This window comes from Streptomyces sp. NPDC051684 (assembly GCF_044453445.1).
Classification (GTDB): Bacteria; Actinomycetota; Actinomycetes; order Streptomycetales; family Streptomycetaceae; genus Streptomyces.
The window spans coordinates 57,672-113,991 of record NZ_JBITCS010000007.1 but is presented as its reverse complement, the minus strand read 5'-3'; the positions used below and the strand labels follow the sequence as shown (position 1 = coordinate 113,991).

At 69.5% G+C, this 56,320-nt stretch carries 54 protein-coding genes and 2 tRNA genes (2 of these 56 only partly in view); 26 read left to right on the top strand and 30 right to left on the bottom strand.

Annotated features, from left to right (window positions below):
* Both ACIA8D_RS11070 and alc read left to right on the top strand, forming a co-directional pair.
* Positions 1-317, top strand: the end of a protein-coding gene (locus tag ACIA8D_RS11070) for a LysR family transcriptional regulator (protein ID WP_399230834.1). 604 nt of this gene lie to the left of the window's left edge; 317 of the gene's 921 nt are visible here — the last part of the coding sequence; its start codon lies beyond the left edge, outside the window; its stop codon occupies positions 315-317.
* A 59-nt stretch (positions 318-376) separates the two neighbouring features.
* Positions 377-1,516 (top strand): allantoicase, encoded by a 1,140-nt coding sequence (gene alc / locus ACIA8D_RS11065; RefSeq protein WP_399230831.1) that lies wholly within the window; start codon positions 377-379, stop codon positions 1,514-1,516.
* Between the two features lie 22 nt (positions 1,517-1,538).
* Here alc and ACIA8D_RS11060 read toward each other — a convergent pair whose 3' ends face one another.
* Both ACIA8D_RS11060 and pepN (ACIA8D_RS11055) read right to left on the bottom strand, forming a co-directional pair.
* A complete protein-coding gene (locus ACIA8D_RS11060) occupies positions 1,539-1,763 on the bottom strand; it encodes a DUF6332 family protein (RefSeq protein WP_399230829.1) in 225 nt (74 codons plus the stop codon).
* A 47-nt stretch (positions 1,764-1,810) separates the two neighbouring features.
* The gene (gene pepN / locus ACIA8D_RS11055) at positions 1,811-4,384 is read right to left on the bottom strand and encodes an aminopeptidase N (protein ID WP_399230827.1); all 2,574 of its coding nucleotides are present in this window, start codon (positions 4,382-4,384) and stop codon (positions 1,811-1,813) included.
* A 132-nt stretch (positions 4,385-4,516) separates the two neighbouring features.
* On the opposite strand from pepN (ACIA8D_RS11055), the gene ACIA8D_RS11050 reads away from it, so the two are divergent.
* Positions 4,517-5,029, top strand: a complete 513-nt coding sequence (locus ACIA8D_RS11050; RefSeq protein WP_399230826.1) for a DUF1203 domain-containing protein — start codon at positions 4,517-4,519, stop codon at positions 5,027-5,029.
* A gap of 71 nt (positions 5,030-5,100) precedes the next feature.
* On the opposite strand, the gene ACIA8D_RS11045 is transcribed toward ACIA8D_RS11050, so the two are convergent.
* Entirely contained in the window at positions 5,101-6,120 is a 1,020-nt protein-coding gene (locus tag ACIA8D_RS11045) for an aspartate-semialdehyde dehydrogenase (RefSeq protein WP_399230823.1), read from the bottom strand.
* 197 nt (positions 6,121-6,317) lie between these two features.
* Between ACIA8D_RS11045 and ACIA8D_RS11040 the strand changes: the two genes are divergently transcribed.
* Together ACIA8D_RS11040 and ACIA8D_RS11035 are read left to right on the top strand one after the other, a co-directional pair.
* Entirely contained in the window at positions 6,318-6,833 is a 516-nt protein-coding gene (locus ACIA8D_RS11040; protein ID WP_399230822.1) for an RNA polymerase sigma factor, read from the top strand.
* Position 6,834: 1 nt separating this feature from the next.
* Positions 6,835-7,521 (top strand): hypothetical protein, encoded by a 687-nt coding sequence (locus ACIA8D_RS11035; RefSeq protein ID WP_399230820.1) that lies wholly within the window; start codon positions 6,835-6,837, stop codon positions 7,519-7,521.
* 914 nt (positions 7,522-8,435) lie between these two features.
* On the opposite strand, the gene ACIA8D_RS11030 is transcribed toward ACIA8D_RS11035, so the two are convergent.
* Entirely contained in the window at positions 8,436-11,753 is a 3,318-nt protein-coding gene (locus ACIA8D_RS11030; RefSeq protein ID WP_399230819.1) for a S8 family serine peptidase, read from the bottom strand.
* Positions 11,754-11,967: 214 nt separating this feature from the next.
* On the opposite strand from ACIA8D_RS11030, the gene ACIA8D_RS11025 reads away from it, so the two are divergent.
* Positions 11,968-12,417: an NUDIX hydrolase gene (locus ACIA8D_RS11025; protein ID WP_399230817.1), complete on the top strand. Its 450-nt coding sequence runs from the start codon at positions 11,968-11,970 to the stop codon at positions 12,415-12,417.
* Between the two features lie 578 nt (positions 12,418-12,995).
* Positions 12,996-14,765, top strand: coding sequence for a TIGR03767 family metallophosphoesterase (locus ACIA8D_RS11020; protein WP_399230816.1), 1,770 nt, complete (start codon positions 12,996-12,998; stop codon positions 14,763-14,765).
* A 54-nt stretch (positions 14,766-14,819) separates the two neighbouring features.
* Here the strand turns inward: ACIA8D_RS11020 and ACIA8D_RS11015 are convergent, their stop codons facing one another.
* Together ACIA8D_RS11015 and pepN (ACIA8D_RS11010) are read right to left on the bottom strand one after the other, a co-directional pair.
* Positions 14,820-15,881: a hypothetical protein gene (locus ACIA8D_RS11015; RefSeq protein WP_399230815.1), complete on the bottom strand. Its 1,062-nt coding sequence runs from the start codon at positions 15,879-15,881 to the stop codon at positions 14,820-14,822.
* Between the two features lie 247 nt (positions 15,882-16,128).
* Entirely contained in the window at positions 16,129-18,747 is a 2,619-nt protein-coding gene (pepN, locus tag ACIA8D_RS11010) for an aminopeptidase N (protein ID WP_399230813.1), read from the bottom strand.
* Between the two features lie 138 nt (positions 18,748-18,885).
* On the opposite strand from pepN (ACIA8D_RS11010), the gene ACIA8D_RS11005 reads away from it, so the two are divergent.
* Complete coding sequence (locus ACIA8D_RS11005; protein WP_399230811.1) at positions 18,886-19,518, top strand: DsbA family protein; 633 nt, start codon at positions 18,886-18,888, stop codon at positions 19,516-19,518.
* Positions 19,519-19,629: 111 nt separating this feature from the next.
* Here ACIA8D_RS11005 and ACIA8D_RS11000 read toward each other — a convergent pair whose 3' ends face one another.
* The 4 genes from ACIA8D_RS11000 to ACIA8D_RS10985 all read right to left on the bottom strand — a co-directional run bounded on the left by ACIA8D_RS11000 (position 19,630) and on the right by ACIA8D_RS10985 (position 23,701).
* Positions 19,630-19,851 carry a hypothetical protein gene (locus ACIA8D_RS11000; RefSeq protein ID WP_399230809.1) on the bottom strand — a complete coding sequence of 74 codons (222 nt, stop codon included), beginning with the start codon at positions 19,849-19,851 and terminating at the stop codon, positions 19,630-19,632.
* 138 nt (positions 19,852-19,989) lie between these two features.
* The gene (locus tag ACIA8D_RS10995) at positions 19,990-20,631 is read right to left on the bottom strand and encodes a superoxide dismutase (protein ID WP_399230808.1); all 642 of its coding nucleotides are present in this window, start codon (positions 20,629-20,631) and stop codon (positions 19,990-19,992) included.
* A gap of 131 nt (positions 20,632-20,762) precedes the next feature.
* Positions 20,763-22,178 (bottom strand): amino acid permease, encoded by a 1,416-nt coding sequence (locus tag ACIA8D_RS10990; RefSeq protein WP_399230807.1) that lies wholly within the window; start codon positions 22,176-22,178, stop codon positions 20,763-20,765.
* 167 nt (positions 22,179-22,345) lie between these two features.
* The gene (locus tag ACIA8D_RS10985) at positions 22,346-23,701 is read right to left on the bottom strand and encodes an amino acid permease (protein WP_399230805.1); all 1,356 of its coding nucleotides are present in this window, start codon (positions 23,699-23,701) and stop codon (positions 22,346-22,348) included.
* 300 nt (positions 23,702-24,001) lie between these two features.
* Here ACIA8D_RS10985 and ACIA8D_RS10980 point away from each other — a divergent pair, with 300 nt between their 5' ends.
* Positions 24,002-24,583 (top strand): biotin transporter BioY, encoded by a 582-nt coding sequence (locus ACIA8D_RS10980; RefSeq protein ID WP_399230803.1) that lies wholly within the window; start codon positions 24,002-24,004, stop codon positions 24,581-24,583.
* 26 nt (positions 24,584-24,609) lie between these two features.
* Here ACIA8D_RS10980 and ACIA8D_RS10975 read toward each other — a convergent pair whose 3' ends face one another.
* Positions 24,610-25,368: an LPXTG cell wall anchor domain-containing protein gene (locus ACIA8D_RS10975; protein ID WP_399230802.1), complete on the bottom strand. Its 759-nt coding sequence runs from the start codon at positions 25,366-25,368 to the stop codon at positions 24,610-24,612.
* Positions 25,369-25,552: 184 nt separating this feature from the next.
* On the opposite strand from ACIA8D_RS10975, the gene ACIA8D_RS10970 reads away from it, so the two are divergent.
* Complete coding sequence (locus ACIA8D_RS10970; protein ID WP_399231061.1) at positions 25,553-27,061, top strand: serine/threonine-protein kinase; 1,509 nt, start codon at positions 25,553-25,555, stop codon at positions 27,059-27,061.
* 57 nt (positions 27,062-27,118) lie between these two features.
* On the opposite strand, the gene ACIA8D_RS10965 is transcribed toward ACIA8D_RS10970, so the two are convergent.
* A complete protein-coding gene (locus ACIA8D_RS10965; protein WP_399230801.1) occupies positions 27,119-28,537 on the bottom strand; it encodes an amino acid permease in 1,419 nt (472 codons plus the stop codon).
* Positions 28,538-28,694: 157 nt separating this feature from the next.
* On the opposite strand from ACIA8D_RS10965, the gene ACIA8D_RS10960 reads away from it, so the two are divergent.
* Together ACIA8D_RS10960 and ACIA8D_RS10955 are read left to right on the top strand one after the other, a co-directional pair.
* Positions 28,695-29,183 carry a ribose-5-phosphate isomerase gene (locus tag ACIA8D_RS10960; RefSeq protein ID WP_399230799.1) on the top strand — a complete coding sequence of 163 codons (489 nt, stop codon included), beginning with the start codon at positions 28,695-28,697 and terminating at the stop codon, positions 29,181-29,183.
* A 160-nt stretch (positions 29,184-29,343) separates the two neighbouring features.
* A complete protein-coding gene (locus ACIA8D_RS10955) occupies positions 29,344-30,159 on the top strand; it encodes an Fpg/Nei family DNA glycosylase (RefSeq protein WP_399230796.1) in 816 nt (271 codons plus the stop codon).
* On the opposite strand, the gene ACIA8D_RS10950 is transcribed toward ACIA8D_RS10955, so the two are convergent.
* Entirely contained in the window at positions 30,156-31,388 is a 1,233-nt protein-coding gene (locus tag ACIA8D_RS10950) for a GNAT family N-acetyltransferase (protein WP_399230795.1), read from the bottom strand. The genes ACIA8D_RS10955 and ACIA8D_RS10950 overlap by 4 nt on opposite strands.
* A gap of 211 nt (positions 31,389-31,599) precedes the next feature.
* Here ACIA8D_RS10950 and ACIA8D_RS10945 point away from each other — a divergent pair, with 211 nt between their 5' ends.
* The gene (locus ACIA8D_RS10945) at positions 31,600-32,700 is read left to right on the top strand and encodes a PP2C family protein-serine/threonine phosphatase (protein WP_399231059.1); all 1,101 of its coding nucleotides are present in this window, start codon (positions 31,600-31,602) and stop codon (positions 32,698-32,700) included.
* A gap of 6 nt (positions 32,701-32,706) precedes the next feature.
* On the opposite strand, the gene ACIA8D_RS10940 is transcribed toward ACIA8D_RS10945, so the two are convergent.
* A complete protein-coding gene (locus ACIA8D_RS10940) occupies positions 32,707-33,888 on the bottom strand; it encodes a cation:proton antiporter (protein ID WP_399230793.1) in 1,182 nt (393 codons plus the stop codon).
* Between the two features lie 143 nt (positions 33,889-34,031).
* Here ACIA8D_RS10940 and ACIA8D_RS10935 point away from each other — a divergent pair, with 143 nt between their 5' ends.
* Positions 34,032-34,469, top strand: coding sequence for an HD domain-containing protein (locus tag ACIA8D_RS10935; RefSeq protein ID WP_399230791.1), 438 nt, complete (start codon positions 34,032-34,034; stop codon positions 34,467-34,469).
* 29 nt (positions 34,470-34,498) lie between these two features.
* Here ACIA8D_RS10935 and ACIA8D_RS10930 read toward each other — a convergent pair whose 3' ends face one another.
* Positions 34,499-35,293: an SDR family NAD(P)-dependent oxidoreductase gene (locus tag ACIA8D_RS10930; protein WP_399230789.1), complete on the bottom strand. Its 795-nt coding sequence runs from the start codon at positions 35,291-35,293 to the stop codon at positions 34,499-34,501.
* 71 nt (positions 35,294-35,364) lie between these two features.
* Positions 35,365-36,528, bottom strand: coding sequence for an acyltransferase family protein (locus tag ACIA8D_RS10925; protein WP_399230787.1), 1,164 nt, complete (start codon positions 36,526-36,528; stop codon positions 35,365-35,367).
* Positions 36,529-37,038: 510 nt separating this feature from the next.
* On the opposite strand from ACIA8D_RS10925, the gene ACIA8D_RS10920 reads away from it, so the two are divergent.
* The 6 genes from ACIA8D_RS10920 to ACIA8D_RS10895 all read left to right on the top strand — a co-directional run bounded on the left by ACIA8D_RS10920 (position 37,039) and on the right by ACIA8D_RS10895 (position 40,072).
* A complete protein-coding gene (locus tag ACIA8D_RS10920) occupies positions 37,039-37,233 on the top strand; it encodes a hypothetical protein (RefSeq protein WP_399230785.1) in 195 nt (64 codons plus the stop codon).
* A 611-nt stretch (positions 37,234-37,844) separates the two neighbouring features.
* Positions 37,845-38,435, top strand: coding sequence for a hypothetical protein (locus tag ACIA8D_RS10915; RefSeq protein WP_399230784.1), 591 nt, complete (start codon positions 37,845-37,847; stop codon positions 38,433-38,435).
* 381 nt (positions 38,436-38,816) lie between these two features.
* A complete protein-coding gene (locus tag ACIA8D_RS10910; RefSeq protein ID WP_399230783.1) occupies positions 38,817-39,056 on the top strand; it encodes a hypothetical protein in 240 nt (79 codons plus the stop codon).
* Complete coding sequence (locus ACIA8D_RS10905; RefSeq protein WP_399230780.1) at positions 39,053-39,307, top strand: hypothetical protein; 255 nt, start codon at positions 39,053-39,055, stop codon at positions 39,305-39,307. The genes ACIA8D_RS10910 and ACIA8D_RS10905 overlap by 4 nt, the downstream gene beginning before the upstream one ends.
* On the top strand, positions 39,300-39,569 hold the full coding sequence (locus ACIA8D_RS10900; RefSeq protein ID WP_399230779.1) for a hypothetical protein: 270 nt from the start codon (positions 39,300-39,302) through the stop codon (positions 39,567-39,569). Before ACIA8D_RS10905 ends, ACIA8D_RS10900 begins: the two co-directional genes overlap by 8 nt.
* 152 nt (positions 39,570-39,721) lie before the next feature.
* Positions 39,722-40,072: a hypothetical protein gene (locus ACIA8D_RS10895; RefSeq protein WP_399230777.1), complete on the top strand. Its 351-nt coding sequence runs from the start codon at positions 39,722-39,724 to the stop codon at positions 40,070-40,072.
* A 105-nt stretch (positions 40,073-40,177) separates the two neighbouring features.
* On the opposite strand, the gene ACIA8D_RS10890 is transcribed toward ACIA8D_RS10895, so the two are convergent.
* Positions 40,178-40,807: a class I SAM-dependent methyltransferase gene (locus ACIA8D_RS10890; protein ID WP_399230776.1), complete on the bottom strand. Its 630-nt coding sequence runs from the start codon at positions 40,805-40,807 to the stop codon at positions 40,178-40,180.
* A 79-nt stretch (positions 40,808-40,886) separates the two neighbouring features.
* On the bottom strand, positions 40,887-41,432 hold the full coding sequence (locus tag ACIA8D_RS10885; protein WP_399230774.1) for a glycine-rich domain-containing protein: 546 nt from the start codon (positions 41,430-41,432) through the stop codon (positions 40,887-40,889).
* A 323-nt stretch (positions 41,433-41,755) separates the two neighbouring features.
* Between ACIA8D_RS10885 and ACIA8D_RS10880 the strand changes: the two genes are divergently transcribed.
* Positions 41,756-42,538 (top strand): XRE family transcriptional regulator, encoded by a 783-nt coding sequence (locus tag ACIA8D_RS10880; protein ID WP_399230773.1) that lies wholly within the window; start codon positions 41,756-41,758, stop codon positions 42,536-42,538.
* A gap of 269 nt (positions 42,539-42,807) precedes the next feature.
* On the opposite strand, the gene ACIA8D_RS10875 is transcribed toward ACIA8D_RS10880, so the two are convergent.
* From ACIA8D_RS10875 to ACIA8D_RS10820, 12 genes are all read right to left on the bottom strand, one after another.
* Positions 42,808-43,134, bottom strand: coding sequence for a hypothetical protein (locus ACIA8D_RS10875; RefSeq protein WP_399230771.1), 327 nt, complete (start codon positions 43,132-43,134; stop codon positions 42,808-42,810).
* Between the two features lie 4 nt (positions 43,135-43,138).
* Positions 43,139-44,320, bottom strand: coding sequence for a hypothetical protein (locus ACIA8D_RS10870; RefSeq protein ID WP_399230769.1), 1,182 nt, complete (start codon positions 44,318-44,320; stop codon positions 43,139-43,141).
* Positions 44,321-44,555: 235 nt separating this feature from the next.
* Positions 44,556-45,128 carry a hypothetical protein gene (locus ACIA8D_RS10865; protein ID WP_399230768.1) on the bottom strand — a complete coding sequence of 191 codons (573 nt, stop codon included), beginning with the start codon at positions 45,126-45,128 and terminating at the stop codon, positions 44,556-44,558.
* Positions 45,129-45,151: 23 nt separating this feature from the next.
* Positions 45,152-46,108, bottom strand: a complete 957-nt coding sequence (locus tag ACIA8D_RS10860) for a PD-(D/E)XK nuclease family protein (protein ID WP_399230766.1) — start codon at positions 46,106-46,108, stop codon at positions 45,152-45,154.
* Positions 46,105-46,728: a hypothetical protein gene (locus tag ACIA8D_RS10855; RefSeq protein WP_399230765.1), complete on the bottom strand. Its 624-nt coding sequence runs from the start codon at positions 46,726-46,728 to the stop codon at positions 46,105-46,107. The genes ACIA8D_RS10860 and ACIA8D_RS10855 overlap by 4 nt, the downstream gene beginning before the upstream one ends.
* Positions 46,725-47,603, bottom strand: a complete 879-nt coding sequence (locus ACIA8D_RS10850; RefSeq protein WP_399230763.1) for a hypothetical protein — start codon at positions 47,601-47,603, stop codon at positions 46,725-46,727. The genes ACIA8D_RS10855 and ACIA8D_RS10850 overlap by 4 nt, the downstream gene beginning before the upstream one ends.
* Positions 47,600-47,830 carry a hypothetical protein gene (locus ACIA8D_RS10845; protein ID WP_399230761.1) on the bottom strand — a complete coding sequence of 77 codons (231 nt, stop codon included), beginning with the start codon at positions 47,828-47,830 and terminating at the stop codon, positions 47,600-47,602. The genes ACIA8D_RS10850 and ACIA8D_RS10845 overlap by 4 nt, the downstream gene beginning before the upstream one ends.
* A gap of 84 nt (positions 47,831-47,914) precedes the next feature.
* Entirely contained in the window at positions 47,915-48,517 is a 603-nt protein-coding gene (locus ACIA8D_RS10840) for a hypothetical protein (RefSeq protein WP_399230759.1), read from the bottom strand.
* Between the two features lie 20 nt (positions 48,518-48,537).
* Entirely contained in the window at positions 48,538-48,795 is a 258-nt protein-coding gene (locus tag ACIA8D_RS10835; protein ID WP_399230757.1) for a hypothetical protein, read from the bottom strand.
* A gap of 157 nt (positions 48,796-48,952) precedes the next feature.
* Positions 48,953-49,201, bottom strand: a complete 249-nt coding sequence (locus ACIA8D_RS10830; RefSeq protein ID WP_399230755.1) for a hypothetical protein — start codon at positions 49,199-49,201, stop codon at positions 48,953-48,955.
* A gap of 871 nt (positions 49,202-50,072) precedes the next feature.
* Positions 50,073-51,425, bottom strand: coding sequence for a tyrosine-type recombinase/integrase (locus tag ACIA8D_RS10825; protein ID WP_399230754.1), 1,353 nt, complete (start codon positions 51,423-51,425; stop codon positions 50,073-50,075).
* Between the two features lie 118 nt (positions 51,426-51,543).
* Positions 51,544-51,617 (bottom strand) — tRNA-Gly (locus tag ACIA8D_RS10820).
* A 139-nt stretch (positions 51,618-51,756) separates the two neighbouring features.
* Here ACIA8D_RS10820 and ACIA8D_RS10815 point away from each other — a divergent pair.
* From ACIA8D_RS10815 to clpX, 5 genes are all read left to right on the top strand, one after another.
* Positions 51,757-51,833, top strand: a tRNA-Pro gene (locus tag ACIA8D_RS10815).
* Between the two features lie 150 nt (positions 51,834-51,983).
* Positions 51,984-53,357 (top strand): trigger factor, encoded by a 1,374-nt coding sequence (tig, locus tag ACIA8D_RS10810; protein ID WP_399230752.1) that lies wholly within the window; start codon positions 51,984-51,986, stop codon positions 53,355-53,357.
* 269 nt (positions 53,358-53,626) lie between these two features.
* The gene (locus ACIA8D_RS10805) at positions 53,627-54,232 is read left to right on the top strand and encodes an ATP-dependent Clp protease proteolytic subunit (RefSeq protein ID WP_266725478.1); all 606 of its coding nucleotides are present in this window, start codon (positions 53,627-53,629) and stop codon (positions 54,230-54,232) included.
* 61 nt (positions 54,233-54,293) lie between these two features.
* Positions 54,294-54,953, top strand: coding sequence for an ATP-dependent Clp protease proteolytic subunit (locus tag ACIA8D_RS10800; RefSeq protein WP_266719658.1), 660 nt, complete (start codon positions 54,294-54,296; stop codon positions 54,951-54,953).
* A gap of 170 nt (positions 54,954-55,123) precedes the next feature.
* A protein-coding gene (gene clpX, locus ACIA8D_RS10795) for an ATP-dependent Clp protease ATP-binding subunit ClpX (protein ID WP_399230750.1) crosses the window boundary here: on the top strand, positions 55,124-56,320 show its 5' portion. The gene runs 90 nt beyond the window's last position; 1,197 of the gene's 1,287 nt are visible here — the first part of the coding sequence; it begins with the start codon at positions 55,124-55,126; its stop codon lies off the right edge, out of view.

The window sequence follows — 56,320 nt, the reverse complement described above, 5'->3', positions numbered from 1 at the left end:
TCGCGGGCGAGCCGTGGATCTTCGGCGGCTCCGGACCCTGGTCGGAGATCACGACGAACGCGTGCGAGGCCGCCGGGTTCGTGCCGGAGCAGGCGCACAGCGCCGCCGGCTGGACCGCGATCCTCGCCATGGTCGAGGCGGGGATGGGCGTCGCCCTGGTGCCGCGGATGGCGGCGGCGCGCAGGGACGGCGTCGTGATGTGCCCGCTCGGCGCGGACCGTCCCGTACGGCACGTGGTGGCGGCCGTACGGAAGGGCTCGGAGGAGGGGACGGCCGTGCGGCACGTCCTGGAGGCCCTGACCGTTCAGCAGGACTGAAAGGCCACATCGAAAACTTTCGATGGACCTGTCTGCTCCTCGCGCGCGACAGTGGGCCCATGACCCAGACGACTCCCGCCCCGGACGCCCAGGACCAGGACCCGCACGCCAACGACGCCGCCCCCTACGGAGGCGGCGACCCGTACGCCGACTACCGCACCTTCGGTGACGCCGAGGCCTTCACCGACCTCGTCGACCTCGCCGACCGGCGGCTCGGCGGCGGCGTCATCGCCGCGAACGACGAGTTCTTCGCGATGCGCGAGAACCTGCTGCTGCGCCACCGCGCGGTGTTCGACCCGGAGCACTTCGGGCACAAGGGCAAGGTCATGGACGGCTGGGAGACCCGCAGGCGCAGGGGAACTGCGGACTCCCCCTTCCCGGCGCCCGAGGAGCACGACTGGGCCATCGTCCGGCTCGGCGCGCCCGGCGTCATCCGCGGCGTGATCGTCGACACCGCCCACTTCCGCGGCAACTACCCGCAGAAGGTGAGCATCCAGGCGACGAACGTGGCCGGCTCGCCCGGCCCCGACGAGCTGCTCGCCGACGACGTGAAGTGGGAGGAGATCGTCCCGAAGAGCCAGGTCAAGGGCCACGCGGCGAACGCCTTCAGCATCACCTCCGAGCGCCGCTACACGCACCTGCGGGTCTGTCAGCACCCCGACGGCGGCATAGCCCGCCTGCGCGTGCACGGCGAGGTCGTCCCGGACCCGGAGTGGCTGGACCTGCTCGGCACCTTCGACCTGGCCTCGGTGCTCAACGGCGGTTCCTACGAGGACGCGTCCGACAAGTTCTACTCGTCGCCGACGCAGATCATCCTGCCGGGCACCTCGCAGAAGATGGACGACGGCTGGGAGAACCGCCGTCGCCGCGTCCGCGACACCAACGACTGGGTCCGCTTCCGCCTCGCCGCGCAGGGCACCATCCGCGCCGTCGAGATCGACACGGCGTACCTGAAGGGCAACTCGGCCGGCTGGATCGCGCTGAGCGGCCGCGACGGCGAGACCGGCGAGTGGTTCGAGATCATTCCCCGTACGAAGCTTCAGCCCGACACGCTGCACCGCTTCGCGCTGCCGAAGGAGGCCGTGGCCACCCACGTACGCCTCGACGCGTTCCCCGACGGTGGCGTGGCCCGGATGCGCGTGCACGGCAGCCTGACGGAGCCGGGCCGCAAGGCGCTCCGCGACCGCTTCACGCAGTAACCGACCCGGTCCGTACGGGGCTTCAGCGCCCGAGGCGGCGCTCCCGGTCGAACCGGTACAGCACACGCACGATGTGTGCGGCACCGACCAGGCCGCCGAGCGTCAGCCCGTACGGCGTGACGGGCACCGTCAGCGCGACGGCGACCACCGTCACCGCGGCGGCGAGCACCACGCCGCTCACCAACGCGTAGACGATCTCCACCGTCATCGCGTCCTTCTCCACCCGCGATTCCCGCCCGGCCCCCATGCGCCCAGTCTCACACGAGCGGGCGCACAGGGGCCGGGCTCCGGCGTTTACGCGTCGGCGCCCTGCGCCTTCAGCGCGCGCTCCACGCCCGCCCGCGACTCCGACACGAGGCGGCGCAGCGCCGCGCTCGGCTCGGCCGAGTACAGCCACGCGTCGGTCGCGGTCAGCGTCTCCTGGGACACCTGGATCGCCGGGTAGAGGCCGATCGCGATCTGCTGCGCCATCTCGTGGGAGCGGGAGTCCCAGACGGACTTCAGCGCCGCGAAGAACTTCTCCGTGTACGGCGCGAGCAGTTCGCGCTGGTCGGTCTGGACGAAGCCGCCGATCACCGCCTCCTGCACCGCGTTCGGCAGCTTGTCGCTCTCGACGACCGAGGCCCAGGCCTCCGCCTTGGCCTCCGGGGTCGGCCGCGCCGCGCGGGCGCAGGCCGCGTGCCGCTCACCGGCCGCCGTCCTGTCCCGCTCGTACTCGGCCGCGATCTCCGCCTCGTCGTGCCGCCCGACCGCCGCGAGCCGCTGCACGAATGCCCAGCGCAGCTCGGTGTCGACGGCAAGACCCTCGATCGTCTGCGACCCCTCCAACAAGGCGTCCAGGAGGTCGAGCTGCTCCGGCGTACGGGCGCTCGCCGCGAACGCGCGGGCCCACGCCAGCTGGTGGTCGCTGCCCGCCTCAGCCGTCCGCAGGTGGGTGAGGGCCGCCTCGGTCCAGCGGGTGAGCAGCGCGTCGCGGTGGGCGGGCGCCGCGTACAGGTCGACGGCGAGCTTCACCTGGCGGTGCAGCGACTGCACGACGCCGATGTCGGACTCCTTGCCGACCCCGCTGAGCACCAGGTCCAGGTACGCGCTCGTCGACAGCTCGGCGTCGCGCGTCATGTCCCAGGCGGAGGCCCAGCACAGCGCCCGCGGCAGCGAGGCCTCGAAGTCGCCGAGGTGCTGGGTGACGAAGGCCAGGGACTCCTCGTCGAGGCGGACCTTCGCGTACGACAGGTCGTCGTCGTTGAGCAGGATCACGGCCGGGCGGTGCTTGCCGACGAGGTCCGGGACCTGCGTCGACTCCGTCGCCGTGACGTCGAGTTCGACGCGCTCGCCGCGCAGCAGCTTCCCGGACTCGTCGTCGAGGTCGTAGAAGCCGATGGCGATGCGGTGCGGGCGCAGCGTCGCCTCGCCCTTGGCGCCCTCGGGCAGCGCGGGGGCCTCCTGGCGGACGGCGAACGAGGTGATGACGCCGTTCGCGTCGGTCTCGATCTCCGGGCGCAGGACGTTGATGCCGGCCGTCTCCAGCCACGCCTTCGACCAGGACTTCAGGTCCCGCCCGCTGGTCTCCTCAAGGGCGCCGAGGAGGTCGGACAGGCGCGTGTTCCCGAACGCGTGCCGTTTGAAGTACGCCTGCACGCCCTGGAAGAACTCGTCCATGCCGACGTACGCGACGAGCTGCTTGAGGACGGAGGCACCCTTCGCGTACGTGATGCCGTCGAAGTTCACCAGCACGTCGTCGAGGTCGCTGATGTCCGCCATGATCGGGTGCGTGGACGGCAGTTGGTCCTGCCGGTACGCCCACGTCTTCATCTGGTTGGCGAACGTCGTCCACGAGTGCGGCCACTTCGAGCCCGGCGCGTACGCCTGGCAGGCGGCCTCGGCGAACGTCGCGAACGACTCGTTCAGCCACAGGTCGTTCCACCACTCCATGGTGACCAGGTCGCCGAACCACATGTGGGCCAGCTCGTGCAGGATCGTCGCGGCCCGCACCTCGTACGCGGCGTCCGTCACCTTCGAGCGGAACACGTACTGGTCGCGAATGGTGACGGCGCCGGCGTTCTCCATGGCCCCGGCATTGAACTCGGGCACGAAGAGCTGGTCGTACTTGGCGAACGGGTACGCGTAGTCGAACTTCTCCTGGAACCAGTCGAAGCCCTGCCGCGTCACCTCGAAGATCGCGTCCGAGTCGAGGAACTCGGCGAGCGAGGGCCGGCAGTAGATCGCCAGCGGCACGCTCTGCCCGGTCTCGGCGTTCTCGTACGACGAGTGGACGGAGTGGTACGGGCCGACGATCAGCGCCGTGATGTACGTCGAGATGCGCGGCGTCGGCTCGAAGGCCCAGACGTCGTCCTTCGGCTCCGGCGTCGGCGAGTTGGAGACAACGGTCCAGCCGCTCGGCGCCTTCACCGTGAACCGGAAGGTGCCCTTGAGGTCGGGCTGTTCAAAGCTCGCGAACACGCGCCGGGCGTCCGGCACCTCGAACTGCGTGTAGAGGTAGGCCTGTTCGTCGACCGGGTCGACGAAGCGGTGCAGTCCCTCACCCGTGTTCGTGTACGCGCAGTCGGCGACGACCTTCAACTCGTTCGGCCCCGCCTCCAGGTGCTTCAGCGCGATCCGCGAGTCCCGGAACACGGCGGCGACATCGAACGAACGCCCATTGAGCACCACCTCGTGCACGGCGTCGGCGACGAGGTCGATGAAGCTCTCGGCGCCCGCCTCCGCGCTGTCGAAGCGCACGGTGGTCGCCGACCGGAACGTGCCGCCCTCCTGCGCGCCGGAGAGGTCGAGATCGATCTCGTACGAGTCAACGGTGAGCAGCTTCGCCCGCTGCTGCGCCTCTTCACGGGTCAGATTGGTGCCAGGCACGCGGTCATCTCCTATTAAGCGGTCTGTGTTTTCGGGTTTATGACGTTTCCGGTCATCCTTCCACGCGGGGTGTGCGAAGGCGATGTCCGTTTCCCGCCGGTGAACACGCGCGCCCGGCGCGAGCCTGGAGCCATGACCAGGTACACCGCACTTCCCATCACCGAGGCCGCCCTCAAGGAACTCCGCGCGAACGACGACGCGGGCCGCGCCATGCGCCCCTTCACCGCGACCGACGACGCGGCCGTCGGCTCCCCGCTGCGCTGCTGCCTGCGCCCCATCGAGGAGGGCGAGCAGGTCGCCCTCGTCTCCTACGCGCCCCTGCGCCGCTGGGCCGCGGAGACGGGCGCGGACCCCGGCGCGTACGACGAGCAGGGCCCGGTCTTCATCCACGCCGAGGACTGCGGCGGCCCGGCGGCCGACCGGACCGGCCACCCCTTCGCCCGCCCCGGCGCCCTGCGCACCCTGCGCCGCTACGACGCCCGCGGCCACATCGCGGGCGGCCGCCTCCTGGAGATCCCGGCGGACGACCCGACGGCCGGCATCGACGCCGCCCTCGACGAGGCGTTCGCCCACCCCGAGGTGGTCCTCGTGCATGTCAGGGCCGTCGAGTACGGCTGCCTGCACTTCGCGGTGGAGCGGCCCTGACGAGGAACGCGCGAGGGGCGGCCACCGGAACCCGGTGACCGCCCCTCGCGACGAGGTGGAGCTGGCGCGACTTACTTGGCGGACAGCTCCTTGGCCACCAGCTCCGCGATCTGCACCGCGTTCAGCGCGGCGCCCTTGCGGAGGTTGTCGTTGGAGATGAACAGCGCCAGGCCGTTCTCCAGCGTCTCGTCGTTACGGATGCGGCCCACGTACGACGGGTCCTTGCCGGCCGCCTGGAGCGGCGTCGGGATGTCGGACAGCTCGACGCCCTCCGCGGCCGCGAGCAGCTCCGTGGCGCGCTCGGGGCTGATCGGACGGGCGAAGCGGGCGTTGACCTGGAGGGAGTGGCCCGAGAAGACCGGGACGCGCACGCAGGTGCCCGAGACCTTCAGCTCCGGGATCTCCAGGATCTTGCGGGACTCGTTGCGGAGCTTCTGCTCCTCGTCCGTCTCGTTCAGGCCGTCGTCGACGATCGAGCCGGCCATCGGCAGCACGTTGAACGCGATGGGGCGCTTGTAGACGTCCGGCTCCGGGAAGTCGACGGCCTCGCCGTCGTGCGTCAGCTTGTCGGCCTCCGCGATCACCTTCTGCGCCTGGCCGTGCAGCTCGGCGACGCCCGCGAGGCCGGAACCGGACACGGCCTGGTACGTGGCGACGGTCAGGGCCTGCAGGCCCGCCTCGTCGTGCAGCGGACGCAGGACCGGCATCGCGGCCATCGTCGTGCAGTTCGGGTTCGCGATGATGCCCTTGGGGCGGTTCGCGATCGCGTGCGGGTTGACCTCGGAGACGACCAGCGGGACCTCGGGGTCCTTGCGCCAGGCCGAGGAGTTGTCGATCACGACGGGGCCCTGGGCGGCGACCTTCTCGGCGAGGGCCTTCGACGTGGCGCCACCGGCGGAGAACAGCACGATGTCGAGGCCGCTGTAGTCGGCCGTCGACGCGTCCTCGATCGTCACGCCGTCGAGCACCTTGCCAGCGCTGCGGGCGGACGCGAACAGGCGCAGCTCGTCGATCGGGAAGTCCCGCTCGACGAGGATCTTGCGCATGACCGTGCCGACCTGACCGGTGGCTCCGACGATTCCGACCTTCACAGGGTCCTCCGTGATTTTCGTGCAAGCGGCCATCCGGCCTGGCGGGTGTGTCCATGATGCGTCTGTCCAGGCCCGCCTTGTCCAATCCATTGTCCGGGTTCCGGGACGGTATGGCACTGGCCACAGTTTCGAGCGCCCTCGGCGAACGTTTCCGGCTCCTTCGGCGTCGTAGGGCGTACGCGGGGAGGGGAGGCGCAGTGCTGCGCAGAAAACCGAGGGGGCGTCCGGACGATCCCCTGGAGGCGGCCGTCGAGGACCGGGTGCGCGCCGTGCTGTCGCTTGGCGGGGTGCCGTACGGGGACCTGCCGGACGGGGTGCAGCAGGTGCGGCTGCGGCTCCTGGAACGGGCCGCGAAGGGCCAGGAGGCGCCCCGCGACGTCGCGGCCTGGGCGGCGGTCGTCGCCTCGAACCTCGCCATGGACTGGCACCGGGCGCGGCGCCGCCAGGAACGCCTCGGCGAGCGGCTCGCCGCGCTGCGCCAGGAGGACGCGCGGGACGCCGCCGACACGCGCGTGCTGTCGATGGCGGTGGCCCAGGGCCTCGACCAGCTCCCCGACGAGCAGCGACAGGTGGTGGTGCTCCGCTTCTACGCGGATCTGCCGGTGCGCGACATCGCGGCGGAGCTGGGGGTGCCCGAGGGCACCGTCAAGAGCCGCCTGCACACGGCGGTGCGGATGCTGCGGGTGCGGCTGCGCGAAGGGGAGGTGGTGTGACGTGAACGACGCTGCGCACGAGGACCGGCTGCTGATGCTGGCCGTGACCGGGGAGCCGCTGCCGTCCGACGACCCCGACGCGGCGGGGGTCGCGGCGGATGTCGCGCTGCTGCGGCAGCAGGTGCGGGGGCTCGGCGACGCGTTGGCGTCCCGCCGGGAGCCGGTGCCGGTGGTGCCGCCTGTGCCGGTACGCCGCCGGCCGCTGCGGATCGCGTTCGGCGGGCTCGTCGTGGCCTGCGCGGCCTCGGTCTTCGGGGGGCTCGTGTGGCTCGGGGTGAGCGCGCCGGGCGGCGACGGGGACGCGGCGGGTGCGGCGAACGACAAGGCGGCGTCCCAGGACGGCGGCAAGTCCGTCAACCCGGCCGCGCTGCGCATCGCGTGTTCACGGACCCTGGTGGAGGGCCGGGTGATCAGTGTCACGCCGCGCGCCGACGGAGACGTACGGGTCGTCCTCGACGTCGAGCGCTTCTACCGCCCCGAACGGTCGACCCGGGCCACGACTGCGGTGACACTCGACGGCGCGGCCGAACGCGACCTGCGCACCGGTACGTACACGCTGATCCGGATACCGGTCCGCCCGGACGACCGCCAGACCTGGACAACGGGCCACTCCGTGCCCGAGGCCCGAGCGGACATCCTGCGGTGGCTGCCACAGGCCCACGGCATGCCGTGCCGGTCACGGTCGTAACGCACAGGCGGCACCGGGGGCTGCCTTGCCCACGCTGCCGCCCAGGGCGGCAGCTCACCCAAGCCGATTGCGGCCGCCCGCAACGGGTGGGGAGCCGCCTGCGCGGCGGGTTGCCCAAGGGGGTGGCGGTCGACCGCTGCGGGTGGGGGCCGTCCGCGCGGCAGGTTGCCCAAGCTGGTGCCGGCTGACCGTTTCGGGCGGGGAGCCGCCTGCCCGGCAGGTTGCCCAAGGATGTTGCGGCCTGTCGTCACGGGTGGGGAGCCGTCCCGGCGGCAGGTACCGGCACCCCGCGAGGCCGGGGTACCGGTGCGGGCCCACGTACCAGCCAGGCCCAGGTACCAGTGCTGCGCCCGTGCCCGCCCACCTCCCACCACCCGCCCCCTCCGGGGGCGTCGCCCCGGGCGTGGTGCCCGGCCTGCGCCGGCGCCTACCGGGAGGACTCCGGGGGTGGGTGGTGGGACATGAGCGGGGGCACGGGCCATCGCCTGTGGGTGGGCGGCCCGAACCAAGCCGCCACGGGTGGCCGGGCCGAATCAAGACGCCACGGACGGTCGGGCCGAATCAAGCGACCACGGGTGGGCGGGCACACCAAGCCTCGCGGACGGGCGGGCACACCAAGCCCCGCGGAGGGGTCGGCGCATCAGGCCCCGCGGACGGGTGGGCCATTTGAGTCCCGCTCCGGGACGAGGCGCGCGGGACGTGGGGCGGAGCCCCGATCGTCCTTGGAGCCCCGCCGGCGATTGAGGCGCGGGGGCCGGGGCAGAGCCCCGTGGCCGTAACGACGGTGCGGCTGGGGCGGACCCTCGTGCGTAACGGACGGTGCGGCAGCAGCGGAGCCCGCGGAGCGCCGAGACCGTGGACGCGGAGGGGCGGTCACCCGCAGGTGACCGCCCCGGATCAGGCCCAGCCGGAGGCTACGGCGTGACCTTCTCGATCTTGACGCTACCGACACCCGCGGCAACGCCCCGCTCGTTCAACAACCGCACCTGCCCGAAGAACTCCCGCCCCTCGGGCGCCGCAGCCGCCGCGACGACCTGCGCGGAGACGGCGGCCGACGCCCCCGTCGCCAACGACACCGGCTTCGACTCGTCGACCTTCACCGTGCCCAGCGAGGGCGCGAAGAAGACGTCGACGTAGTCGTACGCGGTCGACCCGGACGGCACCGAGTACCCGTCGACCTGCACCGTGTACGTACCGGCGGCCGGCTTCGCGACGCTCACGGACTCCTCGGAGTCCCCGTCGGCGGACTGCCCGACGACCTTGCCGTCCTTGTCGTAGACGGTGAGGTCGAGGTCGGCCGCCTGGTCGGAGACGTTGCCGATGGTCACGTCGAGCTTGTCGGCGCCCGCCGGCACCTCGACGGTCGACGACTGCGACGAGCCGTTGGCGATCGTCGGCCGCGTCGTCTTCGACGAGCCGAGCGCGCCGCCCTTCAGCTTGCCGCCGCTGATGGCCGCGAACTTGTTCGCCACCTTCCACGTGACGTCGGCGGGCGTGCCCACCTTCGCCTCGGGCAGCGTCTGCACCGCCGGGTCGAAGTCCGCGCCGAGCACGGCGACGTCCAGCGCGTACGGGTTGTCGAGCAGCGGCGACGTACGCCGCGCCTCGACCTCGATCTCCCACACGCCCGCCTGCGGCGCGTCGTACGAACGCAGGTCGGGACGGCAGCCGTTGCCCGTGCCGTCCCCGTAGTTCGGGTAGCAGTCGGGCGTCGACGTCGAATCGACCGGAACGCCGTACGGGTGGATGGAGATGAAGCGGGTCTGGCTCTTCGCCGCGAGACCGCCCATGCGCACCTCGAGGGACTTGGCACCCTCGGGCACCGTCACGAAGTACGACTTCGTGCTGTTGCGCTGCACCGAACCCTTCGCGGCGAAGGTGTACTTGACCGGCGAGGAGACGACGACGGTCGCCATGACCTGCTGGTCGACGCCCTCGGTCCGCGGGTCGTCGACGCGCAGGATCGCGCTGCGCAGCCCGGCGCCGGACGGCTTCGCCTGCACCTTCACGGTGACCGGCTTGTTCAGCGGCAGCGAGACGGTGCTCGACCCGACGACGGAGAACGTGCCACCGGAGTTGTTCTTCAGCGACAGCTTGTGCTTGACCGGCTTCGAGGAGCCCGACGTCCGCGTGACGGTGACGTCGTACGTCTTCTTGTGCCCGGCCTTGAGCCCGCCTTCGCGGTCGTAGATGCCGGTGCCGAAGCCCGGCGTCTGGAGCGCGTCGTCGATCGCGGTGTCGACGGGCGCCTTCACCGTGTACGTCTGGGTGCTCGGCCGGTGCTCGATCGAGTCCCACGCGTCGACGATGTCGATGAGGCCGGAGCCCTCCGCGTACGCCTGCTCGCCCGGGATGTGCTTCGCGGTCGAGGTGAGCGCGGTGCGCAGCTTCGCCGGGTTCAGCGACACCTTCTGCTGCTTGGCCGCCGAGATCAGCAGCGCGCTCGCGCCCGCCGCCTGCGGCGATGCCATCGAGGTGCCCTGGAGCATCGAGTAGCCGGCGGGAAGCGAGTAGCCGGCCTCGGCGACGGGCGAACCCGGCAGCCAGGTCTGGGTGGAGTTGATGGCGGCGCCGGGCGCCGAGATGATCGGCGCGAAACCGCCGTCCTCGCGCGGGCCGTGCGAGGAGAACGGCATCATCGCGTACGACTTCGCCACCTTGGAGCCGTAGTTGGCGGCCCAGGTGTCCTTCGAGATGGACGCGCCGACGGACAGCACCTTGTCGGCGAGTCCCGGGTCACCGATGGTGTTCGCGCCGGGCCCGGAGTTGCCCGCCGAGATCACCAGCTGTACGCCGTAGTCGTCGATGAGGCGCGTGTAGAGCAGCGCACGGGCGTTGGCGCCGTCGTTCAGCGCGGGCAGGCCGCCGATCGACATGTTGACGATGTCGACGCCGCGCTTCGTCACGAGGTCGATCATGCCCTCGGTGAGCGCGACGTTGGTGCAGCCGCCGGTCCAGGTGCAGGCCCGCGAGGAGACCAGCTTGGCGCCGGGCGCGGCACCGTTCATGTTCTTGTTGCCGAACAGCCCGTTGGCCGCGGTGATGCCCGCGACGTGCGTGCCGTGCTCGGACTCGATGACGCCGATGTTGACGAAGTCGGCCTTCTTGCCGATCCAGTCGCCGCCGTACGGGTCCATGGGGACGTCCTTGCGGACCTCGACGACGAACGGCTGGCGCTCGACGACGTCGGTGGACGGGTCGTCCTTGCCGAAGTAACCGACCTGGTGGCCGTCCTTGTACGGCTTCATCGGGGTGTCGTCGGTGAAGTCGCCGTTGTCGTTGAGGTCGACGATCACCGTCCCCTTGGCCGTGTCGTACAGGACACCCCACTTGTCGGTGGTGTCGCCGTCCCGGTTCGCGTCGCCCTTGGCGTCGCCGCCGGCCGTGACGGACTCCGCGAAGGTGCTGATCCCGTACGAGCCGGAGGCCGCCTTCCAGGTCCGGCCGCCGTACGTGAACGTGGGCCCGGACACCTGGGTGACCATCGGCCGCCACGTCGCGTCGCCGTCCACGATCGGGTCGGTCGCGGTGACCCAGTCGACGATCTTGCGCTCGCCGGTCGTGGTCTTCTGCAGCGCCGGGTGGCCGAGGTCGACGCCCGAGTCGAGGATGCCGATGGTGGTGCCGCGGCCGTCCGCCTTCGGGTGCTGCTTCACGAAGTCGACGGCGCCCGTCTCGAAGGACGGGTTGTACGGGTTCTTGGCCGGGGTGCTCCTGCCGGGCCCGCTGTACGAGCCGGTGGCCTTGGCGGCGGAGGCCTTCGCGCCCTTGGCGGTGTCGGCGGCCGGCGTCGGGTCGTCGAGCGCGATCTCCTGGCGCAGGTCGATGCCGTGCACGGTGTCGAGCTTCTCGGCGGACTTGATCGCGGCGTCGGCGCGGCCGGTCGGCACGGTCGCCCGTACGTAGCCGAGCTTGTCGTAGGTGCGGCCCACGGAGCCGCCCTTGACGGCGTCGAGGCGGCTCGCGACCTCTTCGGTCTTCCCGGGGGTGGTCGCGACCATCATGGTCACGTTCTTCTTGCCGTCGGCCTTGGCGTCGGCGAGGAGTTCGGCGTCGTGCGTGCCGAGCTTGTCGCTCGCGGACTTCGGGGTCGGGGCGGGGTCCGCGTCCGCGGCGAAGGCCATGGGTATCGGCCCGGTCGCGGTGAGCGCGGCCACGAGTCCCGCGGCCGCCGCGAGCCGGGCCGCGCGTCTCGCGCCGGATATGGGGGTGCGTTGGGGATCGGTGGTCATCAGCATCCCTGTACGTAAAAGGTGAAAGGAATCCGGATTTCGGTGCCGGATGACCGCTCAGCTTTACGTAAGTGACCACAGTTTGGGGAGAGTTGCCCGAGCCGGGAAGGCGCCATGGCGTACTTCCGCCATGCGCCATGCCGCCCAAATCGTGACGGGACCGGCAAGGCGCGTAACACCTGCACCGGCGGCCGGATGCCTCTAGCGTCAGGGGATGAACAAAGAGCTGAGGGTGGCGGCCTACGCGGTGTGCGTCCGGGAGGAGCGGGTGTTGCTGGCGCGGTGGGTCGCGGGGGACGGGAGCAAGCGGTGGACCCTGCCGGGTGGGGGCATGGATCACGGTGAGGACCCGTACGACACGGTGATCCGTGAGGTCGACGAGGAGACGGGGTACGTCGTCGATCCGGTCGCCCTGCTCGGTGTGCACTCCGTGCTGCGCCGCTATCCCCGCAAGCTCGGCAAGGTGGCGGATTTCCATGGGCTGCGGCTCGTCTACGAGGGGGCGATCACCGGTGGGGCGCTGCGGCACGAGGAGAACGGCTCCACGGACATGGCGGCCTGGCACGACCTCGCGGTGGTCCAGGACCTGCCGCGGGTGGAACTGGTCGACGTGGGCCTGACCTTGTGGCACTCCCGCCCGTCCTCGGGCCACGTCCCCGACTGACACCCACCCGGCCCCACGCCTCGGGGCTCCGCCCCGGACCCCGCTGCTCAATCGCCGCAGGGGCTTGATTTGCCCCCGCCTTGGGCAATCTGCCGCCTTGGGCGGCAGGGTGGGCAAGGCGGCCCCCGGTGCCGCGCAACGTGAACGACGGCCCCGGCCACGGCACGGGTTCAGCCCCACGTTCCCCGGAAGATGAACACCGCGTGACCGCCGGGGCGCCCCGGGCCCACCCTCGTGTGACGATGCGGCACCCCCACGACCGGCCTTAGGGCTTGTCGTTTGGATCAGGCCGGGCTCGCGGGGCCTGGCACGCACGCTCGCGGCGTTGTCGTCGGTCGACGACGCTCCGCGTCGCCTCCCTCCTCCGCCTTGCGATCGCACGCACCAGGCCCCGCTCCCTGATCCGGCCTGATCCAAACGACAAGCCCTAGATCCACGTACCGTGATCGGCGCTGCGCGTTGCGTCGCCGTTCACGCGCAGGTCATCCCCGCTGCCAACGATCCAGTACGGAAGGGCGGTTCGACCGGACCGGCCCGGCCGTCACTGTCGACGCGTTCGCACTCGGGGAGACCGCGCCATGCCGCGCATACGCTCTGTCACCAAAGCCGCCGCAGAGATCGACCGCCGCGCATTCCTGACCGCGACCGGCGCGGTGACCCTCTCTGCCGGAATCGGATACGCCCTCGGCCCCGCAGGCGAGACCCGCGCCGCCGCGCACCAGGCAGCCGCCGCCCCCGTACGGGCGATGTCCCGCAGGGCCCCGGCCGCCCCACTCGCCCCGTACACCCGCGGCACCACCCTCGCCGCGGTCGCGACCGCCACCGCGGGCTCCGGCTACCGGCGCCTGGGCGACGGCCCGGCCTGGGAGCGCGTCGTGCGCGCCGAGTTGGCCCCGGCCCGCTCCAGCCGCGAGGCCAAGCGGATGCCACTCGCCGCGTTCGTCCAGTTCACCGACCTCCACCTGGTCGACGTACAACACCCCCTGCGCTACGAGTACCTGAGGTCGCAGACGGCGAGCGCCTGGCGCCCGCAGGAGGCACTGAGCGTCGCGGGCGCCGTGGCGCTCGTCGAGCGCGTCAACGCGCTGCGCGGCGCCCCCGTCACCGCCTCGCCACTGCACTTCGTGATGACGACGGGCGACAACACCGACAACAACGCCCGCTCCGAACTCGACTGGTTCCTCAAGGCGATGAGCGGCGGCCGCATCAGCCCCAACACCGGCGACCCCCGCCACTACGAGGGCGTCCAGAACAGTGGGCTGCCGCTGTACTGGCAGCCGGACGCCGCCTTCCGGGACGCCGACAAGCGGGACCACGGCTTCCCCCGTATCCCCGGCTTCCTGGACGCCGCCGTCGCCGAACTGCGCAGCCCCGGCCTGAACCTCCCCTGGTACTCCACGGTCGGCAACCACGACTCCCTGCCCGGCGGCTGCTACGCGCCCGCGGACCCGTACTTCACCGAGTTCGCGGTCGGCGGCCGCAAGCTGATGGACCTCGACGCCGCCACCGGCAAGGCGATCTGGGACAACGTGCAGAACGGCGGCGACCCGAAGGGCAAGGCGTTCAAGGAGCTCCTCGTCTCGCACAAGCGGAAGATGCGCCGGGTGACGCCCGACGAGGCCCGCGCCCCGTTCACGCCGACCGAGTACGTCGCGGCCCACCTCGACCCCGCCCACCTGGGCCCGGGCCCACTCGGCCACGGCTACACCCAGGCCAACCTGGCCGACGCGACGCAGCACTACGCGTTCCGGATCTCCGACGACGTCCTCGGCATCAGCCTCGACACCACGGACCCGGCCGGCCACTACGAGGGCTCGATCGGCACCGCCCAACTGGACTGGCTGAAGCGCGAACTGAAGGCCGCCGAGCGGCGCGGCGACCACGTCCTCGTGTTCTCGCACCACACGTCCAAGACGATGCGCAACCTCCGCGAGGACCCGCACCACCCCGGCGAGAAGCGCCACGGCGGCGAGGAGCTGACCGCCCTGCTCGCGGCCCACCGGCCCGTCCTCGCCTGGGTGAACGGCCACAGCCACAAGAACGACATCACGCCCCATCCGGGAGTCGACGGCGGCACGGGCTTCTGGGAGGTCTCCACCGCCTCCCACGTCGACTTCCCGCAGCTCGCGCGCATCATCGAGGTCGCCGACAACCACGACGGCACGCTGTCCGTCTTCACGACGCTCATCGAGTCCTCGGCCCCGCACCGCACCGACTTCACGGACCTCACGCAGACCGGCCTGGCCGCCCTCTACCGCGAGCTCTCCTTCAACGCACCCGGCTCGCGCGCCACCCTCTCCGGCACCCCGGGCGACCGCAACACCGAACTCGTCCTCCGAAAGGGCTGAACCCGGCTCAACCCGCCCGAGCGGCCCGCCCGGCCCTCTCACCCGCCCGCCCGATCATCGGGGCAGGACCACGACGTACGCCGCCGGGTCCCGGTCCCCGGAGGCCATCAACGCGGTCCGCACGATGGCGGCCTGCTGCTCGGTCGACTCGCGCAGCTTCTTCGGGGTGATGTGCACGACCGTGATCCCGAGCCGCTCCAGGTGCTCGCGCTTGCGGGTGTACTCGCTCCACAGCGCGTCGCCCTCCTGCCGAGGGCCCTGCCGGGTCGCCCGGGTGTCCAGCTCCAGGGCGACGGCGTGGTCGGGCCAGAACGCGTCGACGCCGCCGAGATGCGGGCCGCCGGGCAGCCGCAGGTCCACGTTCCAGACGGGGTCGGGCAGCCCGTGCTCGCGCACCATCGCGTACAGCCGGTCCTCGGCGATGGTGCGCCCCTCGGCGAGCAGCGAGTCCACAGCGTCGACGACGTACGGCCTGGTCAGCAGCCGCGCCTGCGACAACTCCCGTACCACGACGGCCGGTTCGCAGTGCCCACCCCGTACGGCCTCGGTGAGCAACCGCCGCACGGTGCCCGCGTCGGACAGCTGGGCCACCGCGTCGGCGAGCGCCCGCGGCACGGGCACGACCGGAACTCCCTTCAGCTGTACGGGAGTCGGCAGGCCGGTGGTCCGGGTCAGCCGGGCGAAGGCGGTGGAACGCAGCCGGCGGGTGCGCGGGACGAGTACGTCGATGTGGTCGAGCGAGGCCAGCGGGGGAGCGGCGGAGAAGCCGTGCAGCGCGAGGGCGGCGAGCCCGGTGACCATGGTGTCGGCGTACGGCGCGCGGTCGGGCGTGTGCTGCGCGGGCACGCCGTCCGGGCGCCCGCGCCGCTCGGGGGCCCGCCCCGAGTACAGCAGCACGGCGTGCAGCCGCTCCTCGTCGCTGGGCGGGCCGGGGTGCAACAAGTACACACCTGGCAGCAGCTGTTGCCAGGCCCCACCGGCCCGGCACTGCTCGGACACGGCGGCGGCGCCGACACCGTGCGCCTTCAGCTGCGCGGCGCTCAGCAGCTGCCGCTGGTTCTGGGTGAGGTGGCGCAGGGGGCGGGGGGAGAGGGGAGCGGGGGTGTTCTGGTTCATGACCGGGCCATTCCCGCGCAGGAGCCTCCGGCTAACCGCTGTTACATCCTCGTAGGCAAACCCGGACAGGGCCGCCCTAAAGCTGCCTTCTCCATCTGCCGAAAACCCCAGGCGAACCCTGGGTTACGGCCCCAATTGCCAGAGTTCGGTAACACGCTCCACCAATTGAAGCCCCGCCGGCGATTGAGGCGCGGGGTCCGGGGCGGAGCCCCGAGGCCGCAACCCCGGGGTGCCGCCACCGCTCCGGCTACCGGGCGGCGCCCCCGTCACACGCCTGCCCCCGCAGCGCCCGCGCAAGGTCGTCCCGCGCCTCGAGCACAAGCCGCCGCAACGCCGGCGCCGCCTGCTCATGCCCGGAGAGCCACGCATCCGTGGCGGCCAACGTCGCCGACGAGTCCTGCAACCCGGGGAACAGCCCGCGCACCACATCCATCCCGATCTGAATCGACCGCTCCCCCCACACCCGCTCGATCGCCGCGAAGTACTTCTCCACGTACCCCGCGGTGAGCGCCCGCTGCGACGGCTGCTGGAACCCCGAAATCGTCGCCTCCACCAGCGCGTTGCTGAGCGCGTCCGACTCCACGACCTGCGCCCAGGCCTGCGCCTTCACGGCCTCCGAGGGCCGCGCCGCGAGGCACCGCACCTGGTGCCGCTTGCCGGAGGCGGTGTCGTCCCGCGCCAGCTCCGCCGCCAGCACGGACTCGTCGGCGGCCCCGTACGTCGCGAGGGTCTCAAGGAACGCCCACCGCAGCTCCTGGTCGACGTCGAGCCCGTCGATCTTCGCGCCGCCGCCGTTCGCGTCCAACAGCCCCTGGAGCAGCTGCAGATCGGCCTCGCTGGAGGCGACCGCGCCGAAGAACCGCGCCCACGTCAGCTGGTGCTGGCTGGCCGGCTCCGCGATCCGCAGCTCCTTGAGCGCGCCCTCGGCGAGCAGCCGCCCGCCGGTCTCGCGCCACTCGGGCGCCGCGTAGTGCACGAGCGCGGAACGCGCCCATGCGTGCAGCATCTGCAGCACGCCGATGTCGGACTCGCGCCCGGCGAAGCGCAGCACGAGGTCGATGAAGTCCCGCGCCGGCATCAACGCGTCCCGCGTCGCGTTCCACAGAGCCGACCAGCACAGGGCTCGCGCCATGGAGTATCCCCTGCCCGAAGAGCTTGGGGAAGGGTCGGAGATGTCCCCGAGCCGCTCCCGCAGCGTCGCCATCGATCCCTCGTCGAAGCGGATCTTGCAGTACGTGAGGTCGTCGTCGTTGACCAGGACCAGCTCGGGGGCCTCGGAACCGGCCAGCTCGCCGACGACCGTCCGCGGCCCGTCCACGTCCACCTCGGCGCGCGCGTACCGCTCGACCGCCCCGCCGGCCGTCCGCCGGTACAGGCCCACGGCCACGCGGTGCGGCCGCAGTTCGGGGTGGGAGGCGGCGGCCTCCTGCACGACAGCCAGCTCGGTGATCCGCCCTTCGGCGTTCAACGTGACCTGTGGCGTAAGGGAGTTGACGCCCGCGGTCTGCAACCAGGACCGCGACCAGGCCGCCAGATCGCGCCCGCTCGTCTCCTCCAGCGCGGAGAGCAGATCGCCAAGGTCGGTGTTCCCGTACGCGTGCCGCTTGAAGTACCGCCGCGCGCCTTCGAGGAACGCGTCCCGGCCCACGTACGCCACCAACTGCTTCAGTACGGACGCGCCCTTGGCGTACGTGATGCCGTCGAAGTTGAGCTTCGCGTCCTCCAGGTCCCGGATGTCCGCGGTAATGGGGTGCGTGCTCGGCAGCTGGTCCGCCCGGTACGCCCACGACTTCCGGTTGTTGGCGAAGGTGATCCAGCCGTCCGTGAACCGCGTCGCCTCCACCATCGAGAACGCGCCCATGAAGTCCGCGAAGGACTCCTTCAGCCACAGGTCGTCCCACCAGCGCATGGTGACGAGGTCGCCGAACCACATGTGGGCCATCTCGTGCAGGATCACGTTCGCGCGCCGCTCGTAGGACGCCTGCGTGACCTTGCCGCGGAAGATGAACTCCTCGCGGAACGTGACCATTCCGGGGTTCTCCATGGCGCCGAGGTTGTACTCGGGCACGAAGGCCTGGTCGTACTTCCCGAAGGGGTACGGGTAGTCGAAGCTGTCGTGGAAGAAGTCGAGGCCCTGCTTGGTCACCGTGAAGACGTCGTCGGCGTCGAAGTACGGGGCGAGCCCCTTGCGGCACATCGCGCCGAGCGGCACGACGAGCTTCGAACCGTCGTCGAAGGTCCGCTCGTAGGTGTCCGTCACGTAGTGGTACGGGCCGGCGACGACCGCCGTGATGTACGTCGAGATGGGCTTGGTCTCGGCGAACCGCCAGACACCGTCGACCAGTTCACCCACGCCGTTGGACCACGCGGTCCACCCCTCGGGCGCCTGCACGCTGAACCGGTAGGGGGCCTTCAGGTCCGGCTGCTCGAAGTTCGCGAACACCCGGCGCGCGTCGGCCGGCTCGTACTGCGTGTAGAGGTAGACCTCGCCGTCCTCGGGGTCGACGAAGCGGTGCATTCCCTCGCCGGTGCGCGAGTAGGCGCACTGGGCGTCGACCACCAGTTCGTTGTCCTCCGCCAGGCTCTCCAGCTGGATGCGGCTGCCGTCGAACACCGCCGCCGGGTCCAGGTCCTCGCCGTTCAGCGACACGGCCGTCACCGACGGCGAGATCAGGTCGACGAAGGTGGCCGCCCCCGCCTCGTTCGACCGGAACCGGATCGTGGTCACGGACCGGAAGGTTCGCGGCCCGTCACCGGCGAAGTCGCCGACCGCGGAGCGCAGGTCGAGCGCCACCTCGTACCCGTCGACGGACAGCAGCCCCGCCCGCTCGCGGGCTTCGTCGCGGGACAGATTCTCACCGGGCACGGCGGCACTCCTTTGTGACGTAACTGTTCAGCCGCCTACGATCCTCGCACGCGGCTCCGACACCGGACATCGGGGAATGGACCGGGCACGGACCGCGTTGCCGCAGCCGAGACCACCCGGTGAACCTTGAGGAGAACCATGTCCGAGAAGACCCCTGTCGACTTCTGGTTCGACCCCCTGTGCCCCTGGGCGTGGATGACCTCGCGCTGGGTCCTGGAGGTGGAGAAGGTCCGCGACATCAAGGTCCGCTGGCACCTGATGAGCCTCGCGGTGCTCAACGAGCCGCGCCTCGACGAGCTGCCGGAGGAGTATCAGGAGATGATGCGCACCCAGGCCTGGGGCCCGGTCCGCGTCGTCATCGCCGCCCAGCAGGAGCACGGCGCGGAGGTCCTCGGCGACCTCTACACGGCGCTCGGCACCCGTATCCACAACCGCGGCGAGGGCCCCACGAAGGAGGCCGTCGCGGGAGCCCTGGAGGAGGTCGGTCTGCCCGCCTCGCTCCTCGACCACTGGGACGGCACGAAGTACGAGGAGGAGCTCCGCGCCTCCCACAAGGAGGGCATCGACCTGGTCGGCCAGGACGTCGGCACGCCGGTCATCGCGGTGCCGGGCGCCGACGGCAACCAGATCGCCTTCTTCGGCCCCGTCGTCACCCCGGCGCCCAAGGGCGAGGAGGCGGCCAAGCTCTGGGACGGCACGCTCCTCGTCGCCTCGGTCCCGGGCTTCTACGAGATCAAGCGCACGCGCACGCAGGGCCCGATCTTCGACTAGGCCCCATTCGCGTTGACGCCCTCCTCCGCCTTGCAGCTGCACGCACCAGACCCCACTCGGGGAGCCGAACGGAGCGGCCTCCCGCATCCAGCCTGATCCAAACGACAAGCCCTAGCCCTCGCCGGGAGGCGGCAGGGTGTAGGTCTTGGCCGCCTGCCAGCGGTGCCGCAGGGTGCGGCAGCCCTTCTTGGTGCATTTCCAGTAGGAGTGGCTCTCCGCGCTCGTCAGCTCGGGCTCCTTCGTGCGGAGCCATTCCTCCTGGGTCTTCGTGAGGTGCGCGTGCTCCTCGTAGGAGCCGCACCCCGCGCAGCGCAGGTTTTGTGTGAACGCCATGCGCTTACGTTCCTCCGGAACCACCCATACCGACAGGCCCCCGCGAGTCACGTCCTCGCGGGGGCCCGTCCCTTTTCCGCCCGCCTGCGTGAAGGTTGAGAAGACGATCACGAGGCGGGACGCATTACGCGGTGCCGGTCACGGCACCAGCAGCAGGTTGTACGCCCGCTCCTTCGCGGCAGCGAACCGCTTGGCCACGTCCTGCCAGTTGACGACCCGCCACATCGCCTCGATGAAGTCGACCTTCTGGTTCTTGTACTGCAGGTAGAACGCGTGCTCCCAGGCGTCGAACACGAGGATCGGGGTCGAGCCCTGACCGACGTTGCCCTGGTGGTCGTAGATCTGCTCGACGATGAGCCGCCCGCTCACCGGCTCGTACGCGAGGACGCCCCAGCCGGAGCCCTGCGTGGTGGCCGCGGCCTTCGTCAGCTGGGCCTTGAAGCCGGCGAAGGAGCCGAAGGACTCCTTGAGCGCGTCCGCGAGATCGCCCACGCCGTCCGCCGCGAGCGGCTCGCCACCGCCGTCGCCGGACATGTTGTGCCAGTAGATGCTGTGCAGGATGTGGCCGGAGAGGTGGAAGGCCAGGTTCTTCTCCAGGCCGTTGATGGAGCCCCACGACTCCTTGTCACGGGCCTCGGCCAGCTGCTCCAGGGTGTCGTTCGCACCCTTCACGTACGCCGCGTGGTGCTTGTCGTGGTGCAGCTCGATGATCTGCGGGTTGATCACCGGCTCGAGCGCCGCGTAGTCGTACGGAAGCTCAGGAAGCGTGTACGTGGCCATGTCTCTCCGTGCCCTCCGACTGCTTATTGCAACTGTATTGCAAGTGCAGGCTAACAGCAGGAGTGTCGGACGCAACGAAAGGGCCCCCGGACCAAGTGGTCCGGGGGCCCTTCGGGTTGAACTCGGTGCGGCTACTTCTCCGCCAGCTTCTGTCGCGTGTACCCGACCGCCGCGAGGACGACCGCCAGGCCGCCCGAGAAGTACAGCTGGATCCGCGTGTCGTGCTCGCGGGCCATCAGGACGAAGACGGCGACCATGCCGACGAGCGCGATGATCGTCAGGTAGGGGTACGCCCACATCTTCACGACGAGCTTCTCCGGCGCCTCGCGCTCCAGCTTGCGGCGCAGCACCAGCTGCGAGACGGCGATGAAGAACCAGACGACGAGGATGATCGCGCCGATGGTGTTCAGGAGCCAGGCGAAGACGTCGTCCGGACGCCAGTAGCTGAGCAGCACGCACACGAAGCCGAAGACCGCCGACAGCAGGACGGCGACGCGCGGCACCCCGTTGGTGATCTTGCCGATGACCTTCGGGCCCATGCCGCGGGCGACCAGCGAACTGGCCATGCGCGAGGCGCCGTAGATGTTGGCGTTCATGGCGGAGAGCAGCGCGACGAGGATGACCACGTTCATGATCTGGCCGGCCGCGGGGACACCCAGGTAGTCGAGCGTGGCGACGTACGGACCCTTGGTCGGGATCTCCTTCGCGGTCCAGGGCAGCAGGACCACGACGACCGCCATCGAGCCGACGTAGAAGAGGGCGATGCGCCACATCGCGGTGCGGACCGCCTTCGCGACGCCCTGGATCGGGTGCTCGGACTCGGCGGCGGCGATCGTCACCGTCTCCAGGCCGCCGTACGCGAAGACCGAGGCGAGCAGGCCGACGATCAACCCCTCCGTGCCGTTCGGCAGGAAGCCGCCGTGGCCGGTGAGGTTGGACATGCCGGGGGCCTCGACGTCGGGCAGCACACCGAGGATCGCCAGGATTCCGATGACGAGGAAGAGGACGATCGCGCCGACCTTGAGCGCGGCGAACCAGAACTCGAACTCGCCGAAGTTCTTCACGGCCGACAGGTTCGTGACCGTGAACAGCAGCATGAAGAGGGCCACCCAGGCCCACTCCGGCACGCCGGGCACCCAGCCGTGCACGATGCCGGCCGCGCCGATGCCCTCCAGGCCGACGGCCACGCAGAGCAGGAACCAGAAGGACCAGCCCGCGGTGAAGCCCGCCCACGGTCCGATGCCCCGCTCGGCATGCACCGAGAAGGAGCCGGAGGCCGGGTAGGCGGCCGCCATCTCGCCCAGCATGCGCATCACGAGCATGACGAGCGCGCCGGATATCGCGTAGGCGAGGATGATCGACGGGCCCGCGGCGGCGATCGCGGTGCCGGAGCCCACGAAGAGGCCGGCGCCGATCACGCCGCCCAGCGCGATCATGGAAAGATGGCGCTGCTTGAGGCCGTGCGACAGCGACGGCTCGGCCGGCTCCTGTCCCTCCGGCCGCGCGTCCGCACTCTCTGCTGTGGACTGCGCTGAGTTCCCAGACATGGGTGTGCCCTGTTCAGTAGCGGTGACGGTCCTGGCGTAAACGGTGCGTAAAACTGCCACAGTCTCCGCGCACGGCCCGCTCACAGGGAATACGTTTCCGGTATACGGACACCACGCTCACACGCCGCGACGGTCATGTCGACGTACGGTGAAGGTGTGGGCACCGCTCAGGCACGCCGCGCGCGCAACTCCCGTACGCCCGCGACCGCGAGGACGAGCAGCGTCGCCCCGGTCGACCACATCAACTGCGGCCGCGCCGTGTCGTCGGTCAGCATCAGGCCGAAGACCACGGCCATCGCGACGATCGCCACCCACGTCAGGTAGGGGAACGCCCACATCCGCAACACGAGGCGCTCCGGGGCCTCCTGCTCGATGCGCCGCCGCAGCCGCAGCTGCGACACGGCGATCAGCGCCCAGACGAACAGCAGCACCGCGCCGACCGAGTTGAGCATGTAGAGGAAGATCGTGTCCGGCCACTCCAGGTTGAGCAGCACCGAGATGAACCCGAAGGCCACCGAGGCGAGGACCGCGCGCCGCGGCACTCCGCCGCCGCTCACCTTCAGCAGCGTCCTGGGCGCCTCGTCGCGCTCGGCCAGCGAGAAGATCATGCGCGAGGAGCCGTAGAGGTTGGCGTTCAGCGCGGACAGCAGCGCCACGAACACCACGATGTTCATGACCTGCGCCGCGGACGGCACACCGATCGAATCGAGCACGATGACGTACGGGCTGATCCCCGCCTTCTGCTCCGTCCAGGGCAGCACGGTCACGATGACCAGCATCGACCCGACGTAGAAGAACAGGATCCGGTACACCGCGCTGCGCACCGCGCGCGCCACCGAACGGGCCGGGTCCTCGGACTCGGCGGCCGCGATCGTGACGACCTCCAGGCCGCCGAACGCGAAGACCACCGCGAGGACTCCGGAGACGACGCCCTGCCAGCCGTGCGGCAGGAACCCGCCGTCCCCGGTCAGATGGGTGAGGCCGACCGGATCGGTGTCCGGCAGCAGTCCGAAGATCGCGAGGGTGCCGAGGATCAGGAACGCGACGATCGCGAAGACCTTGAGGGCCGCGAACCAGAACTCGAACTCGCCGAAGTTCTTCACCGCCGTCAGGTTGGCGGCGGTGAACACGACCATGAAGAGCAGCACCCAGGCCCACTGCGGGACGCCCGGCACCCAGCCGTTCGCGATCTGCGCGGCGCCCGTCGCCTCTACGGCGAGTACCACCACGAGCATGAACCAGTAGAGCCAGCCGACGCTGAACCCGGCCCACTTGCCGAGCGCGCGCTCCGCGTGCACCGAGAAGGAACCGGACGCGGGCATCGCGGCGGACATCTCGCCGAGCATCCGCATCACCAGCATCGCGAGCGCGCCCGCGATCAGGTACGAGACGACGATGCCGGGACCCGCGACCGCGATACCGGCGCCCGAGCCGACGAACAGGCCCGCGCCGATGACCCCGCCGAGGCCGAGCATCGTGAGGTGGCGCTGCTTCAGCCCGGCGGAGAGTGGTTCGTCTTGCATGGGGCTTCAGCCGATCTCGGATGTGCGGTCGCGCGGGTGTGCGCGGTTTGGCGGGAACCTACAGTCTCCCGTTCGGGCGGCCCCGCGTGCAAAACGGACTACCCCGCGGCCTCACCCAGTGACAAGCATCACCTTGTACGGGGTGTACGCGCCGTTGTTTGTTCAGAGCCCACCAACACGGCGTGGGCCCCTTTGTCGACCGGCGACCGTGATCGCCCCAACTCCCTTGGGATAGCGTCACAAAGTCCTGCACCTGTCCCTGCCCGACCGCAAGGTCCTCTCACTGAACGCGGAGTCCCCATGAGCACCGCCGCCGTTACGACCGCCCGTCCGGGCAAGGTCCTGGCCGACCTCCTCCCCGCCTCCCGTGCGAAGAACATCGCACTTGTCGTGGGCGGCGCCGCCCTCACCGGCATCGCCGCGCAGATCGCCATCCCGGTCCCCGGCTCGCCGGTGCCGGTGACCGGACAGACCTTCGCCGCGCTGCTCGTCGGCACCGCGCTCGGCGCCCGCCGCGGCTTCCTCGCGCTCGCCGTGTACGCGCTCGCGGGCATGGCCGGCGTGCCGTGGTTCGCGGAGGGCGGCTCCGGCATGGCGACGGCCTCGTTCGGCTACGTCATCGGCCTGATGCTGGCCTCGGCCGCCGTCGGCGCGCTCGCCCGGCGCGGCGGCGACCGCTCGATGCTGCGCACCGCGGGAACGTTCGTCCTCGGTGAGGCCATCGTCTACGCGGTCGGCGTGCCGTACCTGGCCCTGTCCACCGGCATGGGCCTCACGGCCGCGATCGCCGCGGGCCTCACGCCGTTCCTGCTCGGCGACGTCCTGAAGGCGGCCCTGGCGATGGGCGCGCTGCCCACCGCCTGGAAGCTCGCCGACAAGTAGTCGACAACCAGCCGACCAGTAAGCGCCTAACGCGCGCCCGGGTCGGTGCGGCGGGTCCACCACAGGCCCGCCCCGCCGGCCGCGAGCAGCGCGGCCCCGACCGCGCCAAGCGGCAGTGCGGCGTCACCGACGCCGGTCGAGGGCAGCGCCTCCTGATCGTTGCCGCCGCCCTTGTCCCCGGTGTCCCCGGCAGGGGCGGCCGGTTTGTTCTCCGTGCCGAGCAGCAGCGGAGTGACCGGCGCGTTGGGCGAGGGGCTCGTCGTGCCGAACGGCACCGGGCCCTGCTGCCAGAACGTCTTCTTCGTGTCCCCGCTCTGCACCGGCAGGCAGATCTTCCCGGTCTTGTCGAGATCGAATGTCGCGGCGACCTTGTACGACTTCGACTTTCCTGCCGCGAGATTCTCGATGGCGCAGGAGAATCCGCTGTTGGACCCCTTCGGCAGCTTGTTCTCCGGTATCGCTGTGCAGTTCGGCACATCCTTCACCACGAGCCCGTCGAATCCCACGACCGCCAGGATGACCGGACCGCTTCCCTTGCTTCCCTGATTGCCGACGGTCGCGACCAGATTCTGCGTCTGCCCGGTCGAGTTGTCGGCCGAGATCTTCTTCGGCAGCGTCGTGGTCAGCTGCACGCCCGAGGGTGCCGCGTCCACCGCCTTTCCGCCCTCTTCACTGCCCGGACCAGGCCCGTCGTCCGCGAGCGCGGCACTGGGCAGCGCCATGAACGCCGTCACGGCGGCCGCGCACAGCGACCCGGCGATTTTGATCTGACGTCGTGAACTCATGCTCGTCGTCCCCCTAGGTCTTTCCGCTTCCCCCAACCGCAGCCGAATTCGCGGCACTTGAAGAGGTACCACAAGATTTCTCCGCACTATGCTGGGGCGGCGCGAAGCGTCGAATTTGTGATTCTCTGTGTTTCGGGGGTGCAGTCGATTGCCTGGGAATGCGAGCGGAGGCGTCCAGGGATTACTGGTGGCGTCCCGCTACCGCCTGGACGAATCGATAGGCCAGGGCGGAATGGGACGCGTGTGGCGCGCGGTGGACGAAATGCTCGACCGCCGGGTCGCCGTCAAGGAAATGCGCATCGACGGGCTCGACCCCGAGGACGCCCGCACCCGCCGCGAGCGCACGCTGCGCGAGGCCCGCGCCACGGCCCGCATCGACCACCCCGGGGTGGTGCGCGTCTACGACGTCGTCGACGAGGACGAACGCCTGTGGATCGTCATGGAACTGGTCGACGGTCGCTCCCTGGAGCAGATCCTCGTCGAGGACGGACCGCTGTCCGCGGACGAGGTCGAGCGGATCGGGCTGAGTCTGGCCGGGGCGCTGCGCCAGGTGCACGCGGGCGGCGTGCTGCACCGGGACATCAAGCCCGGCAACGTACTGATCGAGCGCGTGGGACAGCGCCGCGTCATGCTCACCGACTTCGGCATCGCCGCGATCCAGGACGCCAAGGCGCTCACGATGGTCGGCATGCTGGTCGGCTCGCCCGATTACATGGCACCGGAGCGGGTCGCGGGCCGCCCGCAGGGCCCGCCGTCCGACCTGTGGTCCCTCGGGGCGACGCTCTGCGCGGCGCTCGGCGGCAGCTCACCGTTCTCCCGGGAGACGACCCTCGCGACCCTGCACGCGGTCCTGTACGAGGAGCCGCGGCTGCCGCCCGAGCCGGGCCGGCTGGGCCCGCTCCTCGCGGGCCTGCTGGCGAAGGAGCCGCAGGACCGCCCCGACATCGACACGGTGGCCGGGGCACTGACGCCCGCCGAGACCCCGAGGACCCCTGAGGCGCCGCCGCCCAGGACCCGCACCCTCGACATCGGCCTGCGCCGCCCGGAGCCCGCGCCCGAGCCGGTACCCGCGCGGCCCCGGCGGCCGAACCGCCGCAGGACGGCCCTGGTCGCCGCCGGGGGAGGAGCGCTGGCCGTGGGCCTCGCGGTGACCCTCGCCCTCACGCTGCCGAACGGGGACCCGCGGGCCGGCGGCTCGACACCGACGACGTCCCGCCCGCCCACCGTCGAGGGCACGTCCCGGCCGCCCACCGAGACCCTCCCCGCGGGCGCGCGGCGGGAGGCGGGGTACGCGTGGGTGCCGCCGAAGGGCTGGGAGCGGGTGGTGAAGACGGCGTCCGAGGTGCACTACACGTCACCGGACGGCACCCAGGAGCTCGTCGCCCAGTCGGCCCTCGCCAAGGACGACCTACTGGCCACGTGGCAGAAGTCCGAACGCGCGGCCCACCAGGGCCAGGACTACAAGAAGCTCCGCCTGACCCGCACCACGTTCCGCGGCCGCCCCGCGGTGGTCTGGGAGTACCTCTTCACCCTGAAGGGCGCCCGCTGGCACGCGGAACTCCTGGGCTTCGACCGCGGCAGCCGCTCCTACCAGGTGGGCACGTGGTACCGCCCGGAGACGGAGGGACGGGCGAAGGCGACGTACGAAAAGGTGAAATCGACGTTCACCACATTCAGCCGCGCCGGCGATTGAGGCGCGGGGTCCGGGGCAGCGCCCCGCGACGCCGACCCCGGACCCCGCAACGAAACGTCAGACCTTCTGCCGCTGAACCTTCTCGCGCACGAGCGCAACCCCAACGACGAACGCCGCAACGAGCAGGGAAAGCAGAACCTGCTCCCGCCCCGCGTCATCCGTCAGCATGTACACCAGCACGAACGAGATCATCGCGATCGTCGCCCACGTCAGATACGGGAACAGCCACATCTTGACGACGAGCTTCTCCGGCTGGTCCCGGAGGATCATCCCGCGCATCTTCAGCTGCGTGAAGCAGATGACGAGCCACACGAACAGCGCGACGGCTCCGGAGGAGTTCAGCAGGAAGTTGAAGACGGTGTCCGGCCACTGGTAGTTGAACCAGACGGCGAGGAACCCGAACACGACGGAGCCGAGGATCGCGACCCGCGGCACACCGCGCGACGTGGTCTTCGCGAACGCCTTCGGCGCGTCACCGCGCTGCCCGAGCGAGAAGGCCATGCGGGAAGCGGTGTAGAGCCCGGAGTTCAGGCACGACAGGACGGCCGTGAGCACGATGACGTCCATGACCTGCCCGGCGTGCGGGATGCCGATGGAGTTCAGGGCCGCGACGTACGAGCCCTCCGAGACGATCGACGGGTCGTTCCACGGCAACAGCGTGAGGACGACGAAGATCGAGCCCAGGTAGAAGATGCCGATGCGCCAGATCACGGAGTTCGTGGCCCGGGTGACGGCCTTCTGCGGGTCCTCGGACTCACCGGCGGCGAGCGTGACGATCTCGGAGCCCATGAAGGAGAACACGACCATCAGGACACCGGTGAGGATCGCGCCGGGCCCCTTCGGGAAGAAGCCACCGGAATCGGTGAGGTGCCCGAGCCCGGAGCCCGGGTTGTCGGAGCCCGGCAGCAGCCCGAAGACGGCGAGCAGGCCCACGATCACGAACGCCGCGATCGCGACGACCTTGATCCCGGCGAACCAGAACTCGAACTCTCCGTACGAGCCGACGGCCGCCAGGTTCACGACGGTGAGCACGACCATCACGATCAGTGCCCAGCCCCACTGGGGCACGCCCGGTATCCAGCCGTTGAGGATCTTAGCGCCTGCGGTCGCCTCCACGGCGAGCACCACGACCCAGAAGAACCAGTACAGCCAGCCGATGGAGAAGCCGGCCCAGCGGCCGAGCGCCTGGTCGGCGTAGGCGGAGAAGGAACCGGAGGAGGGCCGTGCGGCGGCCATCTCGCCCAGCATCCGCATCACGAAGACGACCATCGCGCCGACGAGGGCGTACGAGATCAGGATGGCGGGCCCGGCGGCGGCGATGCCGGAGCCGGAGCCGACGAAGAGTCCGGCGCCGATCACACCACCGATGGCGATCATGGACAGGTGCCGGTTCTTCAGCCCTGCCTTGAGCTCGCCGTCGCCGGTGGGCGGCGTCCCGGACGTGGCCCCGGAGGTGGGGGGCGACTGCGTGGTCATGCACGGTCCTTACGTTCGGAGTAAACGTGCGTTCGCATTCAACGCACCGACGTGCCCGAGCGGAAGCTTTGAGTCCGGATCGTTGTCAAGGTCACGACCGGCGGCGCCGGGTACCCGGACGCGGCTACCCGGCCCGCGTCGTGCCACACTCGGACCCATGCGCGTGTACCTCGGCTCGGATCATGCCGGCTACGAACTCAAGAACCACCTGGTCGAATGGCTCAAGGCCCATGGCCACGAGCCCGTCGACTGCGGGCCCCACATCTACGACGCCCAGGACGACTACCCGCCGTTCTGCCTCCGCGCCGCGGAGCGGACGGCGGCGGACCCCGACGCCCTCGGCATCGTGATCGGCGGCTCCGGCAACGGCGAGCAGATCGCCGCGAACAAGGTGAAGGGCGTCCGTGCGGCCCTCGCCTGGAGCGAGCAGACCGCTGCGCTCGGCCGTGAGCACAACAACGCGAACGTGATCTCCATCGGTGGGCGGATGCACACGGAGGAGGAGGCGACGAAGTTCGTCGAGATCTTCCTGGCGACGCCGTACTCCAACGAGGAGCGCCACCAGCGCCGCATCGACATGCTGTCGGCCTACGAGACGTCGGGCGTCCTCCCGGCCATCCCGGCCCACCACCCGCAGCAGGACTAGCCCACCAGGGGTTGCGCTCCCGGGGCTCCGCCCCGGACCCCGCTGCTCAATCGCCGCAGGGGCTTGATCTGGTCGACCGCCTCAAGCCCGCCGGCGATTGAGGCGCGGGGTCCGGGGCGGAGCCCCGAGGCGTCAACCACGGATACCCGAAAGGAACGGCGTGCCCGAAGGTCACACGATCCACCGGCTCGCCAAGGACCACGCCGAGAAGTTCGCCGGCCGCAAGACCACGGTGAGCAGCCCGCAGGGCAAGTTCTCCGACGCCGCAGCGCTCCTCACCGGTCAAAAGCTCACCCGCACCGAGGCCCACGGCAAACACCTCTTCCTCGGCTTCGGCGACGACGACGCCTGGATCCACATCCACCTCGGCCTCTTCGGCAAGTACACCTTCGGCGCCACCCCCGCCCCGCCCCCCACGGACACCGTCCGCCTGCGCCTGGCGAACGCCACCCACTACGCGGACCTCCGCGGCCCCACCACCTGCGCGCTCATCACGGACGCCGAGAAGCAGGCGATACACGACCGCCTCGGCCCCGACCCGTTGCGCCCCGACGAGGACCCGACCCGGGCCCACGACCGCATCTCCCGCAGCCGCACCACCATCGCCGCGCTCCTCATGGATCAGAAGGTGATCTCGGGCGTCGGCAACGTCTACCGCGCCGAGGTCCTCTTCCGGCACGGCATCGACCCGTACACCCCGGGAAGGAACCTGACGCCCGCCCAACTAGCGGCCGTCTGGGACGACTTGGTCGCGCTCATGCACGACGGCGTCCGCGCCAACCGCATCGACACCGTCCGCCCCGAGCACACCCCCGAGGCGATGAACCGCCCGCCGCGCGTCGACGACCACGGCGGCGAGGTCTACGTCTACCGGCGCGCACCCCAGCCCTGCCACCTGTGCGGCACCGAGATCCGCACGGCGGAACTGGCGGCCCGCAACCTCTTCTGGTGCCCGACCTGTCAACCGGCCCGTTAGAACCCGTGCTGCAACCACGGCGCGAGCGCCGAGCCGAACGCCACCGACGCCTCCGCGAGCGCCCCCGGCCGCAGCTCCCGCACCCGCCCGGCCCCCGCGAGTTCGAGCAGTGACGCGTCACCGAGGTAGGCAGCGCCCAACTCCCGTACAGACAGGGCGAGATCGGCCGGCTCCTCGGTCCGCTTGCAGGACGCGCCGCCCTTCGCGTCACCCGTGAGCCGCCAACGCCCCTCGTTCCAGGGGCAGAAGGCGTCCCGCACCTCGAACACGGCGTCCACGGGCGTCAGATACGTACGTGCTTCGAGCGCCTCGCCGACCTCCACCAGGCGTACGTGCATCGAGTCGCGCACCCGTACGTGGCACCGCCGGATGTCGGAGACCAGCGAGAACAGCGGATCGTCCACCGGCAGGTTGTCGCACTCCACGGTCTCCGTCAGGTCGATGGAGCACAGGAACCGCCACAGCGCCGCGTACGCCGCGGGCTCGACCGCGGTCACCTCGCGTACCAGGACGGTGCTCTGATCCAGCCCGTGCGCGGACTCCGGCTTCACGTGGAAACGTGCGAACCCAACGGCCTCCCCGCCGAGTTCGGCGACGACGCACTGGAGCGGCGACGCCCCGCCCCGCTCCCGCTCCGGGTCGAGCAGCGCAAGCCGCTCCCAGCCGGGCAGCCGCCCGAGCATCCCGGGCCGCGTCCCCATGGTCCGCAGATACGCGGCCTCGCAGCGCTCCGCGGCCTGCGCCGGGTCCACGTACCGAAGTCGCAGGTCATCGGCCCCGGCGGGTGCGTCGATGTGCACCCGGCGTGCCTCGATGCGCACCGTCGCCTTGCGGGTCCCGGTCCCGTAGCCGAACCGCCCGTAGATCACGGGCTCGGACGCCGTGAGCACCGCGAGGGGCTCGCCCCACCCTCGTACGTCATCGAGTTGACGGCGCATCATCTCGGTCAGGATGCCCCGCCTGCGGTGCGTCGCGGCGACGCTGACCATGGTCACGCCCGCCGCTGCCACGAAGGCCCCGCCGGGCACCGAGACGCGGAACGGGAAGCTGCCCGCCGTGCCCACGCACTCGTCCCCGTCCCAGACCCCGAGCGAGCGGTCCACGGCGGTCAGCTCCTGGTAGAGCCCGCGCTCCTCGGGCGCCTCGCCCACTCCGCCGAAGGCCCGCTCCAGCTTCCCGTACCAGTGGTCCCACTCGCTGTCCCGCAACGTGCGCAGATCGGTCGCCATACGCCATCCCTACCAGGGCGGGCAGCGACGGGCGAGGGAATTTCCCTCTCGTACCGGGGCTGACGGGCGTGCCCGGAAAGGGGGACAAGTGGGACCTCCCGTGCACAGCACCGGACCCGGTGGATAAGGTCCACGAACAATGGCGGTACGACGAGAACGGCGCGGGCGCGGACAGCGCGCGGAAGCCGATACGTTCCCGGCCCGGTTGAGGATGCGTGTGCACCGGGCTCGCACGGCCGTGCGCAAATCCGGGGTGGACTACTTCCGCGGGGACGGTTCGGACTGGATCGCGCTCGTCGGGCTGCTCATCACGATCCCGGTGATCGCCGCGGCGACGATCCTGAACCCCGTCTGGTGCGCGCCCGCCGTCCTCGTCCTGCCGATCGTCGCGGGCGGCCTGCTGCTGCGCCCGGCCAGCCTGCTCGGTCTCTACGCGGCGGCGGCAGCGGCGCTGATCGTGGAATCGTTCCAGCTCGGCCCCTACACGCAGCGCTCGGCCGGGGTCACGCCCGGCACCGTGCTCACGGTCGCGGCCTGCGGGTTCTTCGGCCTGCTCATCGCCCAGTTCCGCAGCCGCGTCGGCGTGCCCTGGCGGCGTGGCGGAACGATGCTCTTCGACCTGCGCGAGCGGATCCGCACGCAGAGCCGGCTGCCCAAGCTGCCGCCGGGCTGGCACCGCGAGATGGCGCTGCGCCCGGCGGGCGGCCAGTCGTTCTCCGGTGACTTCGTGGTGGCGGCCCGTACGAACAACGGCCGCACGCTGGAGGTCGTCCTCACGGATGTGTCCGGCAAGGGCATGGACGCGGCCTCGCGGGCGCTGCTCCTGGCCGGAGCCTTCAGCGGGCTGCTCGGCTCGCTGCCGCCGCACGCCTTCCTGCCCGCGGCCAACGGCTATCTGCTCCGCCAGGACTGGGACGAGGGCTTCGCGACCTCGATCCACCTCGTCCTGGACCTCGAATCGGGGGACTACGAGCTGTACTCCGCGGGCCACCCGCCGGGCCTCCAGCTCAGCTCGGGCACCGGGCGCTGGGAGGAGAAGGCGGCCGAGGGCCCGCTGCTCGGCGTCTACGACGGGGCCGAGTTCGACGCCACGAAGGGCACCTTGCGCCCCGGTGACGTGCTGATGCTGTTCACGGACGGCCTCGTCGAGACCTCCGACCGGGACATCAGCGAGGGCATCGACCGCCTCACAGGGGAAGCCGACCGGTATGTGACCGGCGGCTTCCACGGTGCGGCCTGGCACCTCATCGAGGCGGTGGCCAAGGACGTCAACGACGACCGGGCGCTGCTGCTGATCTGCCGGGACGCGTGAGCGGCCCTACACCCCGGCGCCGACCCGAGGTTCTTCGAGGACCGGCGCCGGCTCCTTGATCGGTAGGGTCCGGGCCAGCCACGCGGAGCGGCCCGCGGCCATCGGGCCGAGCACCGCGAGCAGCAGCACGTATCCGGCGATGAACGGCGAGAGCCGTTCTTCGAGCCCCGCCCCCGCGGCCATCGTCGCGAGGATCAGCGCGAACTCGCCGCGCGCCAGCAACGTGGTGGAGATGTTGGCGGCGGGCCCGGCCCCGAAGCCGTAGATCTTCGCTCCGCCGATCCCCGCGAGGACGTTCATGACGAGCGTCAGCGCGACCGCGGCGAGCACCGGCCACAGCACCGTCGGCAGGTCGCCGGGGTCGATGGAGAGCCCGAACCCGAAGAAGAAGATCGCTCCGAAGGCGTCCCGCAGCGGGTGCACCAGCGTACGGATCCGCTCGCCGGAGGCGGTCGAGCCGAGCATCAGGCCGACCATGAACGCCCCGATGGCGTCGGCGACCCCGAACCACTCGGAGACCCCCGCCACGAACACGGCGGTGCCGAGGAACGAGATGACGAGGAGCTCGTCGTCCTTGGTGTTGAAGAGCTTGCCGACGATCCGGGTCCCGAATCGCGCCGCGAGCGAGAGCAGCAGCAGGAACCCGAAGGCCTTGCCGCCGTCGAGCACGGCGGCCGACAGCGAGTCGGCGCCGGACAGGATCGGTTGCAGGGCGGCCAGATACAGGGCGAGGAAGATGTCCTCGACCACGATGATCCCGAGGATCGGCTTGGTCTCGGGGTTGCCGAGCCGGCCGGTGTCGACGAGGACCTTGGTGACGATCGCGGACGACGAGATGCCGAGCACCCCGGCGAGGACCAGAGCTTCGGATGTGCCCCAACCGAGGGCGAATCCGAAACCGAGGCCGGCGCCGACGTTCAGCGCGAGGTACGTCCCTCCGGCGACGGCCATCTTGCGGCCGCCGGTCTTCAGGTCGTCCATGTGGAACTCGAGGCCGAGATAGAAGAGCAGCAGTACGAGGCCGAGCGCGGAGAGCATCTCCAGGTCGTGCGGGTCGGAGAGCAGCACGACGCCCGGTGTGTGGGGGCCGAGGAGTATCCCGGCCAGGATGAACAGGGGAATGGTGGGGAGTCCTATGCGCCCGCCGAGGCGAGCGAGGACGGCGGCGGCCAGGAATGCGCCGCCCATGGCGATCAAGGTGTCTGCGTGTCCGATGGGCCCGTTCCTCCTTGGTCAAGAGAACGTCAAGAAAGCGTCAATACTTAGCTTACCAAACGACCTGGGTCCAAAGTCCCGAGTACGTGCGGGGGCCGCGTGAGAGGCTCTGCGGCATGCTCACGCTGACGGAAGTGGAGGCCCTGGCGCGGCGGGCCCACGAGGGCCAGAAGGACAAGGCGGGCCGCCCCTACGCGGAGCACCTGGCGGCCGTCGCCGAGGGCACCCGCGTCCGGGGCGGCGGCGAGGCCCAGATCGCCGCGGCCTGGCTGCACGACGCGATCGAGGACGACGCGCTCACGGAGGAGTGGCTGGACGCGGCCGCGCTCCCGGCGGAGACGAAGGCGGTCGTCCGGGCGCTGACCAAGCACAAGGGCGAGCCCCCGGAGGCGTACGCGCGGCGCATCCTCGCGACCCCCGGCGCCCGCCTGGTCAAGGAGGCGGACCTGGCCCACAACGCGGATCCGGGCCGGCTCGCCGTGCTCGACGAGGCGACCCGGAATCGCCTGACCCAGAAGTACGCGAGGATGTGCGCGCTGCTGGGGATCGACTGAGTGTTCTACGGCCGTAAAAGCCCTGGGCCCTACGGCAGGATCGAGTCCACGTACCCGCCGTCCACCCGCAGCGCGCCGCCCGTCGTCGCGCTCGACAGGTCGGAGGCGAGGTAGACCACCATGTTCGCGATCTCCTCGGGCTCGATGAGCCGCTGCAACAGGGACTGCGGCCGGTGCTCGCGCATGAAGGCCCGCTGCGCCTCGTCCCAGGGCAGGTCACGGTCGACGAGTTCGTAGACGAAGTCCTCGACGCCGCCCGTGTGGGTGGGGCCAGCGATGACGGAGTTGACGGTCACGCCGCTGCCGGCGGCCTGCTTCGCGAAGCCGCGGGTCACGGAGAGCAGCGCCGTCTTGGACATCCCGTAGTGGATCATCTCGGCGGGGATCACCACGGCGGAGTCGCTCGCGATGTTCTGGATCCGGCCCCAGCCGCGCTCGGTCATGCCGGGCAGACAGTGGCGGATGAGGCGGACCGCGGCCAGTACGTTGACCTCGAAGTAGCGGCGCCACTCCTCGTCGGTGATCTCCAGCGGGTCGGCGGAGCCGAAGATGCCGAGGTTGTTGACCAGGATGTCGATGTGGGGGAGCGCCTCGGCGGCGTCCCGCAGACCGTCCTCGGTGGTGACGTCGGCCGCGACCGGCACCAGGTCGGCGTCCGGGGCCTCGGCGCGGATCCGGGACACGGCCTCGTCGACGCGCTCCCGGGTCCTGCCGTTGACGCCGACGCGGGCCCCGGAGCGGGCGAGGCCCGTCGCGATGGCGGCGCCGATGCCCTGGGTGGAACCGGTGACCAGGGCGGTGCGTCCCGTCAGATCGATCCGCATGGGCCGGGCTCCTCGTGGTTCGGGTAAGGGTGGGCGGGGGCGTCCCCTGTCCCACCCTTACCCGAACCACGTCAGGCGCGCTGCCTGGCCCGTGCCGTCTCGGTGGCGTCCTTCTTGAACGCCCACGGCATCTTCGGCTCCATGGCGAAGCGGAAGGCCCGTTGCACCGGTGGCGTGCACAGGGCGGTGACGACCGCGCCCGCGATGAGCGTGACGGCGACCTCGCCGTACGGGGTGTGCGTCCAGTCCGCGTCGAACCAGCCCCAGAACCGGGAGCCCTTCGCCAGGAACCCGTGCAGCAGATAGCCGTACAGCGTTCCGGCGCCGAGCACCGTGAACCACGTCCTGCGGCCCGGCACCCACGCGAAGAAGCAGGCGGTGAGCACGATCGAGCAGCCGAACAGGGCGAGCGTCATGACGACGCCGACCCACCACGGGACGCCCAGTTCCTGCGCGCTGTCGCGGTGGTAGAACCACACGGACGTCATGCGCGGGGCCGCCCAGTAGGCGAGCACGAAGGCGCACAGGCCGATCGGCACGGACAGGATCCGCACCTCCCGCCGCCGCACGAGCTGGAAGTGCTCGGGCTTCAGGAACAGGCCGAGCACGAAGAACGGCAGGAACTGCAGGACGCGCTGCAGGTCCAGGTCGTCGCCGATGTCGGGGGAGACCACCGCGAGCACGGCGATGGCGATGGAGAGCGGGATCGGCCAGCGGACGATCTTCCACAGCGGAGTGGTGAGCCGCCAGATGAACAGCGCGACGAGGAACCAGGTCAGGAACCACGGGTCGAGCAGGCTGATCGGATGCGTGGGGTCGTCGTCCGCGTACTTCTTGAAGATGCTGTACGCGACCTCGAAGATCACATAGGGCACGGCGACGCCGGTGATCAGGCGCCGCAGCCGGTCGGGCCGCATGTCGAAGCTGCGCGAGAAATAGCCGGAGATGATGATGAACGCCGGCATGTGGAACGTGTAGACGATCTCGTACAGCGCTTCGGCGGTACGGCTGCCGTCCGTGAGCGGTTCCCAGGAATGGCCCATCGCGACGAAGACGATGGCCAGGTATTTGGCGTTGTCGAAGAACGCGTCGCGCTGCTTGGGCTTGGGCTTGGGCTTGGGGGTGTCGGCCGGAGCGGGGGCCGTTTTCTGCTGGGGGGCGACTTCCGCGGTGGGCCGCGCGGTCTGTGGCAGCGGGGTGCGGTGCGAGCCCTGTGGGTGCAGCGAGTTGGTCACAGGCCCTCCCACCAGGAACTCGGGGAGATCGTGGGGGGCCGCACTGCGCCGGTGGGGATGATGGCAGTGTGGAACATCTGAGGCACCTTAGTGGGGCCTCTGTGATTTCGTAAAACCCTCAACTCGATTCCTCCTTGGTGTTTCCGGGTACCCCGTTTGCGCGAAAGTCCGCATGGGGTTTGTGCGGTTGTGCCCCACCGCTTTGCCCGCACTTGGTGAAATGACCGATTCGTCCCGTACTGCTCGGGCGGTAATTGGACATCGCTTTTCCTTGATTTTCCTGTGTGCAAACCAAGGGGAAACTGAGAGAAAGCCTGCAGGCCGTGCCGGCGGTGGGCGCGCGGGGCGGCCGGGACGATAGAAACGATCAAGCCGAAACCCGCGGGTACGTGGCCGACGATGCGTCACGGGCCGCATAGGCGCGCCGGGTTGGTGGCACGATGGTTCTGGCGGGGGGTGCGGCTTCACCCTCCGGGCCGGGAGAGCGGACCGACCTAGGGTGTGATCAGTGTGGCCATTTCGCTGTCAGTGGTGCTGTTGTTGGCGATCGTTCTCGTCGTCCTCATGCGCGGCGGCTCGATCAAGGCTGGGCCCGCCATAGTCGCGGTCCTCTTCGGCTTCTTCCTCGCATCGACCGGAATGGCGCCCGCGATCAACAACTTCCTCAACTCGGTCGCGGACAGCGTCAGCGCGATCAAATTCTGAGGCGGCGGTCCAGGGCGCCCGGCGGAGGTCGCGGAAAAGCCTCCGGCCCGGTCCACGAGGAGTGGATCCGGGCCGGAGGCTTTTCACGAGAGCGGGCGACGGGAATCGAACCCGCGTAGCTAGTTTGGAAGTCTCGTTGGGGTGGGCCAACGGGGTGCAACTGTAGCCCACTTGTGCCTCCCACCTGCAACGACAGCTGGCATGCCCTGTGTGTGGAGTCGCAGAAGAACGCCCTGGTGGGCGGTAGCTAGGGGACGTTAGGGGGCGCCGAGGGGGTGTGCAGCCGCACCTCATATCGCACGTCGCCGGAGGTAACGGGAGCTCTGGGGGGCGACTGTGAGGTGGCGTCGGCGGCCCGGTGTGCGGCTCGCTGATGAGGATCGCCGTGCCGGACCGTACGCCCCGCCTCGGGGGGGGCGGTCCATGGGGGGCGTGGGCGTGCCTCCATGGAGTGCGTGTGTGGGTGGGCGTTGATGCCATGGTGCATAACGGGTTGTACCGGAAGCCAGGGACTAAAGCACCGCTAGATAGGCCCTTTGGGCACTATGTGCGCGATACACGCAGTTCCTACCTTGGAGTGACCAACCCCCGCTCACAGCGAAGGCACAGTCATGACCACACCCACGGCTCCCGTCCCCGGCAACGACTCCTCGAAGAAGCCGGCCTCCAAGGTCAAGAAGGTTGCAATCGGCGGCGCCGCGGCCGTGGCCCTCCTCGGCATCGGCGGCATGGCAACTGGCGGCGGCTCCGACGACTCGACCCCCACCGCTTCGTCGAGTAGTTCGTCGGAGAAGGCTGCACCGGAGTCCAAGGAGAAGGAGTCGACCGACACCACCTCGAACGAGGGCACCGACGCAGTGGCGGCCGACGAAAAGACGGAGCAAGACTCGGCGGCGAGCAGCGAGAACCAGTCCGACGCCGACGCGCTGAAGGCGGCTGTCGCCGACGACGCATCCACAACGGCAGCCATGAAGAGCGCCGTCGCGGACCACGTAACCAAGGTCAACGCCACCGACGGCAGCGTGAACATCTACACCGATCTGTCCGGCGACCTCATGTCCAGTGACACCGGCACTGGCAAGCTGATCGTCTCCGCCGCCACAGACTGGGCCAAGGACACGCACGAGTCCTTCGCGGAGGGGGCAGGTCTGATCACCGTCTACAACGCGAGTGGCGACATCCTCTCCAACGGCAACTACTGAGCCGCAACGTTGCACCCAGTCCTGCGTACGGACTGCCGCCTCAGCACAACTAGGGACCGCTTTGTCTGAACGGTCAACGGTCCCCGCGTCGCTGACGTTCGCGGCCGTGCCAGTTGGCGTCATCTCCGTGCCATCACGAGGCACCTGGACTGGTGTGTGAGACCGGTAACGAAACCCCGTGATCAATTTCCATCGTGCCCGGCCCGCCGCCTAGCGTCCCCCGGACACACCGACAGCCGGGGGGCTTGCGGAGCGGAGCACGAGAGCGATGATCCCCCTTGCAGTAAGCGGCCCACCGCCTCACGGATGGGAGGCCGAGTATCTGGTGGTCGCGCTCACATTCATCGGCGCGGCCATCTACTTCGGCTTCAAGGGGCGCAAGTGAACCTGCGCGAAGACAAGTGGGAAATCCTCGTCGTGGTCTCGGCGGCCGTGAGCACCGGCAATGCTGCCGTGGAGTACCACGGATGGGCCCGTTTGTTCTGGCTGGCCCTCGGCATCTTCTGCGTCAGCGCCTGGTGCCGCGAGATCCGCAAGAACCGCCGCAAGCGCCGTGAGCTGCGCCGGGCATGGCTGGCGCACTTCGACCGCCTCATGCGCGACGAGGTGAAGCGCCGATGACGTCGCGTTGGAAGCGGGTGTGGTGGGCTGCGCGACAGCCGGACCCACCGAAGAAGCTCACCGTCCGGGAGGCCGTGGCGACCGTCGTCGTGTTCGCGGCCATCGTCTGCGTCTATGGGCTCATCACCGGCAGGTGGGAGGGCGCGATCGGCGGCGCGATAAGTGGCGGCGGGGGCAGCCTGCTGGGCCGGTGGTGGAACGGCCGCATCGCCCAGCCCGAGTACGAAGACGGAGACGGAGACGATGAGTAACGCCGGGCCGCTGAAGCCCTTCCAGACGGAAGACCGTGACGAAGCCATGGGCTGTGCCAGCGGCTGTTTCATCGTCGTGCTCGGCGGTGTCCTCGCGTTCGTCGTGGGGGTCCTCGTACAGGCGGCGTGGCAGATGCCCTTGCTGACCATTGTGGCCGGGCTTCTCGCCCTGGTCGGCGGGTTCTGGCTTGGTTCCCGGCTGTGGCCGCGTGTGGAGCGCTTCGTGCCCGACCCGTTCCCCGAGGACGACGACGATGAATAGGCATCTGCGCTTCGGTATGGCTAGCGGCTTCCTGCTTCTCGGCGGCGTTGCCGGTGTGGCCACGGGGCGGTGGCAAACCGTCGCCGGTGTCCTCGTGGGCAGCGCCGTCATGTACGCCCTGCTCCGGATCCTCTTGCCGGGGGACGGTGCAAATGATCATTAACGTCCTGGTCCGGATCATGTACGCGCTGATCTTCGGCGGCATGGTCGCCTACGTCGCGCAGGGCCTGTTCCACGACGGCTGGGTGTCGGCGGCCTTCGGTGCCGTCACCGTCGCTGTCTGCGCCGTCTGGAACCTGCGGCGGGCCACGGTGCCCCGCGACAAGCGGCTCGGCCGCACCGGCACCCGTCTCAGCCGGTTTCTGCTCACCCGTACCGGCCTGGTGGTCGTCTTCGTCGTGCTGGCGCTGTGCGCAGTGCTCGCCATCGCACTCGGCGACGACGAATGCCCCTCGATGGACGCCGCCGGGAAGTGCCGCATGCCCCGCCACATGAACTGGTAGCCGCACACGAGAGGGCCCCGGCCGGGGTAGATCGGCCGGGGCCCTTCGCTGTGTGGGCGCTTCCCCTGGGTACGACTCCAGCGGTGAAGGGCTAGTGGGCGCGGCCTACACGGTTGCCCGGATCAGCATCGTTGCCGCGCTCTGGCCCGTCGGCGGTTCGATGATCTCGGTGCGGACGCCGGTGAATCCGTGGCGGTGCAGGAGCTTGGTCCACTCCTCGGGCGTGCGGTCGTGGCGCATGCCGGCCTTGCCCGGCTTGAGTTCCTGGCTACCGGCCGGAAGGTGGGAGAACGCGAGGGTTCCGCCCTCGTTCATGCGGGCCCGTACGAGGGGCAGCAGCATGTCGGGGTCCACGAACCAGACTGCGCCGAAGATGGACAGCACCACATCGAAGGTGGCGGCCTCGGTGGCCAGGTAGTCGACGGCCTCGGTCGTGCGGAAGTCCAGGCCGGGTAGGTGTCCCCAGCGTTCGCGTGCGGCGGCCTCGCGACTCGGGGCAACGTCCACGCCCGTGCAGGTGGCGCCGAGCGTGGCCAGGTGGGCGAGGTTGTCGCCGTTGCCGGAGCCCAGCTCCAACACCTTCAGGCCCGCGAGCGGCGTGCCGAGTACGCCCTCGTCGGGGCCGTGGTCCGGGTACTGGGTCCAGTTGAGCCACGTCGACTGGCCCCGCGCATTCACCGCACGGCGCGGTGTGCGCTCCTTGGCGAAGCGGTCCCAGGTCTCGGCGAGCGACATGCAGATGGTTCCTCTCACAGGGGGACGGGGCCCGCCCCTGAATGTAGAGGGGAGGGCCCCAACTCTCTGACTTTGTCGCCTACTTGCCCTTGCCCGTGTTGGGCGAGTCGGTGCACCCGGCGTGGCACTGTGTGCACTTCGCGCCCATGTTCCACAGCTCGCGGTCGATCACGAAGCCCGCGGCCTCGATGGCCGCGACGGTGGCCTCCAGGACCATCGGCCGGCCGTCGGCGTCAGCCTCCGCCTTGTCGTCGTCGGTGGCGCACGCGACGTCACCGGCGCGCTTCTTGTCACCCTCCCCGCCGGTGTTGCACTGAACACACAGATCGGTTTCCAGCTCGGGGACATGGTGGATGTAGCGGCCGAAGTGCCCGTAGGTGAACTGGTGGTACGGGATGGTGTCGAGCATGAACGAGTGAACGCCCTTGTCGACCTCGACGGACGGACCCATGAGAGTGTCCGGGTTCTCGCCCGCCGCGACGAAGTAGGCGACGGTCTGGCCGAAAATGCGCTCGGCCTTGTCCAGGTTGATGTCGGGGTCGCGCATGATCAGCTTCACTTGCCGCTCCCACACGTCCTGGGGGACGAACGTCTTCGGGTCGCGGCCCTTCACGGCTGTGCTCATGCTGGTGTGCCTCCACGCGATTGGGGATTCGTGGTGCTTGGCGAGCGTCCTCCGCCTCGGCGGCACCTGGGGCAGATACAGGGCGGCATCACGCCGGTCGCCGAGGGGTCTCCGCCCTCGCCCTCGTAGAGGGTCCGTGTCGGAGTGTGCGTGCCGTCTGCTCTGACCGTGTACGCGCTGATGCGGATGGACATGGCTCCCATCCTGTGGCAGCGCGGCGACCATAACGACGTCGCTTCGGGCGTCGATAAGGCGGCATGTCGGCGTCACACGAAGGCGTCAAACCGGTGTCATTAGAGGCGGTGCGGAACTAGCCTCGAACCATGACCACCACAGCACAGGTACAGACGAACGACGTCCTGCGTGCCGTGCGTATCGGCATGCAGCTCTCGCAGGACGAGTTCGCGCACGGACTCCGCAATGCCGGCCGAGAGCTGGGCGAACCCAACGAGGCCAGTAAACGCCTCGTACAGCGGTGGGAGTCGGGCCAGACCCGCACCTGCCGTCCGCTGTATGCCCGCGCTCTTCAGCGGCTCACGGGGCGCCCCATTGAAGCACTCGGGTTCGCGCTCGCGGTACCCGCTTCCCGTGTCCACGAGGACGGCGCGGGCGGCCATGACATGGACGCCGGGGCCACGGGTGCCGCGGAAGCATCCGGAAGCCCGGCGACAGAAGCACAGGGACAGGCGGTGGACTACTCGGGTATCTGGCTGAGCCACTATGAGTTCTACAGCTCGGGCCGCGACTCCACGTTCGAGGGCAAGCATCACGTCCTGCTCGTTCAGCGCGGCAACCGGCTCACCGCTGAGTCCCTGCCCGGAGCGTCCAGCAACCCCGACAGCCCCCTGCACCTCGACCTCACGGCGGACCGGAACATCGTCACCGGGTCCTGGATCGAGCAGACCGCTTCCGACGGCTACTACCGGGGCGCCCGCTACCACGGGGCAATCCAGATGCTCATCGAGCCGACCGGCCGCCGCATGGTGGGCAAGTGGGTCGGCTTCGGCAAGGACTTCGACGTGAACACCGGGCCGTGGGAACTGCGGCTCCTCGACACATCGACATCGAAAGCGGCCGTCGAGCGCTATTCCCGCCCCCCGGAGTAGGTCGCCGGTTCGGTCGCCCGCATCCCTGGGGGTTTGGTACGACGTGCCTACTCGTTCGGGTGATCCCGTGCGCTGGGTGCAACCATCTCCTGCCAGGCAGGTTGTACTACGCATGGGTGTGTGAACGGTCCGTCATGGCGAAACGGGTGCACGTTCCTCCGCCGTTCGCACGCCTCAAGCCCCGTCGCTCGTCCTCGAACCCGAGCGGCGGGGCTCCGCTCGCTCGTTGTGCTCGGCCCTTGTGCTTGCCCGCACGACAATCCTCGTCGCTACGTGTCCGGAACGTCGATACGCCGACCCGGTTTCAGCGTCGCCAGGCGGTTCACGACCTCGACGCGGAAGAGGTCATCGCACACTGCACACCCGTCCGCCCACACGGAGTCGCACCCGTCGCGGGGGTCAATGAGAAGGATCAATTCGCCAAGTTCGTTGAGCTGGTGATCGTCGAGACCATCGGCGCTGATGCCCCAGCCTCGCAGGATGCCCCGCATCAGCACCGCGCCCCGCTCCGCACGCTCCGCATCCGTAGCCGGAACGCGGATCGGCATGCTGGACGCGACGGTGAGGAAGGCAGCGGCCAAGTCCTTCTTCGTCACGATGTCATCGCCCTTTCAATGATCGTTGGTGCGGCTCATTGAAGTCCTTCTCCAAGACGTCCGGCGTGGTCTCTAGGACGCGTCGAAACAGGGTCCCCACGACCCAAGTACCAGCGACCAAGAAGGCGTTGATCATGAACGTCAGCTGGTGCCCAAGGCTCTCCGTGACGGCCCCACCGACCGCATTGCCCACCGCTCCACTCACCAGGGAGAGGCCCACCATCAGCGTGTACGCCCTGGTGAGCGCTGCCCGGGAAGCCAGCGTGTCCAGCAGCGCAGAGGAGGCGATGGCGGCTGGCCCGTTGCACAGGCCAAGCATGAACAGGGAGGGAAACAGCAGCGTAAGGCTGCCTGCGGCGCACGCGGTGAGGCCAACGGCAACAGATGAGCCAGCCACGGCCGCAAGCAGCAGTCGGGCCGCGGAACGGCGCCATGGGCGGGATCCGAAACCCAGCCCTGCGGTGATCTCTCCTGCCGACATCATCGCGATCAGCACTCCACTGTTCGTCGCGTTTCCGAGTGCCAGTGCAGCGGCCGGTACAGCGACGGCAACCATGCCGGCCGAGAGCCCGGTCCCTGCTGCGATCAACAACAAGACGGCCAGACCGGCGTTCTTGCGGACGCCGTCCTGCCCGGCGGACATCCGAGCAGGCCTCCAGTTTCTGGAAGCCCGGGTCGTGGAGAAGAGCAGCCCCGCCGCACCGGCTAGGGAGCCGCCCGTCACTACGGCTGCGCTCGGCCCCGCCATGACCAGCAGCAGCGACGTCACCAGCGGCCCGCTCAGAAGCGCGAGTTGGAAGAGCACAGCCAGCATCGCGTAACCGGCCGTGCGCGCCGCGGTCCCTCGGAGCAGCTCGGCCAGCAGCACTCGCATGCTGCCGGTGGTTGCCGGAATGCAAGCCCCCATTCCAGCGCTGGCCGCGACGGCGATACTCGTCCCGTCCGCTGTCGGCACCGCAGCCACCAGCAACACGGACCAGGCCGTGCAGGCCACGCCTACCGGCGCGAGGATCCTCGCCTGGCCGTAGCGGTCGATGAGCCGGCCCTGCGCTGTCATTCCGGCGGCGTTGCCCAGGCCGAACGCTGCTGAGGCCAGCCCGCCGACAGTGAATGAATCGGTCAACTGGTGCACATACAGCAGCAGGCCGAGGCCCAGCATGCCGATGGGAAGCGCGCCGAGCACCATGGCTAGGAGCGGGACACGGAGGCCTGGAGTTCTCAGGACATTGAGATAGCCCTGCATGGGGACATGCCTTTCCAGCATGCCCACCCACCCGGGAGCCGAACTCCCAATGACCCACCATCACTTCACGACGGTGCGGCTGACACTTCGGGACTGTACGGCCGTTGATGGGCGAGCTCAATGGTGTGCGAGGGCTACAGCGCATGGTGCCGCGTTGCCCCGCCGTCCGGGTGAGGAGCTACGCCCGGACGGCCGAGATCTCCAGCACTCGGATCACCGCTTCTTGGGCGGCAGGGAAGGGGGCGAGGGCGTCGAGGATCTCGCGGAAGAGGGACATCAGCTCCGGGTCGGCCAGCCGTGCACCGGAGTCGGACGCGGGGCTTGTCGCGACGTCTGCGGGTCGGGGGAGCCAGTCACGGGCGCTCTTCGCGGCGGAGACCACCAGGGCGGCAGCCTCGCGGGGTGTGAGCGTCTCCGCGTCGTCAGGGGCGGGTACCTGCGCGGTGGCGGTGGCGAGGACCTTCAAGAGCCCTTCCATGGAGGCGGTGGCGAGGCGCTGTTGCAGGTGCCGGGCCCCGAGCGCCCACAGCTGTTCGGCTTCCCGGTCGTAGGCATCGACGCGCTCGGTCCACTGACGGGATGCGGCGAGGTTTCGGGTTCTGCCGTAGGACAGCCCCAGTTCCCCGGCGGCGTCCCGCAGGGTTCGGGCGGGCCCCATGCCGAGGAAGATCCGGAAGCGTCGGAAGTCCTCGGCGCTCTCGTCCGGCTGCCTGTCCCATGGGTCCGGGGCATGGTCACAGCTCGTCGCCACCGGTGACAGATTGTCACCTGTTGTCACGCCTGCCCCCCGCTGCTGGCTTCGGAATGCTGCGCGGTCAGGCGAACACTGATCGCCCCCTTGGCTGACCAGCCGACCCGGACGCGCCCGTACTGGCCAGCCGTCACTTGCGTCAGCTCGGCACGTGCCAGAGCCTTGGCGGCCTTCGCGTCGCTCTCGGCTGCACCGGCCCGCAAGTAGCTAAGCGCGGCCCGCTCGACGCCCCCGACGAGCGAGGGGTCGGCGTCTTGGACGTCGTCGACGACGGGGAGCCCACCGACCGCCGACCAGCACCGCGCCCGGAATGGACAGGACGGGCACTCGTATCGGGGCTGCGCGGTGTCGCGGGGCGCCTCATCGGGGGCCTTGGACCACTCGACGAGGCGAGCGATGCGCGAGTAGACGGCGCCTTCTTGCTCGGGGCCGAACTCTTCGACGAACACCTCGACCTCCCCGCGTTCGCGCCCCACGTAGACGACGGCGGTGTGGGAGACGCGACGCCCCGACTGCACGAGGCCGAGCCCGTACGCCCAGATCTGGAGCTTGTGGGCTCTGGTGGGGCCGGTAAGCCGCCTATCCGAGAGGATCGAGCCGGTGACGCTCTTCACGTCCACGACGACGGCTTCGGCCTCCGGTACCGCCAAGGCGAACGTGGCGAGGTCGAGGTGCCCCGGAATACAGACCCCGTCCGAGTCCACCTGGACCGGGAACTCGACGACAGTGCGACCGCCCAGTACCTGTGCGAGCCGGGGCAGCAGACCAGCGTGAATCCAGGTGCCGAGATTCGCGGCCCGGTTCTCCTTGGACGAGGTCGCGGTCGGCGGCACCGGGATGCCGGCCAAGGCGTACGCGGCGCGGCGCGTACAGGCCCCCAGCCCGGACATCGAGAGCCCTTCTTGCGAGTGCGGATTGGCCGCTGTTTCGGCACGGAACGCGGCAGCGAGGATCTCCCGCAATTTGGACTCCACCGTCATGAGGACTCCTCGGGGAACTGGGCCTCGTACGCCTCTTGGCGGGACGGATGACAGCGGCGCTTCTTCTTGCCTCGTTGTGAGCGGCTCCCGCGCCCTTGGCAGTACTCGCCGGGCTGCGCCCCGCACTGGGGGGCCGGACAGGCGACCGCGATGCACGGGTTCTGCTGCCAGGTGATCGCCGCTTGAATGAGCTGGCGTGCGTCGTCGGGAACGTAGGGAGGGTTCCCGGTGCTGCCTGTGCCGGGCGCGCTGTCGAGTGAAGGGCGGTCGGCCGTCGGCCATTGCCCGGTGGCGGCAGCCTCCACTCGCTGCGCCCGCAGCCGAGCCAGATACGTCTCGGGATTGTCCGGGTCCGCGTCCGGGGCGGGCTCGGGGGCGCCGCTGAGGTTGGCGCGGCGTCTGTTCCCGCAGCAGCCAACAATCTCCGCTGGGGTCACCGGGAAACGGTTGGTGCGGTAGTGCTCGCGCAGGCACTCCACGGCGACGGCGTATGGGACGTCCGCGAGGATGCGGTGCCACAGCTTGGCGCATAGTTCCTTGGCCTTGTCGTCGCTGTCGTCGCGCACGCCGGAGATCACCGCGGACGCGGCCAAGAGCAGGCCCGTCTCTCGGAGGTTCACAGCAGCCCCCGAACGTCGGCTTCCGCGTCAGCCCGGTCCCCCACGAGACCACCGACGACACGCGCCCAGTCCTCCGCCGTGTTCTTCCTGTTGCTGCTGCTTGTGCCCCGTTCGCGGGCCGCGAGATGGCGGCTAAAGTCGCGCCACCCCTCCGGCGCCATCTCCTGCGCAAGTTCGAGCAGTTGGCGTGGGCCGTAGCCGTCTTGCAGGAGATCGACTGCGGATCGGCGCACTTCGTTGATGAGCTTTCTAGGTGCCGGGTGTTCGTGGGATGCGTTGTACGCGGCGGTCCATGCCTCGGCGACGTACTCGGCGCCGTCTGAGAGAGAGATCCCCGTAAGGGGATCTATAGGATTGGAGAGGATCTGGCCACGCGAGTCACGCCGTGACGGATCGCCCTGACCTGCGGAAACGTCTTCAAATTGCATCTGCGTGAGCGTTTCGGGGAGCGCTTCGCGGAGCATCGATGGCTGTCCCATCGGCTCCGCAGCGACACGTTCGTGCCGTGCGTGGGGTGGAGGCGAGGACGCTCCTCGGTGCCTGCGCTGCCGCTCCGCGTCGCTCTTTCGCTTCGCTTCCACCTGAGCCCGCGACTGTTGGTATGCCGCGTAGTCGTGCACCACGAAGCCGCCGTCCGGGGGCTGCACGCAGCGCGCACACTGATGCCCGCTTCGGTGCCACAAGTCGTACGTGACGAGCTTGGCGATCTGCTTCTTGGTGCCCAGCTTCCGGGCGACCGGGGCCGGAATGTAGCCGTCGGTCAATTGCCGACCGCAGTAGCACATCCCCTTGATGAAGAGGAACCCAGCGGTCGGCCCCACGGCGACGACCTTCGGGTGCTCGTCGAAGCCGTCGTCCAGCTTGAGCCAGCTCACTTGCCGCACCCCCACGCGTCGAGGAGACGGTCAAGGTGGTGGAGCTGGTCGACGATCGAGAGGACGCTATGGCTGAGGACGCGGACAGTTTGCATGTCGTCCTCGTCACCGGCTGTGGCGATGATGCGGACGACCGGGTCGGCGGCGGCGACGGCGTCCGCCAGGGCGGCGCCGACGGCTCGCGCTTGTGGACTGCGATAGATGTCGGTGTGAACTCCACCATCCATCGGGCAAGTGTTCGATATCTCTTCCATGATTGTCTCCACATGAAGAGGGAGTGGCGGTGTGCCCCTGGGCGGGGTGCGCCGCGATCAGAACGGGGGCTGGTCGGTCTGCTGCTGTACGCCGTCGGCGGCCACTGGGAAGCCCTGATTGGCCGGGTGCACGCTCGGGTCGCCGGGCACGGAGAATGCGCCGGGTACAGCGGCTTGAGCCTCGGCCATCGAGGGCGCGGGCGCAGCCTGCGGTTGCGGCGGGGGCGTGTACCGGGCCGCGTAGATCTTGCGGTTGTTCTGCTTCGATACACAGGACAGCTCAAGCCAGCCGCCGACTTCGATGCCCGTCACTCCGGCGTCCTGCACGGCTTGCCGGATCGCGTCCCGGCGCTGGCCTTTGCGGATCTCCACGATCCACCGCTGCGCCTGCGGGCCGGTGCCGTCGCGGAGTAGAGCCCGCATCATCATTTGCGGCACTTCAGCCTCGATAAATTTCCCCTGGCCAGTTACGAAGTCGGTGTCCTGCTCCAGCAAGACCGACGTCACGAACCCGCGAACCGTCTGGCCCGGATCGAGGGTGGCGTAACGGCTCTCGCCTTGCCCATCGAGGAATGCACGCTGCTCCTCAACGGTGGGAACGAGGGGCTTGATTGCGGGCGGTGCCGCTGCGCTGTCTGCTGAGTTCGGGAAATCAGCCACGCGAGAAGTTCCTCATCTCGTCAGTTGCCTGGTTGGAGGCCATGCCCGAGACGGACGCCAGGCCCCCACAGGCGGATGACCCGGCCGTGATTCGTGGGGACCGCCGATCGGATCCACCCGACGACTCGTATCCAGCCGTCGAGGTAGAGGAGTTTGATGACAAGCCCCAGATGGTTGGGGTGGCAGGGCGGTACGCCGTGGCGTCGGCGTACGTCGTCGGCGCAGACCTTGTGCCCCTGCTCGACGAGCGCGATCACGTCGGCCTTGACGTCGGCCATCCATGTCGCGCAGCTACTGGGGGTTTCGGCATCCCACAGGGGCAGCTGGTCCTCATGAGGGTGGCGCATCAGTGCCCCGGCCAGCTCGGGGCCCGGTGTGGTGCTGAGCCGTACTTGAACCCAGTCTCGGTGTCCGTTCGGTGCCTTGCGCCGTTCATCACGCACCCGCCTCGGCAGCCTCGGTGTCCCCCTCGGCGGGCAGGATGCCGACGGCGCGCCGGACTTCGTCGATGGATACCCCGAACTGCTCGGCGACGTACGCGATGGGGATGCAGACGGTTCGACGCGTGCCTCGGTTCGGGATGGAGCCGTCCCTGATACCGCGATACACGGTGTCCCTGGACTCTCCCTTGAGAGCCGCGAACTCGATGGCCGTGAGGCCGAGCCGCAAGGTGCTGGTCGTCATTACAGTCCCTCCCGCCCGCCGCATCCGAGGTCAGATCAAGGCAACGGCAAGCGTTATCAGAGCAATTGACGGTTCTGTGTGCAGTGAGACGGGTGCGTCCCGTGACATCGCAAGCGTCCTACGCCGACCGCTCTAAGCGCACTAGTGTGCGGTGACATGTCAAATGAAAAGCCGTGGCACAGAGGTCGAGACGATGAGGACCCGGAGTGGATCGCGTTCTCCTCGGAGGACCCCTGTGAACGCTGCGGAGGCGAAGATCCGGGGCAGCGCGTGAAGCTGCCGGGGCGTGGGGGCCTGTCGTTGCCGCGATGGCTCCACCTCGAAATGGAATGGCCGGATCGGTACCTAACGCTTGTGTTGCTGATCAGCGACAGCGAACCCATCGCGGTTGTTGGACGGCACATGCGGCCGCCGCTGGCCGCGGGGGAGCACGGGCCGGCCGCTGGGATCTCTCAGAAGGTGCTCGCGCATGTGCTTCGGTCTGCCGCCGCCTCGGGCGGTCTGGGTGCGTGCGAGTGGTGGCCGGGGCCAGCCCACGCGCCCGTACCAGAAGATGACGAGGCGCTCCAGGAGATCAAACGACGCTTGAAGCCAGATTGGGAGCCCACCGAGAAGAGGGGTCTTGACAGGGGCCTTGACATGGCGAAGCTCTACACGAGGCTAAGCAAGGACGGTTGGGACGACCCGTTGAAGGAAACCGCCGACCGCTTCCACGTAGCTGAACGGACAGTGCGCCGATCCTTGAATCGCGTGGAGGACGAGGGGATCTGCCCCGACTGCCTCTTCCCCGCCCGGCGGGCACCGAGGCGTCTGTAAGCGGGTGAGGTGGTGAGCGCCAGACAGGCGCTCACCACCGAGGTTCGTTGACGAATCAGCTTGCAGCCTTCCTCGCCCGACGAAGACTCAGCACGTCAACACGCCCATCGAGCATCGCCTGCATCTTTTCGGCGATCTCCGCGTCTCCTTGTTCGGTCGCGTGCTGATACCGCAGCGCGGCTCGTGCGGAGCTGTGCCCCAAGCGCTTCATGGATTGCTTCAGCGGGGTCCCGAGCGCGGCCGTCACGGTCCCCGACGTGTGCCGCAGATCGTGCATGTGGAGATCCTGTCGGCCGATCTCGGCCCGCACCTTGCCCCACAACTCCGCACGGCGAGACCGGGCCATGAGCCCGCCCTTGGCGCCGACGAACACGAAGGCGTCCAGATCCTCCCCGACGTAACGCTCAAGGTGTTCTTGGAGAATGCGCACCGTACTGGGCGGCAGCTTGACCGTGCGGAACCCGGCGTGGGACTTCGGCATCGGCTTGACCGTGACGCCCTTGCCCTTTGTCTCCTGGAGCGCTTGTTCCACGCGTACGGTCCCCTCCTCAAGGTCGACGTGGCGGCGCTGGAGAGCGAACAGTTCGCCGCCCCGTAGTGCGCTCCAGAGCTTCAGGTGGACAGCGGCGCGGAAGCGGTCGGGCGCAGCGTCGGCGGCTCGCTCGGCCTCTTGTACCGAGGCGATGGGGCGCTCTGGTGTTCGGATCGCATCGGCGCCGGGAATGTTGCACGGGTTCGAATGCACCCGCCCCTCACGGATGGCTGCCATGAACGCCGTCTTCAGCAGCTTGTAAGCGTGCGCCGTGCGGGTGTGGCCGGCGTCTGCCCGGACGTTGGCTTGGGCGGCACGGCGAGCAGCTTCACCGGCGCTGCGGGCAGACGGCTCGGCCCCGTGCGCGGCGGACGCCTTCGAGCCTCGGGGAGCTGTGGCGCGGGCACACCGGATCACCTCGGCGTATGCCTTGCGGTACGCAGCGTTACCGTCTCGCTCGACCACGTGCGCATGGACCGTGCGTTTCACGGCGCTGCGCCACTCGGCCACGAGGCTCGGCGTGATGCGGCCGAGGGCGACGTCGCCGAGACGGATGCCGCCGACCGCGCCGAGGATGAAGTGCCGGGCGATGCCCTCGTACAGCTCGACCGTCTGCGGCTGGAGATCTTCGCAGTGGCGCTTGAGCCAGGGAGTGAACCAGCTCTCGAAGGTGACCGAGTTCAGTTCCGGGGCGATCCACTTGTTGTCGATGCGTTCGGACAGGCTCTTGGCGAGCGCGGCCTCGGCGGCCTTCTTGGTCGGGAAGGTGCCGGGAAGGTTGCGGCGCTTGCCGTCGGGTCCGGTGTACCGGACCTCGTACCGTCCGGACTTCAGTTGTCGGACGGAACCGCTCCCTCGACGAGGGGCTCGGGTCATGGGTGATCACGCTCTCTCGGATCCCGCTAGGGGAGGTTAGGGGACGCGACCCATCCCGAGAGACTCAAACGATCTTGCTGGATATGAGAAAAGGCGCCTCTGACCAGCGCCTTTCTCGTGGAGCGGGCGACGGGAATCGAACCCGCGTAGCTAGTTTGGAAGACTAGGGCTCTACCATTGAGCTACGCCCGCACGGCCGCACCGCAGGTCGGTGACCGCGGTACGCAGGCATCGTAGCGGGTCGGGGGCGTCGAGCGCACACCCCCTTTCCGGCGGCCCGCAGCGCGGGCGCCGCACGGCCTGCGGGCATGTACCCTACGTGTCGCACCGACGGGGTGTGGCGCAGCTTGGTAGCGCGTCCGCTTTGGGAGCGGAAGGCCGTGGGTTCAAATCCCGCCACCCCGACCAGCGTTCGGGCGCAGGTCGTGAGACCGCCCCGGGGTTCTCCAAGATCGCATTGTGGGTCCGCAGCGGCGTGCCGTTACTATGCAAGCTGCATGCCCGTGTGTCTCTCAAGCCGGGCACGATCCCAGAAGTCAGCCCCCAAGGAGACCCACCGTGAAGAGCGCCGTCGAGACCCTGAACCCGACCCGGGTTCGGCTCAGCATTGAGGTGCCCTTCGAGGAGCTCAAGGACAGCCTCGACGCGGCGTACAAGAAGATCAACCAGCAGGTCACGGTGAAGGGCTTCCGCAAGGGCAAGATCCCGGCCCGCGTCATCGACCAGCGGTTCGGTCGCGGCGCGGTGCTCGAAGAGGCCGTCAATGACGCGCTCCCGAAGTTCTACACCGAGGCCGTCAACGAGGCGGAGCTCAACGTCCTCGGGCAGCCCGAGGTCGACATCACGGACCTGAAGGACGGCGAGACGCTGAACTTCACCGCTGAGGTCGACGTCCGCCCGACGATCGAGATCCCGGACTACTCCGGCATCGAGGTCGAGGTCGACGCCACCGAGGTCACCGAGGAGGACGTCGACAAGGCCGTCGAGCAGCTGCGCGACCGCTTCGCCTCCACCGCGCCGGTCGAGCGCGCCGCCGAGGACGGCGACGTCGTGACGATCGACCTGGAGGCCAAGGTCGAGGGCGAGGTCCTCGAGGACGGCGTCGCCTCCGGCGTCTCGTACACCATCGGCTCGGGCGAGCTCCTCGACGGCATCGACGACGCCGTCAAGGGCCTGGAGGCCGGTGGCGAGGCCACCTTCACCTCCGAGCTCAAGGGCGGCTCCGCCGAGGGCAAGGACGCCGAGGTCACCGTGAAGGTGTCCCAGGTCGCCAAGCGTGAACTGCCCGAGCTGGACGACGAGTTCGCGCAGCTCGCCTCCGAGTTCGACACCCTCGAGGAGCTGAGGGGCGACAGCCGCAAGCGCCTCGAGAACCAGAAGCTGAACGACCAGGCCACGCAGGCTCAGGAGCGCGTCCTCGAGAAGCTGCTCGAGCTGGTCGAGGTCCCCGTCCCGGAGAAGCTCCTCGAGGACGAGGTCCAGACCCGCAAGCACAACCTCGAGAACCACCAGCTCGCCCAGATGGGCCTGAACCTCGAGAAGTTCCTCGAGATCCAGGGCAAGACGGTCGAGGAGTTCGACGCCGAGACGAGCGAGCAGGCCGTCAAGGGCATCAAGACGCAGTTCGTCCTCGACGAGCTCGTCAACAAGGAGAAGCTGAACGTCAGCCAGGAGGAGCTCACCGAGCACCTCATGCGCCGCGCCGCCTCCTCCGGCATGTCCCCCGACCAGTTCGCCCAGGCCGTCGTCGAGGGTGGCCAGGTCCCGATGCTCGTCGGCGAGGTCGCCCGCGGAAAGGCCCTTGCCACGGTCGTCGAGGCCGCCACGGTCAAGGACACCAACGGCGAGGTCGTCGACCTGTCGGACGACGAGGAGGAGACGGAGGAGGCCGCTGAGGCCGCCGCCGAGTCCGCCGAGGCCGAGGACAAGTAAGCGCTCCGCCCAGGAACGTGTGACTGAGGCCCCCGGGAACCGCTGCGGTTCCCGGGGGCCTCGGTTGTTCCGCCGGGGGTGCGGGCAGCCGTGGCGACCTGCGCTCACAGCGAACAGTTCCATCCGCGGGATTCCCCGGAGGGGGCCGCGCGTTAGGGTCCATGAAGAGGAGGGCAGGGGAGTCCGAGCACGGCCCCCGGCCCCAGCTAAAGACGCGAGACGGCGCGTGCAGCCGTCAGAGACGAGCAGGTGGATACGTGACGAATCTGATGCCTTCCGCCGCAGGCGAGCCGTCCATCGGTGGTGGCCTCGGCGACCATGTCTACAACCGGCTGCTCGGCGAGCGCATCGTCTTCCTCGGCCAGCAGGTCGACGACGACATCGCGAACAAGATCACCGCACAGATGCTGCTCCTTGCCGCCGACCCGGACAAGGACATCTTCCTGTACATCAACAGCCCCGGCGGTTCGGTGACGGCCGGCATGGCGATCTACGACACCATGCAGTACATCCCGAACGACGTCGTCACCATCGGCATGGGCATGGCCGCCTCCATGGGCCAGTTCCTGCTGACCGGTGGCTCGGCCGGCAAGCGCTTCGCGCTGCCGCACACCGACATCCTGATGCACCAGGGCTCCGCGGGCATCGGCGGTACCGCCTCGGACGTGAAGATCCAGGCCGAGTACCTGCTGCGCACGAAGAAGCGCATGGCCGAGATCACCGCGCGGCACTCCGGCCAGAGCGTCGAGACGATCATCCGTGACGGTGACCGCGACCGCTGGTTCACCACCGAGGAGGCCAAGGAGTACGGCCTCATCGACGAGATCATCACTGCCGCTACGGGCGTTCCGGGCGGCGGCGGCACCGGCGCCTGATCCCCGCGATCACGTCGGCACAGCCGGCCAAGCCCACCCTCACCAGGACGGAACACCGACCATGAACAACTTCCCCGGCAGCGGCCTGTACCAGGGCCCCCAGGTCGACAACCGCTACGTGGTGCCGCGCTTCGTCGAGCGCACCTCGCAGGGCGTGCGCGAGTACGACCCGTACGCGAAGCTCTTCGAGGAGCGCATCATCTTCCTCGGCGTGCAGATCGACGACGCGTCGGCCAACGACGTCATGGCGCAGCTGCTGTGCCTGGAGTCGATGGACCCGGACCGCGACATCTCCATCTACATCAACAGCCCCGGCGGCTCGTTCACGGCCCTCACGGCCATCTACGACACGATGCAGTTCGTGAAGCCGGACATCCAGACGGTCTGCATGGGCCAGGCCGCCTCCGCGGCCGCCGTCCTGCTGGCCGCCGGCACCCCGGGCAAGCGCATGGCGCTGACCAACGCCCGTGTGCTGATCCACCAGCCCTCGGGCGGCACCGGCCGTGAGCAGCTCTCCGACCTGGAGATCGCGGCCAACGAGATCATGCGCATGCGTGCCCAGCTGGAGGACATGCTGGCCAAGCACTCGACGACGCCGATCGAGAAGATCCGCGACGACATCGAGCGCGACAAGATCCTCACGGCCGAGGACGCGCTCGCGTACGGCCTGGTCGACCAGGTCGTCTCGACGCGCAAGATGAACAACGAGGCGATCGCGTAAGACCGCGCTGTATCGTCTGCCATTCCCCTTGGCGCGGGCACGAACTCCCAACGGGGTGAAGTGAACCGTGCCAAGGGGGGCCCGAACGGGGGGCCCGGCAAGGTACCGTCGGATACAGGCACCAGGAGCCGCTTTACGCGAGCGTCTCCCAGGCGAAGGGGAAGCACCTCGTGGCACGCATCGGTGACGGCGGCGATCTGCTCAAGTGCTCGTTCTGCGGAAAGAGCCAGAAGCAGGTCAAGAAGCTCATCGCAGGCCCCGGTGTGTACATCTGCGACGAGTGCATCGACCTCTGCAACGAGATCATCGAGGAAGAGCTCGCGGAGACGAGCGAAGTGCGCTGGGAAGAGCTTCCCAAGCCGCGCGAGATCTACGAGTTCCTCGAGAGCTATGTCGTAGGACAGGAAGCCGCCAAGAAGGCCCTGTCCGTCGCGGTGTACAACCACTACAAGCGCGTCCAGGCCGGTGAGAACGGCGGGGCGAACGGGCGGGACGACGCGATCGAACTCGCGAAGTCCAACATCCTTCTCCTCGGCCCGACCGGTTCCGGCAAGACGCTCCTCGCGCAGACGCTGGCGCGGATGCTCAACGTCCCGTTCGCCATCGCCGACGCGACGGCGCTGACGGAGGCGGGCTACGTCGGCGAGGACGTCGAGAACATTCTGCTGAAGCTGATCCAGGCGGCCGACTACGACGTCAAGAAGGCCGAGACCGGGATCATCTACATCGACGAGATCGACAAGGTCGCCCGCAAGTCGGAGAACCCGTCGATCACCCGTGATGTGAGCGGTGAGGGCGTGCAGCAGGCGCTCCTCAAGATCCTCGAGGGCACCAGCGCCTCGGTCCCGCCGCAGGGCGGCCGCAAGCACCCGCACCAGGAGTTCATCCAGATCGACACGACGAACGTGCTGTTCATCGTGGGCGGCGCGTTCGCCGGTCTGGAGAAGATCATCGAGTCGCGGGCCGGAGCCAAGGGCATCGGCTTCGGCGCGACGCTGCACTCCAAGCGCGAGCTGGACGAGAAGGACCAGTTCCAGGAGGTCATGCCGGAGGACCTGGTGAAGTTCGGGATGATCCCCGAGTTCATCGGTCGCCTCCCGGTCATCACCGCGGTCCAGAACCTCGACCGTGAGGCGCTGCTCCAGATCCTCGTCGAGCCGAAGAACGCTCTGGTCAAGCAGTACCAGCGGCTCTTCGAACTCGACGGTGTGGAGCTGGACTTCGAGCGCGAGGCGCTGGAGGCCATCGCCGACCAGGCGATCCTGCGCCGCACCGGGGCGCGCGGGCTGCGCGCCATCATGGAGGAGGTCCTCCAGTCGGTGATGTACGAGGTGCCGTCCCGCAAGGACGTCGCCCGCGTCGTCATC

Bases quoted from the DNA above. Each gene is read 5' to 3' on its own strand.
- alc (WP_399230831.1), top strand. From the start codon at position 377: ATGACCCAGACGACTCCCGCCCCGGACGCCCAGGACCAGGACCCGCAC.
- ACIA8D_RS11060 (WP_399230829.1), bottom strand. From the start codon at position 1,763: ATGGGGGCCGGGCGGGAATCGCGGGTGGAGAAGGACGCGATGACGGTG.
- ACIA8D_RS11050 (WP_399230826.1), top strand. From the start codon at position 4,517: ATGACCAGGTACACCGCACTTCCCATCACCGAGGCCGCCCTCAAGGAA.
- ACIA8D_RS11030 (WP_399230819.1), bottom strand. From the start codon at position 11,753: ATGACCACCGATCCCCAACGCACCCCCATATCCGGCGCGAGACGCGCG.
- ACIA8D_RS11025 (WP_399230817.1), top strand. From the start codon at position 11,968: ATGAACAAAGAGCTGAGGGTGGCGGCCTACGCGGTGTGCGTCCGGGAG.
- ACIA8D_RS11020 (WP_399230816.1), top strand. From the start codon at position 12,996: ATGCCGCGCATACGCTCTGTCACCAAAGCCGCCGCAGAGATCGACCGC.
- ACIA8D_RS11015 (WP_399230815.1), bottom strand. From the start codon at position 15,881: ATGAACCAGAACACCCCCGCTCCCCTCTCCCCCCGCCCCCTGCGCCAC.
- ACIA8D_RS11005 (WP_399230811.1), top strand. From the start codon at position 18,886: ATGTCCGAGAAGACCCCTGTCGACTTCTGGTTCGACCCCCTGTGCCCC.
- ACIA8D_RS11000 (WP_399230809.1), bottom strand. From the start codon at position 19,851: ATGGCGTTCACACAAAACCTGCGCTGCGCGGGGTGCGGCTCCTACGAG.
- ACIA8D_RS10995 (WP_399230808.1), bottom strand. From the start codon at position 20,631: ATGGCCACGTACACGCTTCCTGAGCTTCCGTACGACTACGCGGCGCTC.
- ACIA8D_RS10990 (WP_399230807.1), bottom strand. From the start codon at position 22,178: ATGTCTGGGAACTCAGCGCAGTCCACAGCAGAGAGTGCGGACGCGCGG.
- ACIA8D_RS10985 (WP_399230805.1), bottom strand. From the start codon at position 23,701: ATGCAAGACGAACCACTCTCCGCCGGGCTGAAGCAGCGCCACCTCACG.
- ACIA8D_RS10980 (WP_399230803.1), top strand. From the start codon at position 24,002: ATGAGCACCGCCGCCGTTACGACCGCCCGTCCGGGCAAGGTCCTGGCC.
- ACIA8D_RS10975 (WP_399230802.1), bottom strand. From the start codon at position 25,368: ATGAGTTCACGACGTCAGATCAAAATCGCCGGGTCGCTGTGCGCGGCC.
- ACIA8D_RS10965 (WP_399230801.1), bottom strand. From the start codon at position 28,537: ATGACCACGCAGTCGCCCCCCACCTCCGGGGCCACGTCCGGGACGCCG.
- ACIA8D_RS10960 (WP_399230799.1), top strand. From the start codon at position 28,695: ATGCGCGTGTACCTCGGCTCGGATCATGCCGGCTACGAACTCAAGAAC.
- ACIA8D_RS10950 (WP_399230795.1), bottom strand. From the start codon at position 31,388: ATGGCGACCGATCTGCGCACGTTGCGGGACAGCGAGTGGGACCACTGG.
- ACIA8D_RS10945 (WP_399231059.1), top strand. From the start codon at position 31,600: ATGCGTGTGCACCGGGCTCGCACGGCCGTGCGCAAATCCGGGGTGGAC.
- ACIA8D_RS10940 (WP_399230793.1), bottom strand. From the start codon at position 33,888: ATGGGCGGCGCATTCCTGGCCGCCGCCGTCCTCGCTCGCCTCGGCGGG.
- ACIA8D_RS10935 (WP_399230791.1), top strand. From the start codon at position 34,032: ATGCTCACGCTGACGGAAGTGGAGGCCCTGGCGCGGCGGGCCCACGAG.
- ACIA8D_RS10930 (WP_399230789.1), bottom strand. From the start codon at position 35,293: ATGCGGATCGATCTGACGGGACGCACCGCCCTGGTCACCGGTTCCACC.
- ACIA8D_RS10915 (WP_399230784.1), top strand. From the start codon at position 37,845: ATGACCACACCCACGGCTCCCGTCCCCGGCAACGACTCCTCGAAGAAG.
- ACIA8D_RS10905 (WP_399230780.1), top strand. From the start codon at position 39,053: ATGACGTCGCGTTGGAAGCGGGTGTGGTGGGCTGCGCGACAGCCGGAC.
- ACIA8D_RS10900 (WP_399230779.1), top strand. From the start codon at position 39,300: ATGAGTAACGCCGGGCCGCTGAAGCCCTTCCAGACGGAAGACCGTGAC.
- ACIA8D_RS10895 (WP_399230777.1), top strand. From the start codon at position 39,722: ATGATCATTAACGTCCTGGTCCGGATCATGTACGCGCTGATCTTCGGC.
- ACIA8D_RS10890 (WP_399230776.1), bottom strand. From the start codon at position 40,807: ATGTCGCTCGCCGAGACCTGGGACCGCTTCGCCAAGGAGCGCACACCG.
- ACIA8D_RS10885 (WP_399230774.1), bottom strand. From the start codon at position 41,432: ATGAGCACAGCCGTGAAGGGCCGCGACCCGAAGACGTTCGTCCCCCAG.
- ACIA8D_RS10880 (WP_399230773.1), top strand. From the start codon at position 41,756: ATGACCACCACAGCACAGGTACAGACGAACGACGTCCTGCGTGCCGTG.
- ACIA8D_RS10870 (WP_399230769.1), bottom strand. From the start codon at position 44,320: ATGGTGCTCGGCGCGCTTCCCATCGGCATGCTGGGCCTCGGCCTGCTG.
- ACIA8D_RS10860 (WP_399230766.1), bottom strand. From the start codon at position 46,108: ATGACGGTGGAGTCCAAATTGCGGGAGATCCTCGCTGCCGCGTTCCGT.
- ACIA8D_RS10845 (WP_399230761.1), bottom strand. From the start codon at position 47,830: ATGGATGGTGGAGTTCACACCGACATCTATCGCAGTCCACAAGCGCGA.
- ACIA8D_RS10835 (WP_399230757.1), bottom strand. From the start codon at position 48,795: ATGGCCGACGTCAAGGCCGACGTGATCGCGCTCGTCGAGCAGGGGCAC.
- ACIA8D_RS10830 (WP_399230755.1), bottom strand. From the start codon at position 49,201: ATGACGACCAGCACCTTGCGGCTCGGCCTCACGGCCATCGAGTTCGCG.
- ACIA8D_RS10825 (WP_399230754.1), bottom strand. From the start codon at position 51,425: ATGACCCGAGCCCCTCGTCGAGGGAGCGGTTCCGTCCGACAACTGAAG.
- ACIA8D_RS10805 (WP_266725478.1), top strand. From the start codon at position 53,627: ATGCCTTCCGCCGCAGGCGAGCCGTCCATCGGTGGTGGCCTCGGCGAC.
- ACIA8D_RS10800 (WP_266719658.1), top strand. From the start codon at position 54,294: ATGAACAACTTCCCCGGCAGCGGCCTGTACCAGGGCCCCCAGGTCGAC.